The sequence below is a fragment of the Dactylosporangium sucinum genome (assembly GCF_014647515.1).
In the GTDB taxonomy this organism is placed as follows: Bacteria; Actinomycetota; Actinomycetes; order Mycobacteriales; family Micromonosporaceae; genus Dactylosporangium; species Dactylosporangium sucinum.
On the sequence record NZ_BMPI01000005.1, the window covers coordinates 1 to 54807 of the forward strand.

The following is a 54807-nucleotide window of genomic DNA, read 5'->3' on the forward strand; positions in this document are numbered from 1 at the left end:
AGCCTATTGAGACACCTTCCCCGTCACCTCTGACCAGACCCCGGTCCAGAAACCGGATTGTTCAGCGGTCTCCTAGCGGGCGCGGCCTCTCCCCGCGCCCTCTCCGCGTCGATCTTGCAGTTGTGGTTCAACCTTTATCCGCATAAATCCGGACCATCCTGGCACCACAACTGCAAGATCGACGCGGAGAAGGCGCGGCGGCGGGAGTGGGCGGTGAGGGTGGGAGCGGGTCAGGTGGTGGGCGGGCGGTGCAGGCGGTACAGGACGTGCATCTCCAGTGGGTGGCCGAGCGGCAGGTTCGGGTGGCGGAAGTCGTCGGCCGGGTCGCGGGTCATGCCGATCTTGCGCATCACCGCCTGGGACGGGGTGTTCGTCACCGTGGTCATGGACACGATCTCCGTCATGCCCGCGCCGCCGTCCTCGCGCGGGCGGAAGGCGAAGTCCCGCGCCGCCAGCGCCGCCTCGGTCGCGTAGCCCCTGCCCGACGCGTGGCGGGCCAGCCGCCAGCCGATCTCCAGCGCCGGCGCCCACGGGGTGTCGATGCGCTGCCACGCCAGGCCGACGAAGCCGATGAACGGGTCGTCCGCCGTGGACACCGCCCACAGGCCGTAGCCGTGCTCGGCGAACTGCTGCTCGATGCGGTCGGCGAAGGCGTCGCTCTCGCCCGGGGTGAGTCGGCGGGGGAAGTATCGCATCACCTCGGGATCGGCGTTCATCGCGGCGAACGGTGCGCGGTCGGCCTCCGTCCAGCCGCGCAGCAGCAGACGGGCGGTGCGCAGTTGCGGGGATGGCAGCACGAACCCCATGCTGCCATCCCCGTCGCGAAAACGAGCGCCTCAGAGGCGCACGATCATTTTGCCCAGGTTCTCGCCGCGCAGCATGCCCAGGAACGCGTCCGGGGCGTGCTCGATGCCGTCGACGAACGTCTCCGGGACCTGGACCCTGCCCTCCCGCAGCCAGCCGGTCATCTCCTCGACGAACGCCTGGCGCCGCCCCCAATGATCCATGACGAGGAATCCCTGCAGCGTGATCCGCTTGCTGATGAGCAGGCTGAGATTGCGGATCCCCTGCGCGTCCGGGCGGTTGTACTGCGAGATCGCGCCGCAGACCGCCACCCGCCCGTGCAGGTTCATGCGGAACAGCGCGGCCTCCAGCTGCTCGCCGCCGACGTTGTCGAAGTACACGTCGATGCCGTCCGGGGTCAGCTGCTTCAGCTGGGTGCGGATCGACCCGTCCTTGTAGTTGAAGGCGGCGTCGAACCCGAGGTCCTCCACGAGATACCGGACCTTCTCCGCCGAACCCGCGCTGCCGATCACCAGCCGGGCACCGCGCAGCCGGGCGATCTGACCGGCCAGCGAGCCCACCGCGCCCGCGGCGCCGGAGACGAACACGTTCTCGTCGGGCTTCATGTGCGCCACGTCGAGGAGCCCGGCGTACGCCGTGAGCCCGGGCATCCCGAGCACGCCCAGGAAGGCGGAGGGCGGCGCGGCGGCGGTGTCGACGACGCGGGTGTGCTTGGCGTCCAGCAGCGCGTACTCGCGCCAGCCGAGGCCGTGCAGCACGCTCGCGCCGACCGGGACGTCGGGGCTCTCGGACGCGACGACGGTGCCGACCGCGCCGCCCTCGAGCGGCTGGTCGAGCTGGAACGGCGCCACGTACGACGGCACGTCGTTCATCCGCCCGCGCATCGCCGGGTCGACCGACATCACCTCGTTGCGGACCACGACCTGGCCCGGTCCCGGCGTCGGCACCTCCTCCTCGACGAGCCGGAAGTGCTCAGCCGTCGGCACGCCCTCCGGGCGTGCGGCCAGCTGCCACAGCTTGTTGCTCATTCGTCCTCCGCTTCGCTCCGGCCGCCTGAGCCCCGACTGAGCCCATGATGAGCGGCCCCTCCGCTTCGCTCCGGACCGCTCATTCGTCCTCCGCTTCGCTCCGGCCGCCTCCGCTTCGCTCCGGACCGCTCACGCTGCCACCTCCAGCGTCACGTCGATGTTGCCACGGGTGGCGTTGGAGTAGGGGCAGACCTGGTGCGCGGCCTCGGCGAGCCGAAGCGCGGTCTCGCGGTCGGTGCCCGGGATCGTCACGGCCAGGGCCACCTGCAGTCCGAACCCGCCGCTGCCGTCGGGGCCGATGCCGACCTTCGCGTTGACGACCGTGCCGTCGACCGAGACCTTCTCGCGGCGGGCGACCAGGCGCAGGGCGCTGTGGTAGCAGGCCGCGTAGCCGGCGGCGAAGAGCTGCTCGGGGTTGGTCGCGCCGCCGGCGCCACCCATCTCCTTGGGCACCGCGACGTCGACGTCGACGATCCCGTCGGAGCTGGTGACGTGGCCGTCCCGGCCGTCGCCGGTGGCGGTGACGTCAGCCGTGTAGAGCACCTGCATCGATCTCTCCTCGCTCAGCCGAAGTTAGTGCCGCGGTGAGGCGGGCCAGGGTGACCCGCAGCTCGGCGAGCTCGTCCACGTCGAGGCCGTCGGCGCAGAGCAGCCGGGCGGGCAGCCCGGCGGCCCGGGCCCGCAGCCCCGCGCCCTCGGGGGTGAGCCGGACGGTCACCGACCGCTCGTCGTCGGCCCGCCGCTCGCGCCGCACGAGGCCGGCCGCCTCCAGGCGCTTGAGCAGCGGCGACAGCGTGCTGGAGTCCAGCCGCAGCGCCGCGCCGAGATCCTTGACGGTCCGCCCGTCGCGCTCCCAGAGGGTGAGTAGGACGAGGTACTGCGGGTAGGTGAGCCCCAACTCGTCGAGCAGCGGCCGGTAGCGCGCCGTGACCGCCCGCGAGGCGGTGTAGAGCGCGAAACAGACCTGCCGGTCCAGCGGCAGTACATCCACACGCCAACAGTAGCGCACGATTTAGTCGTGCGCGACCTATTGTGCGGCGGCTCCGTGCGGAGCGGCATACTCGGCCGGTGCGCCGCGACTTCGTCCCCACGTTCGCGCTGTGGTCCTCGGCCGCGGCGCCGGTGCTGCTGATCGGCGGCTGGACGGTTGCCGCCGCCGTGCAGCCCGCCGGGTTCGACTCGCTGCGCGACACCATCAGCTCCCTGGCCGGCATGGGTGCCGCGCACCGCTGGGTGATGACGACCGCCCTGGCCCTGGTCGGCGCCTGCCACGTCGTGACCGCGCTCGGCCTGCGCCCCTTCTCCGGCCCGTGCCGGCTGATGCTGGCGATCGGCGGGCTGGCGACCATCCTCGTCGCCGCGATCCCGGTGCCGGTGACCGGCGAGTCGGGCGCCCACCAGGCCGCGGCCACCGTCGCGCTCGCCTGCCTGGCGCTCTGGCCGGCCCTGTGGCGCCGCCCCGGCGGTGGCCCGTTCCGGCCGTCGGCCGCGGTGATGCTGACCGCCACGTTCGTGCTGGTCGCGCTGGTGTTCGTGTTCGCCGTGGCCCTCGGCGCCGGGTCACTGGTCGGCCTGGCCGAGCGGATCGCGACCGGCGCCGAGGCGGCCTGGCCGCTGGTGACGGTCGTGCTCCTGCGCCGCCACGTCGGCCAGCCCGCGGTGCTGCCCTAATTAGCGCAGTCCCGCCGGAATCCGGGCGATCACCGTCCCCTGGGCATCGACGGCGGTCAGGCCGGTGACGTCCAGCGGCGCCGTGTCGGCCGGCAGCCGGACCCACCACACGTGGACCCGCCCGTCCACCGGCCACGCCGCGGTCTGTGCCGTGGTGGCCCGGCCGTCGATCGTGAGCGTCACCCGGGCCACGGCGCCGGGGCCGCTCGCCGCCCGCCCGACCACGTACCCGAGCAGGAACCGGCTGTCGCCCGCACTTGTCTGGTAACCGGCGTGGAACCCGGCGTCACCCGGGCCGGGCGGCGCGACCGCCGGGTCGGTGCCGACCGACCGCAGCGAGATCCCGCCGTCGGGGCTCCGCACCCCGAAGGCCAGGACGAACCGCCCGTCCGACTCGGCGAACCACAGCCCGACGCCGTCGTCGCCGAGCGCGTTGTCGAGGCCGAGGCCGCCGGACGGCACGACGGTGATGTACATCCGCGGCACCTCGCTGAGGGGGATCGGGCTGAGCGACGGCGCGGGACCGGGGCTCGGGGGCGCCGCGACCGGTGCCGGCGAGCCGCCCGCGACGGCGAACGCCCCGCCCGCCACCACCAGCGCCGCGGCCGCCGAGGCCACCCCGGCGCGGGTCCGGCGCTGCCGCGCGCCCCGCAGGCGCAGTTCGCCGATCGTGACGCCCAGTTGGTCGGGAGCGGCCGAGGCCGCGTCGGCGAGCCGCTCGGTGAGGTCCAGGTCCGTGGTCATGACGCATCTCCAGAGGTTGTACGGGCGAGTTCCTGTTCGGCCCGCAGCAGCGGGCTGGCGCGCAGCTTGGCGAGCGCCCGCGAGCAGACCGACTTGACGGTGCCGACGCTGACCCCGAGCGTCTGCGCGGTCTCCCGCTCGGACAGGTCGGCGTAGTACCGCAGCACCACCGCCGCACGCTCCTTGCGACTGAGGGTCTGCAGCGCGGCGATGAGGGCCGCCCGCTCCTCGACGGCGGCGTGCCCCGGGTCGGCGGCGGCCGCGTCCGGCGGCTCGGCGTGCGCGACCTCCCGCCACGGGCGGCGGCGCAGCCAGTCGGTGTGCAGGTTGACCAGCACGCGGCGGGCGTACGCGAGCGCGTCGTCCTCCCGCACCCGGTGCCACGCCGTGTACGTGCGGACCAGCGCGGCCTGCGCGAGATCCTGGGCCTGCTCCGCACTGCCGCTGAGCAGCCAGCCGAGGCGGAGCAGCGGCCGGGCCGCCGCGGCGGCGAACTCGTCGAAGTCGCGCATACCCTGTTCTACGAGAGGACGCCCGCGAAGGTTGAGAGCTTCTCCGGGTTCGCCATCAGATACACGCCGCTGATGCGGCCGTCGGTGACCGAGATGGCCAGGGCATAGCGGTTGTACCCCTGGATGAGCACCCCCGCCTCGCCGTTGAGCCGCACCGGGGCCAGGTCGCGGGTCCGCCCGCCGACCTTCGTCCAGAAGCGGATCGCCTTGGCTCGCCCGTGGATCGGGTTGATGGCCGCCCGCACGCGGCCGCCGCCGTCGCTCCACACCACGACGTCGTCGTGCAGCAGCCGCTCGAGCGTCGCCACGTCCCCGCCCCGGGCGGCGGCGACGAACCCGTCGAGGAGCCGCCGGTGCTCGGCCGGGTCGGTGGCGAACCGGGCCCGGCCGCCGATCGCCTCGCTCGCCCGGTGGTGCAGCTGCCGGCAGTCGTCGGCGCTGCGGCCGAGCACCTCGCCGATCTCGCCGTAGGGCAGGCCGAAGGCGGTGTGCAGCACGTACACCGCCCGCTGCGGCGGGGTCAGCCGCTCCAGCAGGTGCAGCACGGCGATGGACAGGTCGGAGGTGTCGACCGCCCCGAACGGGGAGGGCTCGGTCGATACCGGCTCCGGCAGCCAGGTCCCGATGTACTCCTCGCGCCGTGCCTGCCGGGACCGCAGCAGATCGACCGCGAGCCGCGCCACCACCCGGGTGAGGTAGCGGCGCGGCTCGGCGACGCCCGACCGGTCGGCGCGGCTCCAGCGCAGGTACGCCTCCTGCAGGACGTCCTCGGCGTCGTGGACGCTGCCCAGCAGTCGGTACGCCAGCCCGTACAACATGGGTCGATGCGCGGCGAAGACGGTCATTCCACCGGAGGCTGCGTCCTGGTCGACACCGAGAGGCGGTTCCACACGTTGATCGTCGCAATCGCCATGAGCAGGTTGGCGACGCCCTCCTGACCGAAGTGCTCGACGGCGTTGTCCCACACCTCGTCGCTCACCCCGTGGTCGCCGAGGCGGGTGACCTCCTCCGTGAGGTCGAGCGCGGCCCGCTCCCGCTCGTCGAAGAACGGCGCCTCGCGCCACGCCCCGACCGCGAACAGCTTGCGGCTGGACATGCCGTCGGCGAGCCCCTCCCGGCTGTGCATGTCGACGCAGAACGAGCAGCCGTTCATGATCGAGGCGCGGAGCTTGACCAGGTGTAGCAGCTCGCCGTCGACGTTGGCGCGGATGTACTTCTCAAGGCCGAGCACAGCCTGGTAGGCGGCGGGACTGACGTCGTTGATCTTCATGCGTGCGGTGTTGGTCATGCACTCACGACGGGGCTCCCCACCCGGAACGTGACAGTCCCCGCTGTGTCCTGGGCCACGCGCCGGATTAGTGTTCCGGGGTGACGAGCGCAAGCTGGCGACACCTGCCACCACCGGCCCGGGCCATCGCGACCGCCGCGGCCGACGCCGTCGAGGCCGCCCGCGAGCGCGAGAAGGAGGCGTTCGAGGACGCCGTCGAGCGGCTGTCGGCGCTCGACCCGGAGCAGACCGGGCTCGTCCTCGGCACCGTCGTGCGCAACCTGATCGAGGAGCTGCACCCCGACGGGCTGGACGGCGACGACGTGCGCGCCGCGCTGGAGCGGGCGGTCCGGGCCGCGATCGAGTGGCAGGAGGTCGACCCGCAGGTCATGGCCGTCGTGCTGATCGGCGCGCTCGGCGTGCACGAGGAGGCCGACGAGGAGCACCGGCCGTCACCCCGGGCGCTCGCCCGCCACGCGCCGCTGCTCGTCGCCGACCTGCTGGCGGCCCGCCCGTTCGCGCCGCACCTGCAGCGCGCGTTCGCGGAGATCGAGCGCTCCCAGGTGTACGACGGCTGATCCTCGCCCGGTCGTTGTCGCCCGGCCGCGAGGCACGGTGTGTGGCGGGTGCGGCGCGGATGGCGGGTGCGGCGCGGACAATTCCGGCCGGAAGCGCGGCGTGGCCCGGCGTCCGCGGTAATGCGGCGCATGCCGCTTCAGCTGCGGAAACCCTCACGGAAGCGGCGGAAGAAGCCACCCTCCCGGGGCAGCGACGGCGCCGGCGGCGGGGCCGTGCTGCGCTGGCGCGCGACCGGGCGGTCGTAGTCGGTCCGCGCGATCGCGTCCACGATCTGCGCCTCGGTGAAGTGCTCGGAACCTTCGATCATCGGCACGTAGCCGACCAGCATGCCGTCGCGCATGACCTGCGCCTCCAGGCCCGCCGTGCCGTCGGTGTCCCACACCGCGACCCGGCCGTCGAACAGCGTCACCCGCACGCCGAACTGGGACAGCCCGGCCTTGGCCAGCTCCAGGTGGGCCGGCACGCCGCGGTCGCGCAGCGCGTCGACCACCCGCCGGGCCTCGTTCTCGTCCATGGGGGAAAGCTAGCTCGAATCCCTGTGAGCTGCCTGAATCGTCACTGTGCGCCACCTACGCTCAGGTTGTGGCGTTCCTCAGATGGCCGGTGGCGGTGCCGCCGGTCGCCGCCGTGGTGCTCGCCGCGACCTGGGGGCGCAAGCCGCACGGCATCGTGCTGGTCCTGGTCGCGATCGCCCTGATCGCGGCGGTCATCGCCGCCGTGCACCACGCCGAGGTGGTGGCGCACCGGGTCGGTGAGCCGTTCGGCACCCTCATCCTCGCGATCGCGGTCACCGTCATCGAGGTGGGCCTGATCGTCATGCTCATGACCACCCCCGGGCAGCGGGCCGACACGCTGGCCCGCGACACCGTGTACTCGGCGTTCATGATCGTGTGCAACGGCGTCATCGGCCTGAGCCTGCTTGTCGGCACCCTGAAGCACCGCGTGCTCGAGTTCCGGGTCGAGGGGGTGACCGGCGCCCTGGCCACGCTGACCTCACTGGCCACGCTGGCCCTGGTGCTGCCCACGTTCACGACGACGTCGCCCGGCCCCAGCTACTCGACGGTGCAGCTCGCCTTCGCCGGCGTGGCCTCCCTGGTGCTGTACGGCGTCTTCGTCTTCGTGCAGACGATCCGCCATCGGCCGCACTTCGCCGAGGAGCAGGACCACCACGACTCGGTACTGCCGAGCACCCGCGACGCCTGGATCAGCCTCGGCATGCTGGTGGTCTGCCTGGTGGCCGTGGTCGGCCTGGCCAAGACCGAGTCGCCGGCGATCGAGCGCGGCGTGCACATCCTCGGCGCGCCGCAGTCCGTGGTCGGCGTGGCGATCGCGCTGCTCGTGCTGCTCCCGGAGACGACGGCGGCGGTGCGGGCGGCGGCGCGCAACCGGGTGCAGACGAGCTTCAACCTGGCGCTCGGGTCGGCGCTGGCGAGCATCGGCCTGACGATCCCGACCATCGGCGTCGTGGCGAGCCTGCTCGGCCAGCCGCTCACGCTGGGCCTGCCGTCGAAGGACCTGGTCCTGCTGGCCCTGACCGTGGTGGTGAGCGTCATGACCGTGGCTCCCGGCCGCGCGACCCTGCTGCAGGGGACCGTGCACCTGTCGATCTTCGGCGCGTTCATCTTCCTGGCCCTGACACCCTGACACCGGGTTTGCGCGTTCCTGGCCCCCGCGCACCCGCGAGGGCCAGGAACGCTCGGCTCACTTGGACGGCTCGGGCAGGTCGCACGTGATCTTCGGGTTGACCCCGAGGTAGTTCAGCGGACCGGCCACGATCGTCACCAGGATGGTCCCGGTCTTGGCGCAGTTCGCTTCGTCGCTGTTGAAGTATCCGCGCTGGCCCGCGGCGATGACACCGATGATCAGCCAGATGACGAGGATGACCCCGCCGATCGAGGACCCTCTGCCCACAGCCTCCTCCTTCGTAGCGTCAGATGTGGATGGAGTACCCCGTGGGCCCGCTGGGGCAAACGTGGCCGGTGATCCAGCTCTCTTCCCCTGTCGGGTTGGCAGCAATGGGGGAGTGAACGACGCCGGTGAACCAATAGCGTTCGTGCTCGTTGCAGTACACCAAGGAAATGGGAGCACCACCGATATGAGCGAATTCGAAGGCGGCTTCAGCGCGGACCTCGACGGCGACGGCGTCGAGGACCAGGCCGAGATCTACACCCTGGAGGACGGCAGCAACGTCCTCGTCGGCGACCTGGACGGCGACGGGGTGGCCGACGTGGCCGCCCTGGACGCCGACGGCGACGGCGTCTACGAGCAGCTGTACGACGACCGCACCGGCGTCACCACGGACCTGACCGAGGAGCCGGACTACACGGCCGAGTACGACGGCTCGGGCGGCAACCTGGACGGCGACGTGGCGGCCACCGAGTCGGCCGACACGGGCGGCTACTACGACGCCGCCGCGGTCTCCGACCTGCTGGCCATGCAGCACGAGACCTCGATGGCCGTCATCGACAACATCTGAGGCGCCCTCGTATTCGACGGCGCGGTGGTCCGGGCAGCCGCTCGGCCTGCCGCGCCGTCCGGCGTCTGCGCGGCCGGTATACATGATCGCGTGTCAGCGCTGAGCCCCCTCGTCGTGGTCGACCTCATCGGCATCGCCGTGTTCGCGGCGTCCGGTGCCGTGGCCGGGGTGGCCAAGCGGCTCGACCTCTTCGGCGTGATCTTCGTCGGCTTCACGGCGGCGCTCGGCGGGGGCATCCTGCGCGACGTGTTCGTCAACGTGCAGCCGTTCGCGTTCGTCGACTGGCGGTACGCCACCGTGGCCGTCGTCACCGCCGCGGCCACGTTCTGGCTGCACCCCGCCGTGAGCCGGCTGCGGTGGACGGTGCTGCTGCTCGACGCCGCCGGGCTGGGGCTGTTCGTCGTGACGGGCACGCTCAAGGCGCTCGACGGCGGCATCCCGCCCGTCGGCGCCTGCATCATCGGCATGATCACCGGCATCGGCGGCGGGCTGGTGCGCGACCTGCTCACCGGGGAGATCCCGACCGTGCTGCGCCGCGAGATCTACGCGGTCGCGGGGCTGGCCGGCTGCGCCTCGGTGGCGACGCTCGACACCCTGCACACCCAGCGGCCCATCAGCATCGCGCTGGCCGCCACGCTGACGTTCGTGCTGCGCATGGTGGCGATCCGCCGCAACTGGTCCGCTCCCACGGCAAACCGCGACCAATCCTGACATGACGTGGCAGGAATGCGCGGCACGATGAGCGCATGACTGGTTTTGCGAGCCTCATCATGGTCAACATCGACTGCGCCGAGCCGCCCGTGCTGGCGACGTTCTACAGCGAGATCCTGGGCTGGGAGGTGACCCACAGCCAGGAGGAGTACGCCATGATCAGCGACGGCACCACGTCCGTCGGCTTCGGTCAGATCGCCGGCTACGCTGCCCCGACCTGGCCCGAGGGCCCGACGCCGAAGCAGTTCCACCTCGACTTCTACGTCGACGACCTCGCCGACGCGGAGGAGCGGGCGCTCAAGCTGGGCGCCACCAAGCCGGACTTCCAGCCGGGCGGCGACCGGTACACGGTGCTGCTCGACCCGGCCGGCCACCCGTTCTGCGCCTGCCTGCGCTCCTGACCGTTTGCCACACGTCGAATGTGCACGTTTGACGGGGCAAACGTGCACATTCGTCCGGCGACGTCGTCCGGCGACGTCGTCCGGCGACGTCGTCCGGCGACGTCGTCGTTCAGCGATTTCGTTCAGCGATTTCGTCCGGCTACTTCGTCAGCGTCGAGGACTGGACCGACGGGGGTCGGGCGCCGAGGAAGTAGATGCCAGGGAAGCCCGGCGTCTCGAAGCCCGCGCTCGGGTTCTTGCGCAGCGTCGAGCTCTCGATCGACATGGTGCCGGTGCGGTCGTTGCTCACGAAGAACACCGCGCCGCCACCCTCGTTCGCCTTGTTCTGCTCGACCAGCGTGCCGGCGAGCCGGACCGTGAACTGGTTGCCGTCGCAGTAGATCGCGCCGCCGCTGCCGCCACCCGGCGTGCCCCCGCGCGCCGGGTTGGCGCCCTTGCCGACCGCCGAGTTGTACGACAGGACGCTGTTGAGCACCACCCAGGAGACGCCGATGCTCGACAGGGCCCCGCCGTTCGAGCACACCCCGCCCTGGCCCGCTGCTCCGCCGAACGTGCTGCTCACGATGTAGACGGGTTGGTTGTGGTACTGGTTGAGCGCCCGGATGGCGGCCCCGCCCAGGTCCGGTCCCGACTGGTCGCAGCGGTTGCGCACGAAGCGCGAGTTGACGACCCTGAACCGGCCGCCCCGCACGAAGATCGCCCCGCCGCCGCCACCCTCGGCCTTGTCGCCGGTCGAGTTGCCGTCCGCGAACGTCAGGTTCTGCACGACGAGCTGCGGCGTCTCCTGGTCGTTGCAGTGGCTGGTGGTCCAGCCAAGGTCCTTGTCGCACGTGTTCATGTACAGGATGCGCCGCTTGCCCTCGCCGCTCAGCGTCACCTTGCCGCCGCCGTCGAGCACCACCTTGCCGCCCGACACCGCGTTGCGGACCTTCGCCGTGGCCTTCATCGTGATCGTGACCGGGTCGGGACCGCACGCGAACGTGATGATGCCGCCGGCCGAGACCGCCGAGACGACCGCCTCCGAGGTGCAGCTCGCCGCCGTGCCGTTGCCGACCGTGCGGGCGGGCCTCGAAGTGTCGACCGCGCGCGCCTCCGCCGGGACCGCCGCCCGTCCGTTCGGGTTGCCGGCCGCCGGCAGCGCCGCCGCGCTGGCGCTCGGCTTGGCCGAGGCCGACGCGGACGTCGACGGCCCGGGGGAGGCCGGCTGCCCGCTCGCGCCGGCCGGCCCGGCGAGGGCGCGGCCCGCGTCCTGCTCAGCGGTACCGTTGCCGCATCCCCCGGAGACGAGGGCGATGATCAGCAGCAATGCCCCGATGCGTCGCATCCGGCGATCGTATTAGGCAGCGGGGCCGGGCGCGCCGTCGCGGGTGGCGGTGGCGAGCACGATGAACGCCCGGAAGCGCTCGAACTCGGCCGCGTCCTGGGTGAGCGTGACGATATGGTCGTCGTGGGCGAACTCGACGGCCATCAGTGCACCTCCCGCTCCCAGTCCACCGCGGCGGACTCGAGCGACTCGGGAGTCAGGTCGAGCGTGAGCGGGTAGTCGAAGGTGCGGTGCTGCTCGTCGCCCAGCCAGGCGGGCGCGGCGGCGCGGGAGAAGCCGACGGTGATGCGGGGCTGACCGTACTCGTGCTCGTCGTAGGCGAAGCTCAGCTCCGGCGCGGCGAACGTGAGCCGCTCGTGCAGCTCGACCCGGCCCTTGGCGACGCGCAGCAGCCAGTCGCCGAGCAGGCGCGCCTCCTCGCGGGTCAGGCACGCCGCCCGGAACATCCAGGCGCGGCCGTCTCCGGCGTCGACGATCCCGTCGACCTCGCCGTGGGTCATGTGCAGTTCGACAAACGCGCCCCCGCGCGACTCCAGCCTCACGCTCGCAAGCATCGCAAGGCGGTGTCCCGCGGGGCACCGTCCGTTAGGGCCGATACGGTTGTGCGCATGACCACACCGCGCCCGCCGCTCGCGGAACAGCTCGACCTGCGACCGCACCCGGAGGGCGGCTGGTACCGGGAAACCTGGCGCTCCCCGGTCACCTTCACCCCGGCCGGCTACGACGGCCCACGGGCAACGGCGACGGCGATCTATTTCCTGCTGCACCCGGGGGAATCCTCGGCCTGGCACGTGGTGCGCTCCGACGAGCTGTGGTTCTGGCACTCGGGCGGCCCGCTGGAGCTGCGCCTCGGCGGCTCCGGCCCGGCTCCGGCGGACGGCCCGGTCGCGATCCTGGGCGCCGACGTGGCCGCCGGCCAGCGCCCGCAGGTCCTGATCGCCGCCGGCACCTGGCAGGCGGCCGCCCCGATCGGCGCCGACCCGGTCCTGGTGAGCTGCGTGGTGGCGCCGGGCTTCGACTTCGCCGACTTCCGCCTGGCCTGACCGCCCGCCGCCCCTCCCGCTCGTGACCCGCGTCGATCTTGCAGTTGTGGTGCCTCCCAAACCCGGGCATTCCGGGAGTGTCGCGGCACCACAAGTGCAAGATCGACGCGGTGTGGGGGCGGTGGGGGCGGTGGGGGCGGCGGGGGGTCAGGGGGTTATGTGGCGGGCGGTGTGGAAGGCGTAGATCGGGGACACCTTCACGCCGCCGCGCTCCGTCGACGCGTGGACCATGCGGCCGCCGCCGATGTAGATGCCCACGTGGCCCGAGGACGGGAACACCAGGTCGCCCGGGCGGAGTTCGGCGCGGCTCACCGGGCGGCCCCGCCCGACCAGGCCGGACGTGGAGCGGGGCAGGTTGATGCCCGCCCGGCGGTACGCGGCGACGACCAGGCCCGAGCAGTCGAACCGGTCGGGGCCGGCGGAGCCGTAGCGGTACCCCTTGCCGACCTGGGCCAGCGCGAAGCCGACCACGCTGCCGTCGCCGGTGCTGACCTGCTGGACGGGGCGGGGGCGGCCGGCGTCACGGATGCGCGGGCGGTTCGGCGGGGATGTCGTGCGCGGTTTTGCGTTCGCCGGTTTCCGCTGCGCCCGCGCGGCCCGGGCGGCCTTTTCCGGGGCGCGGGCCGGGTTGACGGCCGTCGCTGCCGGTGTGCGTTCGGCGGGTAAGCGGCGGGCCGGGAGCAGTTCGGCCAGGCGGTCCGCGCGGTGGGGCTCGAACGAGCCCACGGAGACGTACGGCGCGAAGTCGGAGGTCGTGCCCGCGGCCGGCGCCTGGGCGAGCAGTGTGCCGCCGACGGCGGAGCAGGCGATGGTGCAGAGGGTGGTCGCTGCCGCGACGTTGCGGCGTAACGGATAGCTGGTCAGCGGGACTCCCCGTTCGGCCCGGGGCTCTCGTGCGCTTCCCGGAGGCGGTGCCCGCGCACGGCGAGGCGCCGTGCGCGGGTCCGCGTGGCCGGTCGTCGAGAACGGCCGGCCTCCGGAAACCCGGGCAATGATCGTTGCCGGAGCCAGATTGACACAGCTTGCCGCTGAAATGGGCAATTTGCGCAAATCCCATTGGCGCCCGCCGCGCTGCACCGGCGCAAGAAGGCTCGCGAAGTCAGGCTTCCCCGGGGTCCGACACATCGGCGACGGTGGCTCCCAGCGCCGCGATCGCCGCGTCGGCGTCGACCGCGAGCGCCACCCCGTGCGCGCCGCCGCCGAGCGTGATCTCCCGGCCGCGGACCCGCTCGTCGGCGACGACCGGCCAGGCGGTCGTCGAGCCGAACGGCGTGATCGTGCCGCGCTCGTAGCCCGTCGCCTGCTTCGCGGTCGCCGCGTCCGGCATCGAGATCCGGCTGACCCCGAGCAGCGCCCGCAGCTTCGGCCACGAGATGACCCGGTCGCCCGGCACGAGCACAAACCGGAAGTCGTCGTCGGCCAGCCGGACCACGATCGTCTTCACCACGTCGGGCACCGCGACCCCGCGCGCCGCGGCGGCCTCGGTCAGGCTGCGCACGGGGCCGTGCTCCACGATCCGGTACACGATGCCGCTCGCGGCCACCCCGTCGATCGCCGGATTGCCCATTCCCCCACCTCCGGAGCGCACGACGACCGAGCGGTCGCCGTCGAACGACACCACGACCATCGTCCGGCGCTCCACGACCGTGCCGGGCGCCGGATCCTGGGCCGTCACCACCCACGCCGACGGCGGGTCCAGGACCACCAGCGGCGGCCCGTCCGGGTCGACGCCGGAGGCGAGCACGCCGGCGTGGTACGCGCGGCTGTGCGCCTCCCGCGCGGTGAGGCCGACCAGGTCGGGCACCACGGCCCGCTCCAGGTCCATCGTGCTACCCGACCAGCGGGCGCACGCGCTCGGCCACGAAGCGCACGAAGCCCTCCGGGTCCGGGTCGTCGGGCGTGGGCTGCAGGATGACGCTGTCGGCACCGGCCGCCGCCCAGCGGTGCACGGCCTCGGCGATCACGTGCTCGTCGCCGACGACGGTCACGTCGGCGGGGTTGCGGCCCTGGTAGCCCCAGCGCTCCCGCTCGGCGGCCATCCGCTCCGAAGCGCCGTCGCCGGTCGCGGTGTGCAGGTAGACGACGATCGGGTGGGCCGCGGAGCGGCCGGCCGCTGTGCGGCCCTCGTCGACGAGCGCACGCCCCGCCCGTACCGCCGCGACATCCGTCCCACCGGTGAGGATGGTCCCGTCGGCAACCTCGCCGGACAGCCGCAGCGTGCGGGGGCCGACCGCGCCGACCAGGATCGGCGTCGCCGCGGTCGGCGGCCAGTCCAGCGCCACGCCTTCGAGGCGAACGTAGCGGCCGGCGGTCGTGACGCGCTCGCCGGCCAGCAGGGCGCGCAGGGCGACGGTGTACTCGCGCAGCAGGGTCACCGGCGACTCGACCCGCGCGCCGACCTGGCCCATCCAGTCCTGCACGCCGTGGCCGACGCCGATGAGGGCGCGGCCGGGGAACAGCCGGGACAGCGTGGCCACCTCCATGCCGGTGAGCGCCACGTTGCGCAGCGGCACCGGCAGCAGGCCGACGCCGACGCGCATGGTCGAGCTCCAGGCGAGCGCGGCGGACGCGGTGGCGATGCCGCTCTCCAGGAAGCAGTCCTCCCACAGCCACAGCTCCTCCAGCCCGGCCTGGTCGGCGGCCTGGACGACGGACCGGAGACGTTCGGGCGGCAGCTGGGGCAGGAACACGGCACCGAGAGTCGTCATGGTGGCCAGTCTGTCACGCAGATCGCCGCACACCGGTTCATAAACAGTTTTGACGGTACCGAACGTCGATGTCCTTTCATCGATGTTCCCCGTTCAATGCGCGGGCTCCTAGCGTCTTCGCAGCCCTCCGGGGTCGGCGCCGACCGGCCCGGCCCCGGAGCCGGCCACCCCCAAGGAGGTCTCCACCGTGTTGCGAAAACTCCCCATCGTCGTGCTCGCCGCCGTCCTGGCGGCCGCCGGCACCACCACCGCGGCGCAGGCCGAGGCGCAGGGCGCGATCCTCTACGCCGACAGCCCCGACGCGGTGCCCGGCCGGTACATCGTGACCGTCAAGGATAGCGGCCGGCGCACCGAGCTGTCCAAGCGGTACGGCCAGGCGCGGCACCTGTTCGACAACGGGTTCTCGGGCGCCATGAGCGCCGCGCAGGCCCGCCGGCTGGCCGCCGACCCGGCCGTCGCGAGCGTCGAGCAGGTCCAGCGGATCACCGTGCAGGACACCCAGAACAACCCGCCGAACTGGGGCGACGACCGGATCGACCAGGCGAGCCTGCCGCTGAACCAGGCGTACACCTACCCGGCGAACCCCGGCAAGGGCGTCACCGTCTACGTGCTCGACACCGGCCTCAACGCGAGCCACGTGGACTTCAGCGGCCGGGTCAAGCCGGGCACCGACATCGTCGACGGCGACTCGAACCCGGCGGACTGCCACGGCCACGGCACGCACGTCGCGGGCACCGCGGTCGGCACCACGTACGGGGTCGCCAAGCAGGCGAGCGTGGTGTCGGTGCGGGTCCTGGACTGCCAGGGCACCGGCACCAACGACGACCTGATCGCCGGCATCAACTGGGTGCGCACCAACGCCCAGAAGCCGGCCGTGGCCAACTACAGCATCGGCTGCGGCAGCCGCTGTACCAGCCAGGCCATGGACAGCGCGGTCACCGCTCTCGTCAACTCGGGCGTGCAGTTCGTCCAGGCGGCCGGCAACAACGGCGACGACGCCTGCTACTACAGCCCGCAGGCCGTCGCGGCGGCGATCACGGTCGGCAACTCGAACAGCTCCGACCAGCGCAACTCGACCAGCAACTACGGCTCCTGCCTGGACCTGTTCGCGCCCGGTACCAGCATCGTGTCCGCCTCCTACTCGAGCAACACGGGCAGCGCCACGATGACCGGCACCTCGATGGCGTCGCCGCACGTCGCCGGGGCGGCGGCGCTCTACCTCGGCGCGAACCCGAGCGCCACTCCCGCCCAGGTGCGCAACGCGCTGGTGACCAACGGCACGACCGGCAAGATCACCAGCCCGGGCAGCGGCTCCCCGAACGTCCTGCTCTACACGGGCTTCATCGGCGGCGGAAACCCCGACCCCGGCAGCCCGTCGGTGACCAACCCCGGCAACCGCGCCACGCCGGTGGGCCAGGCCGTCGACCTGCAGTTGCAGGCGTCCGGCGGCACCAGCCCGTACACCTGGAACGCCTCCGGCCTGCCCAACGGGCTGACCGTCGGCGCCGCCACCGGCCGGATCACCGGCACGCCCACGACGGCGGGCACGTCGAACGTCACGGTGACGGTCACGGACGCCGCGAACAAGACCGGCCAGGCCACCTTCACCTGGACGGTCACCTCGGGCGGCGGCTGCTCGCCCACCCAGCCGGTCGGCAACCCCGGCTTCGAGAACGGCACGTCCCCGTGGACCGCGACCGCGAACGTCATCGGGACGTGGACGCAGTACCCCGCGCGCAGCGGGACCCGCAACGCGTGGCTCAACGGCGGCGGCCAGGTGCAGACCGACACGCTGTCGCAGGCGGTCGCCTTCCCGGCCGGCTGCACCAGCGTGACCCTGCGGTTCTGGATCCGCATCACCACCGCGGAGTACGAGAACGTCGCCTACGACCGGCTGACCCTCACCGTGGGCGGCACGACCGTGGGCACCTGGTCGAACCTCGACAAGACCACCGGCTACGTCGAGAAGACCGTGGACGTCAGCGGCTTCGCCGGGCAGACCGCCACGATGAAGTTCACCGGCGTCGAGGACTGGTCGTTGCAGACCAGCTTCGTCATCGACGACGTCACGGTCACCGCCGCGTAGTCGTCACTCCCACTCCCAGCGCATTCCGACGATTCCCGGGGGCACATCTGACGCGATCAGGTGTGCCCCGTTCGTCGAGCCGATCCAGGCCTCGCCGACGCCCTGCTCGGGCGCGTTGAGGGCCCGCCGCTCGAAGCGGTGGCAGCGGGCCGGGACCGCCTCCGCGTCGAACTGCACCTGCATGAGGTACTCGGTCACCGGCACCGCGAAGCCGCGGTAGTAGCGGCTGGCCGGGACGCTGGACTCGCTGAGGTACTCGTACTCGACCACGACCGTCTCGCCCTGGGTCAGGATGCGGTCGAAGATGATCTCGGCCGCGACCAGGCCGGCGGTCGGCACCGAGCGGACCCGCCCGAGCCGGCAGTTGCGCACCGGGTGCACCGTCACCGTGGCGTCCAGGTCGTCGGTCTCGAAGATGGCGACCGTCCGCGACACCCGGTCGACGTTCGCGCGCAGCACCTGGCGGACCGTCAGGCCGCGCTCCTGCCGCTGGGGGCCCACGTGGTACAGGTCGTGCAGGCTGAGGCGGGTGAGCTCGTGATATCGCCAGCGGTCGAGATCGCCGAGCATCTTGGTGACGCCGCTGTGGTCGGCGAACAACCGGTCGATCTCGATCGTCCCCGGCGGGCGGCTCAGCCAGCGGCCGCGCGGCCGGCGGGGGCCCAGCTGGACGATCAGCGACTCCTCCGGCAGGGACAGGATCTTCTCCAGCAGCCGGACCGCCTTGATCGAGTCGGGGCGCTCCGGCCGGCTGCGTCCGCGCCGCCAGTACGACAGCGTGGTGAGGCTGACGTGCACGCCCTCCGTCGAGAGCCGGTCCTGGATGTCCTCCAGCCGGATCCCGCGGTCCTCGATCGCGAGGTGCAGCGCGGCGGAGAACGGGCCGGTGCGCAGGGCGTGCGCCAGGTCGCGGCCCATCGATTGCTCCATGCCCGCTGAGTATTGCCGGGAGCCGGCGGTGACGCCACCGCCGGCTGTCGACGGCGGTCTATCCGCGGACGCGCACGACGTTGTACGTGGTCTCCGGCGTCGGGACCTCGATGTTGAACCGTGCGTTGACCGCGTAGAGGTGCGAGCCGAACCCGGCGACCGTCGCCGGGATGTCGAACCGCGGGTGGGTGATCTCCTCGGCCAGCTCGGCCTTCCGGAGGCTCGGGTGCAGGCGGAACTTGGCGATGACGTTGAAGAAGTTGCGGACGACGTAGAGGTGCTGGCCGCGGCGGAGCAGGCCGTCGCCCTGCAGGACGCTGGCCCCGCCGAGGTCGATCCGGCCGGCGGTGCCGCGCTTCGGGTCGAAGGAGAGCAGGCGGTCGGCGAGCATCTGGACGATGATCAGCCGCCCGTCCGGCGTCGCCTCGATGCCGTTGTTGAAGCCGGCCGCGTCGCCGAGCTCGCCGGGCAGCCGGATGGTGCGGACGGCGTCCTGGCCCGGAAGCTGGTGCTTCCGCAGCGGTACCACGTACAGGAGCGGCTGGTAGGAGTCGGTGAAGTAGGCCGCGTCCTCGGTCACGACGACGTCGTTGACGAAGGTCCCGTTGAAGCTGTACTGCGCGAGCGTGCGTCCGGTGGCGCTGTAGACGGTCGCGCCGCCGGTGCCCGCGCCGGCTGCCCAGAGGCGTCCATGGCGGTCGAACTCCAGGCCGAGGGCGGCCTTGTCGGTGTTGTGGACGAGCGTCGATCCCTTGCCGGTGGCGATGTCGCCGCGGTAGATGGCGCCGGTGGCGAGTGACCCGACGTAGAAGGTGGTGCCCGGGCCGGCGGTGATGCCTTCCGGCTGGAATCCGGCCGGAAGGTCGATGATTTCCGGGAACTTGCCGCTGGAGTTCGCGGTTCCCGCCGCGGTCGCGGCCTCCGGGATCATCAGGCCGGCCGCGACGCCGGCCGCGCCGGCCAGCAGTGAGCGTCTGTGCATGAGGTCCTCCCCGATCAAGATCTCATTGCGGACCGGAGAATCCTATCGTCAATTGCCTATTCGTACATGACGACGCCGGCCGGCGGGACGGTGATCTGGACAGACTTCCCGTTGCGGCGCTCGACGCGGGTGAAAGTTCCCTCCAGGCGTTGGTCGCTGTGGTACCGGCAGGTCAAGGCGTCGCCGGGGTCGTGCAGGTCATCATCGACGGTGACCCATGCGGTCCGCTCGGCGGCGGGGTCGGTGTTGACGGCGACGAGCACCTCGTGATCGGCGAAGATGCGCGACCACGGAAGGAGGCCGCGGGCCTGGGGGTTGTCGAAGCGGACGCCGTCGGTCGACACCGACCTGAGGTACTGCCGGCCCCGCCGCAGCGCCGGAGTGCGTTTGCGCAGGTCGAGAAGCCGGGCCAGGGCCAGGTAGACGGGGTGCGTCTCGTCGAACGCGTGCGCGCCGCGGCTGCGGAACGGGCCGAACTCGCCGCCGAACATGGCCTCGCGCAGGTACCGGTCGTCGCCGCCCTCGCCGTCGAACAGCTGCTCGCTGCCGTAGTAGACGCAGGGGATGCCGAGCGTGGTGGCGTTGAGCGCGAGGGCGACCGTGGTGAGCTGGGGGTTGTTGCTGGCGAACCGCGCCTTCCACGGGCCCTTGCGGACCTGGTCGTGGTCGTCGTAGCCGGTGACCACCTTGTCCCGGAACCAGGTGTGCGACTCGCGGCCGACCTGGAGCGAGTTGCGGAAGAGGTCGAAATACTCCTTCGGATCGGCCTGCCCCTTGGCGACCCGCTCCAGCCGGTCCTGCACGTCGGCGATCCCGAGCGCGGCATCCATGCCGATCTCTTCCAACGTGCGGTACGCGAATGCGCGGTCGCCGGTGATCTCGGCGATGAGGTAGAAGCGCTCCTTGCCGATGGACTGCGCGAACTCGTGGATGGCCGACGCGAAGTACCGCGCGGCGCCGGGGTCCATGTGCTTGACCGTGTCGACCCGGAACCCGTCGAGGTCGGCGAACGCGATCCAGTACTGGTAGGCGCGGGTCAGCACCCGCAGGGCCGGCGACGGGCGGTACTGGTCGGTGGGCCCGGTGCCGAGGACGATGTCCTTGAGGCCGGCGAAGTCGCCTTCGAGGTACTCCGGGTATCGATCCCAGTTGACGATGCGGCCTTTGGCCGAGAACGTGCCGGGCCGCTGCAGCTCGGCCGGCCAGACGGCCCCGTCCGGCCAGGCCTCGGGCACGCTCGCGAACGGCAGCGTCGGCTTCCCGCCGGCGTCCCGGAACCCCCGGACGTCGTAGGCCGACCCCATCCAGACGGGCCGATTGTCGGGCTCGTAACCGAACACGTCCCCGGCGTGGTTGAGCACGACGTCGAGCACGACCCGGATGCCGTGCTCGTGGGCGGCGGCAACGAGGTCCTTGAGTTCGTCGGCGGTGCCGAAGTGCGGGTCGACGTCGAGGAAGTTCTGCGTGCCGTAGCCGTGGTAGGTGTCCTGGTTGGCAACCTGCTTGAGGATCGGGCTGATCCAGACGGCGGTGACGCCGAGCCGGGCGAGGTAGCCGAGCCGCCGCCTGATCCCGTTGAGGTTCCCGCCGCACCACCGCTCACCGGCGTCCCGCCACCGCTGCGCGTCCTCCTCGGTGGCGACGGCATTCCCGCGATCGAGGGGCGTGATGACCGGCCGCTCCAGCCCGTCGTCGAACCGGTCGACGAGCAGGAAGTAGAGAACCTCGTCCTCCCAGGCGGCGGGGGACGGGTGAAACTCGCGCCGCGTCAATGCCGCGAGATCGATGTCGGCCGCCCGGCGCAGTTCCATCGCCCATCTCCGTCCCGGTCCCGGCGTGGTTTTCGGCGTCTTCGATCTTTACACGCGCCGGTGTGATCCGCGCTCCGCTTCCCGTTCTGTCGTTCCTGCCGCCGTTCCGTTCGCCGTTCCTTTGCTCGGTACGTCGACCGTGGTCGATTCTGATGGTAGACAGGGTGCCATGGCGGAGCGCGTGCTGGAGCAGTGCCGGCGGTTCAACGACGGGGTGCGGACGGGAGAGTGGGACGGCTACATCGCGGCGTTCGACGAGGACGCGACGCTCGACATCGTGGGCGATCCCGGTAGCCCGTACCGGGGCCGCGAGGCAATCATCGAGGCCTATGCGGCCGACCCGCCCGACGACACGATCACGGTGTCGTCGGTCGAGACCGACGGCGATGTCGACGTGGCGCGGTTCGCCTGGGACAAGGGCGGCACCGGCACGCTGACCGTCCGGTGGGCGGGCGGGCGCATCGCCGACTTCCGCGTCGCCTTCGACTGAGTCGGCTGACTCGGTGCTCGCGCCCGGCGGCCTTGCGTTCGGGGGGCAGCGCTCGCGCCGCGCGGCCTTGCCTTCCGGGGTCAGCGCTCGCGCCACTCGGTCAGCAGCGCGGCCTCCCGCTCCGGGGTCAGGCGCGCGGGCGGCGGTGGGAGCGGGTGGCGGATCGCGTGATCGTGCGTCTCCCGGATCGTCGCGGACAGCGGGCGCGGTGACAGGCCGGCCGCCAGCGCCGCCGACGGGTCGGCCAGGTTGCCGGCCGCCTCGGGATCGAACGCGGACCACAACGGCAGGCTGTCGGCGTCGACGCCGCGGTCACCGAGGAAGTCGGGATCGACCCACGTCAGCGTCGTGCCCGGCGGCCCCACTTCGACGACCATCGCTTCCAGGAGATCGCGGAACGGGAACGGCGGCCTGGGGTACGCCGTGTGGAACACCCCGGCCTCGCGCCGCTCGATCATGTCGAGGGTCCAGCTCGCGAGGTCGCGGGCGTCAATGACCTGGACCGCGGCGCCGGGCGGCCCGGGGGCGAGGATCTCGCCGCCGCGCGCGACCCGCTCGACCCACCAGGTGAACCGGCACAGGTGGTCGTACGGCCCGACGACGTAGGTCGGCCGCACGATGAGCGTCCCGCTCCCGAACCGTTCGTGGGCGACGCGCTCGCAGGCCGCCTTCAGCCCGCCGTACGTCTCGTCGGTGATCTCCTCGATCGTCGGGTCGGGAAGCTCGCGCAGGGCCGCGTCCTCGGTGAAGCCGGGCGGCGGGTTGTCGTAGACGGAGACGCTGGAGATGTAGACATATCGCCCACCACGCTCGTCCAGCGCGTCGGCCAGGTCGCGCACCTGCCGCGGGAGATATCCACTGACGTCCACGGTCACGTCCCAGGAGCCGTGGCCCAGCCCCGAGAGGTCCCCGTTGCGGTCGGCGAGGATGTGGGCCGCCTGCGGAAAGAGCCCCGCGCCGCTGCGCCCACGGTGCAGCAGCGTGACATCATGCCCGCGACCGATCGCCTGCTCGACGATGTGCCGCCCGACGAACCGCGTTCCCCCGACAACGAGCATCCGCATCGCTCACCCCCGCTTTCCTGGCCCATCCCATCACGGGCGCCGACCGCACGCACAACGCCTGCCCATGCAGGGGTGCGCCACCCCACATCGAAACGGTCAACCTCGGCCACGCCTACACGAAGCGCGCGTAGTTCTCAGGCGGTGGAGAACAGGCTGGGGCACGTCGACCGGTAGTGCCCGGGTTCGCGGCAGTTCCCGCATCGGCGCTGCCGCGGTGTGGTCGCCGGCGCGGCCGGCGACTCGGCCGGGCGCAGGTCGTCGAAGTACCCCTGGACGCCGAGCGCCGCGGCGGCCGAGCGCAGCGATCGCAGCTCGGCCGTGGTCAGCACGTCGTCGGCGAAGGCCGCCTCCCGCATCGACTCCAGGAAGCGCTGGTTGAGCGCGGCGACCTGCGCCGAACCGAACCCGGCGGTGCCGGCCAGCTCGGCCAGTTCCCGCGCCTCGTCGCCCACGATCCGGCCGTCGGCGAGCGCGGTCGAGAGGCACGACAGATACCGTTCGGCGTCGGCGTCGCCCGCGTCGGCGGCGCTCATCGGCAGCCGGGCGAGGATCGAAGACATCCATCCATCGGTACCACGGCGAAGCCCGACCGCGCGGGTGCGCGGACGGACGCCGGTCCGAGGCGCGAGCCCGAACGCCGGCGCACTCAGCGGCCCACAGGAGTAGCCGAGCCGGTCGCGATGCTGGGCGAGCATCCGTGGCAACAGGGCGGCGACGGCGGCCACAGGAGCGGCCGGCCGTGCGCCCGGTTGAGCTGGTCGACCAGGTCGCCGGGCCCGGTGGGTTCGAGCGCGAACGCGTTCTGCCCCGTGGTGTCGGTCATGACCACATCGGCGACCGGCTGCGCCGGCAGTTGCGGCGTGTCGGGCCGGCGGTTCGGCATCGTCGCGCGGTACCGCACGCCACCCGCGCCGACGCTGACGTAGTTGGCCCGCAGCCCGGCTCCGACGCGGAAACCGGGCACCCCGGCGCTCACGCCGATGCCGCGGGGCGAGAGCGTCAGCCGGAACGGCCCTGCCTTCAGGCTGGTACGGATCCGCAAGCCCATCGCGCACCTCTTCTCGCACGTGACGACGCCGTCAGGTGCGACAGGCTATTCGCGTGCGCGGTCCGTCATCCTCGGGCTGACGGTCAGTGCTGGGTCACGCCGGCCCGGCCATCGCCGACGAACGGCCCAGGCAGTCCGGTTGCGCTTGGTCATACCCGCTGTGGGCGGCAATCCCAGTGCGGGAGTTGCCGCCCCAGCCCTTTCGAACGATGGGCGGGTTCAGCCGGCGAAGCGCTCGTCGATGTCTTTGATCGAGTGCGCGGTCGCCGCGCGCTCGAGCCAGCGGTCGAGCTGGTCGTGGTCGGTGCACGCCGCGATCTGCTCGCGGACCGCGTCCGGCACGTCGACGCCGCGGCTCTTCAGCACCAGGAGCAGCGCGCGGGCCTCGCCTTTTGCCTTGCCCTGCGCTTCGCCCTCGCCGTAATAACGGCGGGCGAAGTCGCTGTGGTACTTGGGGCCATGGGATGTGGTGGTCATGAACTCCTCCAGGCTGGCGCGGGCGGCTGGCGACAGCGCCATGAGTACCAGGTCACACGACCGCGAGCACCGTCCGGCGCTCGTCGTGGAGTGTCACCACCGCGTCGGCGCGGTACTCGGTCGGCTTGACGTCGTTCAATTCGTTGGTGGAGAGCCGGGCCTCCTCGAACGGGGGCAGGTCGAACTTGACCAGATCAGGCCCTCGGGTGAACGGGGGAGGTGCGGGGAGCCGAACGTACCGCCTATTGCCACAACATTGGCCGTGCATGCTTTTCTTTGCGGCGTATTGACGCTCAACGCTGGCCGAAAGGGTCGTTCAATCCGGGTCGCGTCCTGTTAAGAAATGCGGGTAACCGCAACGCGAACGGGGGAAAGCGGCGTTGTCCATTCGTATGCTCGTGCTGATTGTCGTTCCGCCGCTGGCGGGGCTCGTCCTCGGGTATCTGCTCGGCGGGCGGCTGGCCGGGTTCCGGGCCATTCGAATTCGCGGTCTCTGGCTGCTGTGGCTGGCCGCCGGGCTCCAGGCCGCGCATTACTACGTGCCCCTCGTGCGGGAGCTCGTCAGTGACCGAACGATGCTCGCCGTCGTGTTCGCGCCCGTGCTCGGGTGGCTCGTCGTCAACCTCCGGCAGTGGCCCGCGGGCATTCGTGCCGCCGGGATCGCGATCGTGCTGGGCGCCGTGCTCAACGCCGTCGCGATCGGGTTGAACGGGCGGATGCCGTACTCGCCGGCGGCGGCCGAGGCCGCCGGGCTGCGGCCCGGAATCACCACGCCGAAGAATGTGCCGGCCGGCGAGGAGACGCGGCTGCGGTACCTCGGCGACATCATTCCGATCGCTCCGCTGAAAAAGGTCGTCAGCCCCGGCGACCTTCTGATCAGCGGTGGCTCCTGCGCGCTCGTGGCGCTCGCCATGCGACGTTACCGCCGGGCGGAAGTTCCGCAAGTCCGAAACCCGATTCCCGTAGGAGGTGACCTATGACCGCAACGATTTCCTGGCGTCGCGTGGTGCTCGCTGTTTTCACCCTCGCGTCGCTCGCGACCCTGCTGTACACGATCGGGGCCCCGCACGAGCACGGCGGCTGATCCCGGAATTCCGAAATGGAGTCGACGATGACCGCGACGATTTCCTGGCGCCGTGTCGTGCTGGCGATGTTCACGCTCGCGTCGCTGGCGACCCTGTTGTACACGATCGGCGCCCCGCACGAGCAGGGCGGCTGATGCCGCGCCGCATCCGGAGGTCATGCACCGCGTGGTCTCCGGCTGCGGCGACGCCGTACGCTGCGCGGTTGTGCAGAACGTCAGGGTCGGCATCGGCGTGTTCGTCATTCGCGACGGACGGTTTCTCATGGGGCGGCGCCGCGGCGCGCACGGCGCCGGATCGTGGTCGGTGCCCGGCGGGCACCTCGAGTTCGGCGAGTCGTTCGAGCAGGTGGCGGCCCGTGAGGTGGCCGAGGAGACCGGCCTGGCGGTCGTCGGTCTCCGCTTCGGCGGGGTGACGAACGACGTCTTCGCCGACGAGGACCGGCACTACGTGACCGTCTGGATGCTCGGTGACTGCCCGGCGGGCGAGCCCGAGGTCCGGGAGCCCGACAAGTTCGTGGACCAGGGATGGTTCGGCTTCGATGGCCTGCCGCAGCCGTTGTTCCTGCCCTGGGTACAACTGCTTCGATCCCCGTTTATCGACGACATTCGTCGTCAGGTGGCGGGCTGAGGTTGGTGGCGGCTACGCCGCGCGGGTGATGAGGGCGTGCATGCTGCGCCTCGCGAGCTCCATGCGGATGCGGCGGTCGCTGCGCGGGTCGGTCATGGTCGGCACGATCGGCTCGCCGATAACGATGACCATCGTTGGCTTGCGGCGGAACACGCGGCTCACGCCCGTCGGCGGAGTGAAGCGGATCGACAGGGGCACCAGCGGTACCCGAGCCTGAGCCGCCAGGTGGAATGCGCCGCGTTTGAAGTCGCGCAGGCTCGTGTCGTAGGGCTTCAGCTCACCCTCGGGGAAGAAGTGCACGATTCTTCCCTGCGCGAGGAACAGCTCCATCTCCGAGAAGAACAGCGGCAGGCCGGCCGAGGTCTGCGGTACCGCCACGCCGCCGAGCAATCGGACCAGGGCGCCGTACCAGCGGTTCGCCAGATTGATCGGCGCCGACGTGAAAACCGGGCGGCGGGGGAACAGCGCGAGGCCGACGAGCGCGCTGTCGAGCAGGTGGACATGGTTGCACACGGTCAGCGCGCCGCCGGATCGCGGGAGGCGGTTCACGCCTTCCGTGCGCACGCCCAGGATCACGCGCGTCCAGAGGAACAGCAGCGGGATCGCGATCGCGTAGTAGAACGCCGTCGAGAACAGCCGGTACGCGCGCCCGGCGTACCCGGCCGGCGCGTCCGGTGCGCGGCCGGCCCGCGCGTAGACCCGCTCGATCGCCTTGACGCTGCGGTCGACGGAATAGAGCTCGGCGTAGCGGGCGTACGTTTTCGACGCCGTCTCCAGCGCCGCCGGATCGTCGATCCAGTGGTCGATCCGCTCGGCGAGCGACGACGGGTCGCCGGAGCGGAACAGGTTCTCGGGGGTGAGCGCGAACTGGCCGGTGGCGCTCCGGCGGCTGTCGGAGATGACGGGCACGAGCCCGCAGGAGAACGCCTCCATGCACGACAGGCCCTCGATTTCGACGTCGGAGGCGTGGACGTACAGATCGCAGCCGCGGATCAGGTCGACGAGATCCTCCTGCGAGTAGTAGCCGAACTCGGCGGGATTCGCGAGCTTCGAACCCATGCGTCGCAGGCGTTTCTCGCTCGGGCCGTGTCCCGCGAAGTGCAACCGGATCCGCCCGGCATGGCGGGAACGACGCGCCGCCCGGATCAGCACGTCCTGCCGCTTCTCCGGCGAGAACCGGCCGACCATCAGGATCCGGAACGGTTCGTCGTCGTCTCGCGTGCGCGCCGGTCCCGGCCGGAACGCGCCGCCGACACCGTTGGAAATGACGTGGAGCCGGGCCCGGTACCCGTGCTGGCGCAGTTGCGCCGCGATGAACGTCGACGGGCAGTGGATGTCGCTGAAGCGCCCGTAGAACAGGATGCGAAGCAGGGCGTAGACGAGATGGGCGGCGGGGCGGAACCAGCCCAGCCCGACGTTGTACGTGATGTTCTCCGGCTGAACGTGGAACGCGGCCACGGCCGGCACGCCGAGCTGCCGGGCAATGCGTTCCGCGGCGCGGCCGAGCGGCCAGGGCTGGTAGATGTGCACGACGTCGGCGCCCCGGATCGCATCGACGAGCACTTCCCGGACGGGTTTGCCGAATACGGTGTTCTGCCGGTGCGCCAATTGGCTCGCGATCGGCACGACCAGCTCCGGCACCCAGTACATCTCGGGCCCGGTGACGCCGCCCGGTTCGCCGCACGCGACCACGCGCACGGTGTGCCCTCGCGAGATGAGGCTCGCGGCGAACCGCATCGCCGAAATCGTCGTTCCGTTGTTGCCGACATTGAACGTGTCGCTGATCAACGTGATAATCATGTGCCCCCGCCGCTTTCCCGGGCTCCGCTCGACTGATGGGTCTTGGCCGGAGTCGGCAAATCAGGGCGGTGAGGTCAAACCCGGCAAATCGGCGGCGCTCGCGGGCGCGGCGCATCGACAGCGTCGACGCGGGCGTACGAACATGCGGACATCCCTGACCCAAACGAGTGATCAGCACGCTATCCAACACGTTTCGACCGGTCAATCTTCCCGTTGTCCGGGTGCTTGATGCGCCGGTTGCGGGGTAGTCGCGCGTATGACGATCACCGCGACGGAGTGGACGGCACACCGCCTGGCTGTCGAGGTCGACGAAGCGTTCGAGGACGCCGTCGCCCGCTACGAGGCCGCCGTGCCCGAGTACCCGGCGGCGCGCTTCGACCAGCTCGTGGCCGACCACGCCGACTGGCGAACCGTGCTCGACCTGACCGACGAGATCGCCCGCCACGGGTTCCTGATCTATTGGAAGTTCACCGGCGACTCGGTCTTCGCCCTCGCCGGCGACACGGCGCGCTGGGCCGCCTACCTGATGGGCAACCACACGATCGCCGAACGGATGGTCCGCCACGACCCGGCCGCGATGCTGTACGCCCCGCTGCGCGTCGTGATCTCGCAGGCGCCCGGCGGCCCGACGCGGATCTCGACCGACCAGCCCAGCCGGCAGTTCGCGTCCCTGGACGATCCGGACATCGCCGCGGTCGGCGTCGAGCTGGACCACAAGCTCGGCGCCCTGCTCGAGGCGCTGGACTGGCCGGTGCCCACCTGCCTCACGGAAATGCCGTGAAACGCACCGGCGCGCGGGCGTCAACGTCTGGCTCGACGTCGGCGCCCACGCGCCGGAAGTTCTTCGAAGGTCACGCCACGGTGGTCGGGTAGCCGGAATCAGACGCCCGGCGCGCGGTATTCGACGCTCTGATGCACCGCCTGGTCGACCTCCGCCGGGGTCAGCAGCGCCACGGTCTTGGTGGTAGCGCCGCCAGATGAACCAACCGCGAGCGCCACCGCCGCGGCGGCCTTGTTGTCCGGCAGCTCGCAGATCACATACGTGTCGTTGTCGCCGAAGCAGAAGTCGAACGACTCCAACTGTCCGCCGGCGCTTTCGGCCATCCTCCGGACTGCCTCGACTCGTCCGCTGCCGCCGTCCTTGAGCAGTCCGCGAAGCCCGTCGGCCGTGAACGTCCCCTGGATCATGAATCTGGGCACAGAGATCACCCCCTCAAAACCGAGCGTAATCACTGGAGGCGCGCCGGCCCAACCGCTCGGCGCAGCTAGCGGGGCTGGATGTTGTTGTTGAGACGGAAGCGATTCTCGGGGTCGAAGTCACGCTTGATCCGGGCGAGACGATCGAGATTCCGGCCGAACGCCGCCTGCCGGGTGGCGCTGTCGAGCTCCCGGTCTCCGCCGAAGTTGAGGTACGTGCCGGCCGCGGACGGCACCCGCTGTACCTCATGGAAGGCATCCCGCACCCAGTGCATGGTCGCGGCGTCTTCCGCGGCGTCGGTCCAGTTGCCGTCGATGCTCACGATGTAGGCGGCGCTCCGGTCGCCGAAGGCGGTGTCGGCCGGGCCCATCCGGCGCACGGCGCCGCCCAGCTGCGGCGCGTGGACCAGCGTGCGCGGATGCGGCCGGTGCAGCCCCCGGCGCAACACCACGTCGAGCACGTCGTCGCCGAGCTCGTTCAGGGTCACCGACTTCCAGTAGCTGCGCAACTGTCCCTTGGGGAACATGAAGTCCAGGCTTCGCTGTACGTCCCGGAAGGATGCCGGGCCGCTCAGGTCGGCCAGGGGCGTGCCGAACCGGCCGACCGGCCGGAGGGCGGGCGCGCCGTCGTCCGGCGAGCCCGCGTGCACGGCCGCCACGATGAGCACATCCCGGTTGTGTACCTCCCGCGGCAGCAGCGGCGTCGCGGGCATCGACCAGAGCATGACCCGGCTGGTGACCTCGTCCGGCAGGCCGGCGGTCCAGTCGCGCCAGGCCGGCAGGATCTCGTTCGCGTCCGCGGCGGCGTACATCGCGCAGCCGAACATGACGGTCGGTCCCACCGGATGGGCCTGGAACTCGAACGCGGTCACGACGCCGAAGTTGCCGCCACCGCCCCGCAGTGCCCAGAAGAGTTCTGCGTTTTCGGTACCGCTGGCCCGGACCAAGTGTCCGTCGGCCGTGACGACCTCGGCCGCGATCAGGTTGTCGCAGGTGAGGCCGTACTTGCGATGGAGCCAGCCGAGCCCGCCGCCCAGCGTCAGGCCGGCGACGCCCGTCGTCGACATCACGCCGCCCGGCACGGCTAGCCCGAACGCCTGGCTCTCGCGGTCGACGTCGGCCAAGGTCGCCCCGCCCTGGACGCGGACGGTGCGCTCAGCGGGGTTCGTCCAGACCCCGCGCATCGCGGACAGGTCGATCATCAGCGCGTCGTCGCTGACGCTGTGACCCGCGATGCCGTGGCCGCCGCTCCGCACGGCGACCAGCAGGTCACGCTCCCGGGCGAGGCGCACGGCGTCGATCACGTCCGCCGCGCCCGAGCAGCGGACGATGAGTCCGGGATGACGGTCGAACATGCCGTTCTGCACGGCACGGCTCTCGTCGTAACCGGGATCCTCGCGGGTGACGAGCGGGCCGTGGAACATCGCCCGCAGCTCATCCAGTTGTGGGTTGGTGAGTTCCGTCCGGCCCCCGTTGAGCAGGCTGAGCCGCACTGTCATTTCGGCTTCCCCCAGCGTCGACGTCCGCGGCGTGTCTGCCCGGGGCGATCTGGACGAAACCGTCAGACCACTCGCGTCACTGCCGCGGCATCGCCGGCGACCAGCGCACCGGTGGAGCTCCGGCCGCCACGAGCGCCGCGTTGATCCGGCTGAACGGTCGGCTGCCGCGGAAGCCGGACGGGTTCATCGGGCTGGGGTGCCCGGCGCGCAGCACGACGTGCCGGTCGTTCGTCACCAGCGGCGCCTTGGCCTTCGCCGCCGCGCCCCACAGCACGAACACGACGCGGTCCGCCCTCGCGTTCAGCGCCCGGATCGTGGCGTCGGTGATGTTCTCCCAACCGCGCCCCTTGTGCGAGTTGGGGTTGCCGGCGCGGACGGTCAGCACCGCGTTGAGCAGCATCACCCCCTGCCGGCACCAGGCGGTCAGGTCACCCGACGGCGGCGGGTCCACCCCCAGGTCCTCGCGCATCTCCTGGTACACGTTGTGCAGGGAGGGCGGGACCGGGACACCCGGCGGTACGCTGAAGCTCAGTCCGTGGGCCTGTCCCGGTCGGATGTACGGATCCTGGCCGAGGATGAGGACCCGGGTCGCCGCGAGCGGGGACAACCGGTACGCGGCGTAGATGTCCTGCTTCCGCGGATACACCGTTTCGGACCGGTACTGCTCGACGACGAACGAGGACAGCGCCGCCACGACAGCCGGGTCGACGTACGGGGTGACCGCCTCACGCCAGTCGTCAGGCAGGAAGTCCAGCAGGTACACGGGCTTCGCCGACACGGTCATGGCCGCAATCTATACGCTGTCAGAGCTCAAGGAAGTACCGCACCACGTTGCGGATCTCGCCCAGCTCCCCGACGAGTTGAAGGGCCACACCCGATGAACGCACGTGTCGTCAGCCCCGCCGGCAAGGGGTTCGTGTTCCTGGACGCCCACCCGGCCGGCTGCGCGGCCACGGTGGACCGGATGTGGCGCGATGTTCCCGCCGGTCCGGTGCCGGCCGGGAGCCGGCCGACCGCCCTGGTCGTGGGCTGCTCAGCCGGGTACGGGCTGGCCGCCACCATCGCCGGCCTGGCCCGCTACGGAATCCGCGGCGTCGGGGTCTGCCTCGAGAAGCCGCCCACGCCGCGCCGGACCGCCACCGCCGGTTGGTACCGCGTCGCCGCCACCGCCGAGCTGGCCGGGGACGATTTCGTGTTCGTCAACGGCGACGCGTTCAGCGATCAGACCAAGGAGCAGGTGACCAAGCTGCTCGCCGAACGGTTCGGCCCCGTCGACCACCTGATCTACTCGGTGGCCGCTCCGCGGCGTACCGACCCGGACACCGGCGAGACGTACGCCTCGGTCCTCAAGCCGCTCGGCGCGGTACACACCACCAAGACCCTCGTGTTCGACGACGGGATCCCGGTGGTCAAGACGGTCACCAGTGAGCCGGCCACCGAGGAGGAGACCGCGCAGACCGTCGCGGTCATGGGCGGCGCCGACTGGCGCCGGTGGCTCCGTCATCTGAGCGCGGCCGACCTGCTCGCCGACGGGGTCACCACCGCGGCGCTGACCTACATCGGCTCGCCGCTGACCTCCGGGATCTACCGGGCCGGCACCATCGGCGCGGCCAAGGCCGATCTGGAGGCCACTGCCCGGGAACTCCACGCTCAGCTGGCCGCCCGCGGTGGGCGGGCGGTCACCAGCGTCAACGGGGCCGCAGTCACTCAGTCGTCGACCGCCATCCCGGGCATCGCCCTCTACGTCGGGCTGCTGCGCGCCGTGCTCGGCGGCGCCATGGTGTCGCCGACCGCCCAGCTGGTGCAGCTGTGGGACCAGCTCGTCGGCGCGGCCGAGCTGACCACCGACGATGCGGCCCGCGTCCGGCTCGACACGTGGGAGCTGGAACCCACCGTGCAGGCCGCGATCGGTGAGCGCTGGCGCGACGCCACTTCCGAAACGATCGCCGGCCTGGCCGACGTGGACTGGTTCGCCGGCGAAGTGCGCCGCCTGTACGGCTTCGACGTGCCCGGCGTCGACTACAGTCTGCCGGTCGAGACCGAGATCCCCTGGCCGGCCACTTCCTGACCCGCAGGCGCCGGCCCGACTTGCGATGGACGTTCCGGAGCGGTTCTGGTCGGTGCTCGAGACGCACGGCCGGAGCCAGGCGAGCCTCCTCGCTTGGCTGCGCGAGGCGTCGGAGGACGAGATCGTGGCGTTCCAGCTGGCGTACGAGCTGGCGGCGGAGGAACTCGCCGACTACTGGGACGGTCGAGCGGCTGGACGAGTCCTGAGCTACCGGCCGCGGGCGCGCCACTCCGGGCGCCGCGCCGAGGGTCTTGCCGTGGCCGGGGGTGGCGTCGCACAGCTTCGTGGTCCGTCGTGCGGCTGCCGATCCTCGGCTGCGTCACTGGGGGCCCCGCATGGTCAGGCGGAATCTGCACCACCCTGGCCGTCCCGCACATGGCGCCGGGGTGCGGGCAGCGTGCCGTGGGTGATCGCACGGACGACGAACGCCGCGGCCGACCGTGACGCGCTGCGCCTGGTGTCGTCGGTGAGGCCGCCCGCGCCCCAGTCCGAGATGCCCTTCACCATGATCCAGCCACATCCGTTGCTGGCCGCGGCGGCATACAGCCCGGTCAGCTCCATCTCGCCGGCCGAGGCCTCCGGAAACTCGCGGCGCAGGTCGCTTCGGAAGGCCGCGCTGTCGACGAGGGTGTTCGATGACAGTACCGTGCCGAAATGGACCCGGGGGCCCGTCCAGCGATGCGTCGCCGCGCGGAACGCCAGCAGCAGCGCAGTGGTGGACTGCACCCGCTCGCCGCGCCAGAGGATCCGCTCCGTGCCGCCGCGGTCCGTGACCCGCCGATGATCGACGCCCTGCACGAAGTCGGAGACGATCACGTCGCCGAGCTCTTGGTCGCCGCCGTCCAGCTCGCGCGACCACAGGCCGAAGCAGATGCCGGCGAGCACGACGTAGTCGACGCCGAGCTGCGCGATCAGGCCGCTTGCCGTGAGCGTCATCGAAGCCGGCGTGGCGGTGCCCTGCGCCGCCTGCGCGAGGAAAATCTCCGCCGGTCCAAGGCGGCCGAGGCGGAAGATCGGGTAGCTGCCCGCCGTGTCCGGTTCGGCGGCGGCCCCGCCGGCCTCGGCGAAAGCCTCGATGATCGCGTCTCGCTCGGTATCCAGGACCACGGTGATGAGCATGCGCACGGAAGCCTCGATCGTTGTGCCGATGTGCCGGTACCTCATCGCTCGCCGTTCGCGATGGTAACGGGCCTGTCGCCAGATGGCGACGCCCACGCTGAAGAGCACCACCAGGCCCAGCAGCCGCATGAGCCAGCCGAACAGCCGCGCCTGCCCGGTGGCGGCGACCAGCCCGCTGTCCTGGAAGAACATGTTGCTGACCTGCCAGTACACCGCGTCGAGCCACGTTGCCGGCCGATCGGCGCAGTCGCCGCGGTCGGTGCAGTCGCCCCGTTCGCCGTTCGCAACGAGCACGGCGGTGACCGCGAGGGCGAGCATCGTGGCGACCAGCAGCAGCGCGACGCCGCCCAGCGGTCGCTGCGCATCGGGGTTCGGCGGCCGGAACTGGCGACCGTCGCGCACCACGAAGACGCCGGAATGGATGGGATCGGCACTCACCACGGACGGCGCGGTCGTGAGCGCCCGGCGGGCTTCCTCGGTCGTGACGCCTGATTCGAGGCACATCAATACATGTGTGCCGTCGGCCGGGTCCGGCCGCATGCTCGCGGCGGCGAGCTTCCTCGACCGGTCGAGGGCGGCCCGCATCAGCCGGTCGAGGTGCGCCGCGTCGCTGACATGGCACAGCGTGACGGTCCAGTGCAGCCCGCGGGCGCTGTCCTCCGGCGAGACCCGCAGGCTTCGTGGAAACCGGATCAGCCCGAAGCCCAGCTGGACCGTGACATAGAGCAGCGCGAGCAGGATCAGGAAGAGGCAGGCGGCCAGGCCGACCCCCGGCACGAACGCGACCGGCACGCTGAGCATCAGCGCCGCGAACGCGGGCACGGCGAACACCAGGTGGTCCCACCACCGATCCAGCCGGGCGAGCCAGCTTCGCCCGGCGTCACTACCCGCCCAGTCCCGCTTGCGCGCGATCGGCGGCTCGATCACGGCGAACTCGCCGGCCGACCGCCAGACCAGCCGGCCGTCGCGCGCGGCGGCGGACAGCAGCAGGCCCAGCGGCGGCCGGGATCGATGGATCGCGGTGCCAGGCGGCCGGACCACGTCGCGGACCTGCCGCCAGAACGGCGACGACCGCACCGACCGGGCCGCCTCCCAGCAGCCGCGCCAGCCGGGTGGGCGGGGCGGCCCGAGGGGAGCGGGGGAGGAGGCCAGCACCAAGCCATGGTGCCCTATGCCGCGGCTGCGCACGCAGGTCGTGGCGCTCGACATGCTGCGGACGTCGCGTTACCAGCGGCGCTCGCGCCACTCCGGAAGCGACGCGCTCGACGGTTGGCCAGGCTTCGCAGACCGCTCAGATCCTCGGTTCGCACCGTGGCGCCGGCCTTCAGCGGTCGCAAAATGGTCGGGCGAGCGCGAGGTCGGCGTCCACTCGGCGCAATAAGTCGAAACCCCACGTGTTGACGCCGTCCAGGTCGACCTCGTGGTAGATGCGAGCTGCGAGGTCACGCAGCGAGCGGGCGAGCCGGGCGTACTCGAGGTGGGTGAGGTCGAGTCGCTGCGCGCCGTAGGCGTGCAGGAAGCGCACAGGGTCGGGTCCGCACAAGGCGGCGAACAGGTCGTGCTCGCGCGGTGCCAGCATCGTCTGACCCCAGTCGAGCAGCGTCGCGACGCGACCGTCGCGGTCGACGAGGACGTTGTGAGGGAGCAGGTCGTGGTGGCACACGATGTGGGGCACGTCGATCGCGCGGGCCCGTTCGATCACCGCTTCGAGCCGGTCGACGTTGGCCATGACCTCGTCGCGGCGGTCGACGATCCACGGGTGGTCGTGCCGGTCGCGCAGCACCTCGATGCACCACTCGTCCATATCGGTGCGGGGTAGGACGAGGTCGGCGATGTCGTGCACGGCGCGCATCGCCCGTGCGATCGCGTCGGCGTCGTTCCACGTTGCCTGGCGGCCGTCGACGAACGGGAACAGCGCGTAGCGCCGGCCATGGTGCTCGGAGGTGTACGAGCCGTCGAGCGCTTGGTGCGCCGCAGGAACGGGGAAGCCCCGAGCCGCCAGCTCAGCGGTCAGCGCCAGCGCGGCGTCGCTGTCGGGCTGCTGACGCCAGAGTTTCACGAACCAGCGCCCGTCGGTGAACGCATCCGCTTCGAACCCGCCCGGATGCGGCCCCAACTCGCCCACCTCGACACCGAAGGCGTCGCGGACCTGAGTCGTCGTCGGCGGGGTTGCTTCGCTCCACATCGAACCAGGACGATACCGCTGCCGAGTCCTGCCGGTCGACGTCTTTTGCGAGTATCGGCGCGAGTGGCCGTGGATCTGCATGACCCGCCCGTGCCCACAGCGATTGCGGCCACGCGCCGGCGGGCTGCAGCACCTCAGCCCATCCAGCCTTGCTGTTCGGCCTCCTGGAGCCGGCCGGCGAGATCGGCATGGATTTCCTCCAGCCACGGCAGCTGAGCCGGGTCAACCCGAAGGTGTGGGCATCCGGTCGGGTTTGTTGTCCGCCGGGACCCCGGCGGCCACACGCGCGAGCGGAGCAGTCAGGTTACTGAGCCTGGGGTGGCGATCCACGCGGCTGGCTGGCCCGTCACCTTGACGATCTCGTCGAAGTCGTGGTCGTAGTGAACCAGCGTCAGGCTGCTCAGTTCGGCGGTCGCGGCGAGGAGCAGGTCCACCGCTCCGGCCGAGCGGTGCGTGCCGCGGGCCGTCATGGCCGCCTGGATCTCGGTTGCGCGGCCGAAGGTCCGGTCCGGTGTCGCGACCCAGCTGAACGTGGCGTTGAGCAGCTCCAGCCACTCCTCGCGATCGGCCTTCGACCTGGCGCTGTGCAGCAGCTCCAGCTCGGTGATCGGGCAGATGCCGATGACGCCGGCGGTGATCTGCGGCTGCCACCGGGCCCGGACGTCGCGGTTGCGCAGCAGTCGGACCACCGCACTGGTGTCGACCAGGAACCGGGCCGGGGTCATGCGCGATAGGTCGACTTGTCCAGGAGCTCGTCGAATGCGCCGGCTTCGCCGAGCTCGGCGAGACGCGTGAGCGCCTTGGCTCGCCGCAGCTGCTGCGCGGTCGAGCGTAGCGCGGTGTTGACCGTGTCCTTCTTGGTCTTGGTGCCGAGGAGCTCGGACGCCTCGGCGAGCGCTTCATCGTCGATGTCGATGAGTACCTTGGTCACAGCGCACCGCCCTTATATACCGTCTCGTGCTTCAGTATATACGGCGCCGCCGGGCTACCAGCCCCTGGCGCGCCACTCCGGGATCGACGGGCGCTCGGTGCCCAGCGTCGAGTCCTTGCCGTGGCCGGGGTGGATCACCGTCTCGTCCGGCAGGCGGCCGAAGACCTTCTCCTCCAGGTCGTCCATCAAGGAGTTGAAGTCCGTCGGGTTCGTCGTCCGCCCGGGACCGCCGGGGAACAGGGCGTCGCCGGTGAAGAGGTGGCCGCCCTCCTGGCCGTAGTACAACGCTATCGAGCCTGGTGTATGGCCCACCAGGTGGATCACCGACAGGGTCAGGTCGCCGAGCCGTAGATCTTCGCCGTCCACCAGGGTGCCGGTCACCACCGGGATCCCCGGGGCGTCGGCCGGGTGGGCCAGGGACTCGGCGCCCGTTGCCGACACCACCTCCGCGAGGGCCTGCCAGTGGTCGGGGTGGCGGTGGGTGGTGACGACCGACGATATGCCCTCCGGGCCGATCAGGGGCAGCAGGCGCGACGGCTCGTTGGCGGCGTCCACCAGCAGGGCCGCGCCGGTCGAGGTGCAGCGCAGGAGGTACGCATTGTTGTCCATCGGGCCGACGGACAGCTTGGTGATCGAGAGGCTCATTTCCACTTCTCCAGCGAAGGCAGGTCGCCCGTCAGGCCGGTGCCGTCGCTGCGGCCAGTCAGCCAGGCGGCCAGCAGATGAACCGGGCCGGTCACCGTCGGAGCACCCGCCACGGAAAGCAGGCAACGGCCGTCCGGGGAGTGCAGCGTGGCCGGCCGCGGGGTCGACGGGTCGTGCAGGAGGCGCTGCGGGAACGACTCCGGCCAGTCCGCCGGGCCGTAGCCCGCGTCCAGGTCCACGTGGTGCAGTTCTACCTCGCAGATGCGCGACCAGACCACCCGGGCCGCGGGGATCGGGGTGCCGGACGGGAGCTCGACGGTCACTGACCACGCCTCGGCGGGCAGGTCGTCGATCGCCGCGCGCAGGCGGGCCACGGCGGCGACCAGGTCGTCGAGCTGCTCCTGCGGCGGCCGGCCCGACCCGGACCCGATTTCCCCGTCTCGTACCGCGGCCGACGCGTACGCCGGCGTCCGCACCCCGGTGCGGGCCCAGGTGAGCAGGTTGACGTAGGCGTCGGCGTTGCGGGCCAGGTGGGTGACCACGTGGCCGCGGGTCCAGCCGGGACAGAGGGACGGCGCGGTCAGGCCGTTGCCGTCGAGCGTGCGGACGGTGCCGAGCAGGCGTTCGGTGGCGCGGTCGAGCTCGGCGTCGAGGACCAGCGGATCAGCCGTCACGCGGAACAACCCTACCGGTGCCGCACTCCGACCGCAGGCGGCAGGTCGCCGACCGACCAGTGCAGCTCGTCCTCCCAGTCGGCCACGCTGAGGTCGACGGTCTCGAAGGACAGGCGGGCGCCGATGGGCTTGCCGAGGTACCCCGCGAAAAGATCGTGGACGACGACCAGGCGCTGCCCGACCGCGGCCGCCGCCGGGTCGTCGTCGGCGGCCGGGCGCACCTCGAGCCGGCCGTAGATGCCCATTTCGGCGTCGGTCCCGCGCTCCTCGACGATCACGTCCAGGATCTCGTCCTCGGCGCCGACGTGGAACCCGTACGACGTCCCGCCGAAGGTCAGCCAGAACCGCATGAGCGAGTCCTCCTGGCCGGGTGAGACGTGCCACTGGACGTCGGCCCGCTCAAGGCGGAGTCCGACGGCACTGGCCAGCACATGCGAGGGGAGCACGCACCCGACCATAGTCGCGATATTCGGTTTCGCGGCACGGACGCGCTACCTACCGTGGATTTCCGAACATCAGTACGTCAGGAAGTGTGGATGACCATCGACCTGTCGGCCCTCGGGTGGGACGACGACTTCGCCGCGGCCTACGCACGCCGCCACGACCTGCCGGGCCAGCGGCCCGCGCGGGTCAGCCGGGTTGACCGCGGCATTTGTACCGCGTTGTCGGCCGACGGCCCGATCCGCGCCAGCCTGGCCGGGTCGCTGCTGGCCCGCGCCGCGCAGGATCCGGCGGCCCTGCCGTGCGCCGGCGACTGGCTCGTCGTGCGGACCTGGCCCGACGAGCGGGTGACGGCCGAGGCGGTACTGCCGAGGCGCACCGCCATCGTCCGCGCCGTGGCCGGCGAGGAGTCCTTCGGCCAGCTGCTCGCCGCCAACGTCGACGCGGTCGCGGTCGTGGAACCGGTCGACCCGTCGCCCGACATCGGGCGTATCGAGCGCCTGCTCGCGCTCGCCTGGGAGTCGGGGGCGAAACCGCTGCTCGTGCTGACCAAGGCGGACCTGGCGGCCGACCCGGACGCGCTCGCCGCGCAGATGCCGGGCCGGGAGTCCGGCGTGTCGGTGCACGCGGTGAGCACGCGGACAGGCCTGGGCCTCGACGCGCTGCGCCCGTTCGTCGCCCACGGCCGCACGCTCGGCCTGCTCGGGCAGTCCGGCGCGGGCAAGTCGAGCCTGGTCAACGCGCTCGCCGGGGCGCCCGTCATGCAGACCCAGGCGCTGCGCGCCGACGGGCGCGGCCGGCACACGACCACATATCGGGCGTTGGTGCCCATGCCGGGCGGGGGAGCGGTCCTCGACACCCCCGGCGTGCGGCTCGTCGGCATGTTCGACACCGCTGCCGGCCTCGACCGGGCGTTCGCCGACGTGACGGAGCTCGCGGCCCACTGCCGGTTCCAGGACTGCCGGCACGCCGAGGAGCCGGGTTGCGCGGTCCGGGCGGCGGTCGAGGACGGCACCCTCAACGCGCGGCGCTTCGCCCATTGGCAGAAACTGCAGAAAGAGCAGATGCTTGCATCGGTACGGCGGATGAAGCGCGAGAGCCGCAGCAAAGCCAAGCGGCTGGCGCGCCCATAGCCGGGGCGGCGCGTCCCCCGTTCGAGTGCGTCGGGCGCGGAAAACCCCTGGGTGACCCGACCGTGGACGCTGCGCGGGACGGTTGCCTGAGGAAAAGTGTCATACCCCCTGGCTAGAGTTGTCGGCTGGCACCGTGACGGTGTTCGAACCGGACAAATCACTGCCAAGGGGAAGCATGTCGGACCGCTTGATCATCCGTGGCGCACGCGAGCACAACCTCCGCGACGTCAGTCTCGACCTGCCGCGCGAAGCGATGATCGTGTTCACCGGGCTGTCCGGCTCAGGCAAGTCGAGTCTGGCGTTCGACACGATCTTCGCGGAAGGCCAGCGGCGCTACGTCGAGTCGCTCTCCTCCTATGCGCGACAGTTCCTCGGCCAGATGGACAAGCCCGACGTCGACTTCATCGAGGGCCTGTCCCCGGCGGTCTCCATCGACCAGAAGTCGACCTCGCGCAACCCGCGCTCGACGGTCGGCACGATCACCGAGGTCTACGACTACCTGCGGCTGCTCTTCGCGCGCATCGGCGAGCCGCACTGCCCGGTCTGTGGCGAGGCGATCACCAAGCAGACTCCGCAGCAGATCGTCGACCGGGTCCTCGCCATGGACGACGGCACCCGGTTCCAGGTGCTCGCGCCGGTGGTGCGCGGGCGCAAGGGGGAGTACGTCGACCTGTTCAGCGAGCTGCAGTCGAAGGGGTATGCACGGGCGCGGATCGACGGCGTCGTGCACCCGCTGACCGAGCCGCCGAAGCTGAAGAAGCAGGAGAAGCACACCATCGAGGTGGTCGTCGACCGGCTCGCGGTGAAGAGCAGCGCCAAGCAGCGGCTCACCGACTCGGTCGAGACCGCGCTCAAGCTCGCCGCCGGCATCGTGATCCTGGAGTTCGTCGACCTGCCGGAGGACGACGAGCACCGCGAGCGGCTGTTCTCCGAGCATCTCGCCTGCCCCAACGAGCACCCGCTGTCGATCGAGGACCTGGAGCCCCGGTCGTTCTCGTTCAACGCGCCCTACGGCGCCTGCCCCGACTGCACCGGCATCGGCACCAAGAAGGAGGTCGACCGGGAGCTGATCATCCCCGACCCGGAGCGCACGCTGCGGGAGGGCGCGATCGCGCCGTGGGCGACCGGCCACACGCTCGACTACTTCCTGCGGCTGCTGGAGGCGCTCGGCGACGAGGAGGGCTTCAACCTCGACACGCCGTGGCGGGGGATCTCCTCCCGCGGGCAGAAGGCGATCCTTCACGGCTCCGAGGATCAGGTCCACGTCCGCTACCGCAACAAGTACGGCCGCGAGCGCTCCTACTACACCGGCTTCGAGGGCGTGGTGCAGTGGATCGAGCGGCGGCACTCCGACACCGAGAGCGACTGGTCGCGCGACAAGTATGAGGGGTATATGCGCGACGTGCCCTGCCCGACCTGCGGCGGCACGCGGCTCAAGCCCGAGATCCTGGCGGTGACCATCGCCGGGCACAGCATCGCCGACGTCTGCAACCTGTCGGTGGGCGACTGCGCCGAACTGCTCGGCAAGATGGAGCTCAACGACCGGCAGAAGATGATCGCCGAGCGGGTGCTCAAGGAGATCAACGCACGGCTGCGGTTCCTGGTCGACGTGGGCCTCGACTACCTGTCGCTCGACCGGGCGTCCGGCACGCTGTCCGGCGGCGAGGCGCAGCGCATCCGGCTCGCCACGCAGATCGGCTCCGGCCTGGTCGGCGTGCTCTACGTGCTCGACGAGCCGAGCATCGGCCTGCACCAGCGGGACAACCACCGGCTCATCGAGACGCTGGTCCGGCTGAAGAAGCTCGGCAACACGCTGATCGTCGTCGAGCACGACGAGGACACCATCCGCACCGCCGACTGGATCGTCGACATCGGGCCGGGCGCGGGCGAGCACGGCGGCCGGGTCGTGCACAGCGGGCCGTATGAGGGTCTGATCACGGCCGAGGAGTCGGTGACCGGCGCCTACCTGGCCGGTCGCCGGAGCATCGCGACGCCGGAGATCCGCCGGCCGCGCACCCCGGGCCGTGAGCTGGTCGTCGTCGGAGCGCGCGAGCACAACCTGCGCAATCTCACCGTGCCGTTCCCGCTGGGCCAGTTCGTCGCGGTCACCGGCGTGTCCGGATCCGGCAAGTCGACGCTCGTCAACGACATTCTCCATTCGGTGCTGGCGAATACCGTGAACGGCGCGCGCCTGGTGCCCGGCCGGCACACCCGCATCACCGGGCTCGACCTGGTCGACAAGGTCGTCGGCGTCGACCAGTCGCCCATCGGCCGCACCCCGCGGTCCAACCCGGCGACCTACACGGGCGTGTTCGACAACATCCGCAAGCTGTTCGCCGAGACGACCGAGGCCAAGGTCCGCGGCTACGGCCCCGGCCGGTTCTCGTTCAACGTCAAGGGCGGCCGCTGCGAGGCGTGCGCCGGCGACGGCACGATCAAGATCGAGATGAACTTCCTGCCCGACGTCTACGTGCCGTGCGAGGTGTGCAAGGGCGCGCGGTACAACCGGGAGACGCTCGAGGTGCACTACAAGGGCCGGACGATCGCGGAGATCCTCGACATGCCGATCGAGGAGGCCGCCGGCTTCTTCGAGGCGATCCCGGCGATCCACCGGCACCTGAAGACGCTCAACGACGTCGGCCTCGGCTACGTGCGGCTCGGCCAGCCGGCACCGACCCTGTCCGGCGGCGAGGCCCAGCGCGTGAAGCTGGCGTCGGAGTTGCAGAAGCGGTCGACGGGCAAAACGGTGTATGTGCTGGACGAGCCGACCACCGGCCTGCACTTCGAGGACATCCGCAAGCTCCTGCTGGTGCTGCAGAGCCTGGTCGACAAGGGCAACACGGTCATCGTGATCGAGCACAACCTCGACGTGATCAAGGCGGCCGACTGGCTGATCGACATGGGCCCGGAGGGCGGCCACAAGGGCGGCACGGTCGTCGCCGCCGGCACGCCCGAAGAGGTCGCCGACCTCGAGGAGAGCTACACCGGCCAGTTCCTCCGGCACGTCCTGGGCCTGGAGGGACCGGCGACGGGCGCCGACACCTCGGCCCGCGACCGGGCGGCGAAGGCCAACGCCGGCCGCGCCACCGAGTCGGCCCCGAAGAAGTCGGTGCCGGCGCGCAAACCGGCGGCCGCCGCTGCCGCCCCCGCCGACCCACCGGCGGAGAAGCCCCGGGCGACGAAGTCGACCGGCCGCGCCGCGAAGGCGGCAACGGCCGCCAAGGCCACGACGGCGGCGAAGACGACCGCGGCCCGCAAGGCTCCGGCCCGGAAGGCGACCACGAAGAGCTGACGTCGCAGCCGCACGGCGGGCGGCCGGAGGAGGCCGCCCGCCCCGTGCTGACCGGCCCACCCGAGCCAAGCGGGTGGGCCGGTTCTCGCCGTCCCGCGGCCGGTGTCCGCGCTCGACGGCGATCGCCAGGTGACTCGGAGGTGGCGCTGCTACCCTCGCCGCTCGGCGAGGCCTGATCACAGGAGGACTGGGTGCCAGTTCAGGACCGATTCAATCCCTGCGCCGCACGGCGGGCGCTGCTGCTCGGGGCCGGGGCGTTGGGGGTCACCGTCGTCGCCGGGTGCGGCGACGACCCCGCGGAGCCGGCCGCGAACGGTGGTGCGAGCAGTCCGGCGGCTGCCGGCAGTACCACTGGAGCCACCAATCCTTTCGACAACACCGGCGCGCCGACCCAGCCCGGTGAGGCCGCGCCGCCTGCCGGTGCGCTCGTCGCGACGAAGGAGGTCCCCGTCGGCGGCGGGGTCATCGCGAAGGACACCGTGCTGGTCGTGCAGCCGCGGCAGGGCACGTTCAAGGCGTTCAAGGCGGCCTGCCCGCACCAGGGGATCATGGTCGACCCGCCGGCCGCGGGCGACGCCGTGATCAACTGCCCCGGCCACAACTCGCAGTTCAAGGTGGCCGACGGCAGCCTCGTGCGCGGCCCGGCGTCGCGCGGGCTGAGCGGCGTGCCGGTGAAGGTGCAGGACGGGTACGTCGTCGAGGCCTAGGCCGGGCCGGTACATCACGCCGAGATAACGGATTTCTGAGGATTTGTTGAGCATTGAACCGAGCGACCCGGGTTGGGGGTAATTCTCGGCGTAGCCAGCGGGCCACGATCATCGAAGGAGAGCCTATGAGTGACACGACCCGCCGTGCGGTGCTTGCCGGAGCGGCCGGCGTTACGGCCGTGACGGTGCTAGCTGCGTGTGGAGGCGATGACAGCGACAGCGGCTCGTCGGGGAGCGACAACGGCGGCAGCACCGGTGGCGCCGCGGCCGGCGTCCTGGCGACCAAGGCCGACATCCCCGTCGGTGGGGGCAAGATCTTCACCGAGGGTGGTGGGGTGGTCGTCACCCAGCCGACGTCGGGCCAGTTCAAGGCCTTCAGCTCGATCTGCACGCATCAGCAGTGCTTGGTGTCCGAGGTGACGGACGGCTCGATCCACTGCAAGTGCCACGGCAGCGCGTTCTCGGCGGCCGACGGATCGGTGAAGAACGGCCCCGCGACCAAGGGGCTGCCCGAGAAGCAGCTCAAGGTCGAGGGCGACAACATCTCGCTGGCGTAGGGAGCATCCCGGGGGTCGGCCGAGAGGGGGCGGCCGGCCCTCGGCCCTCCCGGGTTTTGTCGTACCTCCCGGATAGTCTCGGAACCGTGCCTGACCCGTCCACGTATCGTCCCGCCCCCGGCACCATTCCGGACTCGCCCGGGGTCTACCGCTTCTACGACCCGTCGGGCCGGGTCATCTACGTGGGCAAGGCCAAGTCGCTGCGGCAGCGCCTGAGCTCCTACTTCGCCGACGTGTGGACGCTGCACTCGCGCACGCAGCAGATGGTCACCACCGCGTCGCGGGTCGACTGGGTCGTCGTCGGCACCGAGGTCGAGGCGCTCCAGCTGGAGTTCAACTGGATCAAGGCGTACGACCCGCGGTTCAACGTCCGCTATCGCGACGACAAGAGCTATCCCTATCTCGCGGTCACCCTCGACGAGGCATATCCGCGGCTGCAGGTGATGCGCGGCGCCAAGCGCAAGGGCGTGCGCTATTTCGGGCCCTATGCGCATGCCTGGGCGATCCGCGAGACCCTCGACCTGCTGCTGCGGGTGTTCCCGGCGCGCACCTGCTCCTCGGGCGTGTTCAAGCGCGCGGGGCAGATCGGCCGGCCGTGCCTGCTCGGGTATATCGGGAAGTGCTCCGCCCCCTGCGTCGACCGGGTGAGCGAGGTGGAGCACCGGCAGATCGTCGAGGACTTCTGCGACTTCATGGCCGGCAAGACCGACTCGATGGTCCGCAAGCTGGAGCGCGAGATGTATGCGGCCAGCGACGAGCTCGACTTCGAGCGGGCCGCCCGGCTGCGCGACGACCTGGGGGCGCTGCGGCGCGCCATCGAGAAGCAGGCGGTCGTGCTCGGCGACGGCGTGGACGCGGACGTGGTGGCGTTCGCCGACGACCCACTCGAGGCCGCCGTGCAGGTGTTCCACGTGCGCGGTGGACGGGTCCGCGGCCAGCGGGGCTGGATCGTCGAGAAGACCGAGGACCTGACCGCCGGCGACCTGGTCCACCACTTCTGCAGCCAGATCTACGGCACGGAGGCCGGCGCCGACTCGGCCGACCTGCCGAAGGAGCTGCTGGTGCCGGAGCTGCCGGCCGACGTCGACGCGCTCGCCGACTGGCTGTCGAAGCTGCGCGGCAGCCGGGTGGCGATCCGCGTCCCGCAGCGCGGCGACAAGAAGACGCTCGCCGAGACCGTCGCGCGCAACGCCGAGCAGGCGCTGCAGCAGCACAAGCTGCGCCGGGCCGGCGACCTGAGCACGCGCAGCAAGGCGCTGGAGGAGATCGCCGAGGCGCTCGCCATGCAGGCGGCGCCGCTGCGCATCGAGTGCTATGACGTGTCACAGATCCAGGGCACCGACGTGGTCGCCAGCATGGTCGTGTTCGAGGACGGGCTGTCGCGCAAGAGCGAGTATCGGCGGTTCGCCATCAACGGCGCCACCGACGACGTGTCGGCGATCTCGGAGGTGCTGCGACGGCGGTTCGCGCGCTATCTCGACGCCAAGGTCGAGCTCGACGAGCTGGCCTCGGGCGACGAGGACCCGTCACGGCCGGGCATCGACCCGACCACGGGACGGCCGCGCAAGTTCGCCTACCCACCGCAGCTGGTGGTCGTCGACGGCGGCCAGCCCCAGGTCAACGCGGCCGCTCAGGTGCTGCTCGACCTGGGCATCGACGACATCACGGTGTGCGGGCTCGCGAAGCGGCTGGAGGAGGTGTGGCTGCCCGACGACGAGTTCCCGGTGATCCTGCCGCGCGCCTCCGAGGGTTTGTATCTGCTGCAGCGGGTCCGCGACGAGGCCCACCGGTTCGCGATCACCTACCACCGGCAGAAGCGCTCGAAGCGCATGACCGCGTCCACGTTGGACGGTGTGCCGGGCCTCGGCGAGATCCGGCGCAAGGCGCTGTTGCGGCACTTCGGTTCACTCAAAAGGCTGAAGGCGGCCAGCGTGGAGGAGATCGCGGAGGTGCACGGCATCGGCCGGCGCACGGCCGAGGCGATCCTGACGGCGCTGAACGGCGACGGCCAGTTACCCGGCAGGCCCGCGGCGGCGCGGGAGAGTGAGACGGCCGCGCCGGGGGACGGCGGCGACGACGGCGCGGGCGGCGACGACGGCCGGGACGAGGGCGGCGACCAGGGGCTGGGTCTTGGCGCGGGCGTGAGCGAGCACGGCGCGGCGGGGGAGCCTGGCGTGGCTTTCGGGGGGCGGGGCGAGGTCGGCGGTGGCGCGGATCGGCCCGGTGCCGGGTTCGGGTCGGGTGCGGATCGGGACGGTCCGGCGGGTGGCGGCGGTGGGTCGACGCACGGCGATGATGCGCGTGCGTGGGTGGGCGTTGCCGCGCAAGAGGGGCAAACCGACCGAGCGGCGGGGGCGGAAGGCGCCACGACATAGACTCGACCGCGTGGTGAGCGAAGAGGGGGAGCCGGCCGCGCCTGACCGGACGACGACCGACCTGGTCATCGTCACGGGCGTGTCCGGCGGTGGGCGCAGCACGGTCGCCCGGGCTCTGGAGAACGTGGGGTATTACGTCGTCGACAACCTGCCGCAGGCGTTGTTGCTCGACATGGCCGAGCTGGCGTACCAGGCGCGGGGGGCCGCCCGGCGCACGGCGATGGTGCTCGACGTGCGCAGTCACGCGTTCTCGACCGATCTTCCGGGGGCGGTCAAGGCACTGCGCGAGCGGGGCTTCAACCCGCGCATGGTGTTCGTGGACGCGGACGACGAGGTGCTCATCCGCCGCTTCGAGAGCGTGCGCCGGTCGCACCCGCTGCAGGGCGCGGGGCGGCTCTCCGACGGGATCGCGGCCGAGCGCAAGCTGCTCCAGGAGGCTCGTGAGCAGGCCGACGTCCTCATCGACACGAGCCACCTCAACGTCAACCAGCTCCGTGGCCGCATCGAGGAGATGTTCGGCGAGGAGGACACCACCCAGATCCGGGTGACGGTGCTGTCCTTCGGGTTCAAGTACGGGTTGCCGCCCGACGCCGACTTCGTGCTCGACGCGCGGTTCCTGCCGAATCCGTACTGGGTGCCCGAGCTGCGCGAGCACACCGGCCGGGAGACGGACGTCAGCCGGTACGTGCTGGGGCAGCGCGGGGCGGTGACCTTCGTCGAGACGTATGCGCGGCTGATCAACGCGACCGCGCCGGGCTTCGAGCGCGAGGGCAAGCGGTACCTCACGATCGCCGTCGGCTGCACCGGCGGCAAGCACCGCAGCGTCGCCATCGCCGAGGAGCTGGCCCGCCGGCTGCGCGAGATGCGCCTGGCGGCGTCGCCGCAGCACCGCGACCTGGGGCGCGAATGACCGCCGCGCAGCGCAGCGGTGGGACCGGTCGTCGGGGGCTCAGCCGTCTGGGGCTCAGCCGTCTGGGGCTCAGCGTGACGTCGGGCGGCCGGAGCGAGGCGGAGGCCGCATGACCGACGCGGCACCAGCAGCGCCGGCGGCGCGGACGGCGGCTCCGCTCGACCCGTCGCCGCCCTCGTGCGACGTTGGTCGATCTACCTCGGTTGGATCGACCGGCGTCGAGGCCGGGAGCGGCGGGGCTGAAGCGAGTCCGGGCGCTGTGGAACAGGGTGGCGCGAGCGGCATGGAGGAGTTGTTGGCGCAGGTGGCGGCGGTCGGCGGTGCCGTGGGGAGCTTGTCGCGGGGCGTTCCGGCGGCCGAGATAGCGGCGGCGGTCGAGATCCTGGCCGCCGAGGTTTCCGCGGCCGGGGTGGCCGCGATCGTCGGGGACGGGCGGCCGCCCGTGCGGGTGGTGGCGTTCGGAGGCGGGCACGGGCTGTCCGCGACCCTGCGGGCGCTGCGCCGCCTGCAGGCCGACGTGCCGCTCGACATCACCGCCGTCGTGACCGTCGCCGACGACGGTGGGTCCAGCGGGCGGCTGCGGCAGACGCGCGACATCCTGCCGCCCGGCGACCTCCGCCAGGCGCTGGCCGCGCTCGCCGACGAGACCGCCATGGCGGAGCTGTTCCAGCATCGGTTCGACGGGGCCGACGAGATCGCCGGGCACCCGGTCGGCAACCTCGTCCTCTGCGCGCTCATGGAGCTGGCCGGCGACCCCGTCGCGGCGCTCGACCAGGCGGCCTCGATGCTGCGTTGTGGCGGGCGGGTGCTGCCGATGTCCCGGCAGCCGCTCCACATCGAGGCCGATCTGTCCGACGGTGGTGAGGTCGTCACCGTGCGGGGTCAGCACGAGGTGGCGGTCACGCCCAAGACCATCGACCGGGTGCGACTGACGCCCGCCGAGCCCGAGGCCTGCGCCGAGGCGGTGTGGGCGACCGAGAACGCGGACTGGCTGCTGTTCGGGCCGGGATCCTGGTTCACCAGCGTGATCCCGCACCTGCTGGTGCCCTCGCTCGCCGACGCGATCCGGGCCAGCCGCGCGAAACGGCTGGTCACGCTGAACCTCGCCGCGGACAGCGAAACCGCTGGCCTGACGCTGCCGGAACACCTGGCCGCGCTGCATCGTTACCTACCTGGGTTACAGGTCGATGTAGTTCTTGCTGACGGGAAAGCCGTAGGCGACCCCGAACCGGTCCATCGTGCGGCAGAATCGCTTGGTGCACGTCTGGTGCTGGCGCCGGTGGCCGTCCTCGACGGGTCCCCGCGGCACGATCCGCTGGCACTCGCGGCAGCTCTGGAGCCGCTGATCCGTAGGGAACTCGAAAACCGCGAGGTGACGACAGAATGGCGATGACCGCTGCGGTCAAGGACGAGCTCAGCCGGGTTGACGTGGCGAAGCCATGCTGCCGGCGTGCCGAGATGGCCGCGCTGCTGCGCTTCGCCGGCGGACTGCACATCGTCTCCGGCCGGGTGGTCGTCGAGGCCGAGCTCGACACCAACGCCGCCGCTCGCAGACTTCGGCGCGAGGTGTCGGAGGTGTACGGGTACCAGAGCGAGATTCACGTCCTCGCCTCGGGCGGCCTCCGCAAGGCCAGCCACTTCATCGTCCGCGTGGTCAAGGACGGCGAGGCGCTCGCCCGGCAGACCGGCCTGCTCGACGTCCGGGGGCGTCCCGTCCGCGGGCTCCCGCCGCACGTGGTCTCGGCCAACATGTGCTGCGCCGTCGCCGCCTGGCGGGGCGCGTTCCTCGCCCACGGCTCGCTCACCGAGCCGGGCCGCAGCTGCGCGCTGGAGATCACCTGCCCCGGGCCCGAGGCGGCGCTCGCGCTGGTCGGCGCGGCCCGGCGGATCGGCATCACCGCGAAGGCCCGCGAGGTGCGCGGCGTCGACCGGGTCGTGGTCAAGGACGGCGACGCGATCGCCGCGCTGCTCACCCGCATCGGGGCCCATCAGAGCGTGCTGACCTGGGAGGAGCGCCGGGTGCGGCGCGAGGTCCGGGCCACCGCCAACCGCCTGGCCAACTTCGACGACGCCAACCTGCGCCGCTCGGCCCGCGCCGCGGTGGCGGCCGCCGCGCGGGTCGCCCGCGCGATGGAGATCCTCGCCGACGCCGCTCCCGAGCACCTGTTCAGCGCCGGCACCCTGCGGCTGGAGCATCGGCAGGCTTCGCTGGAGGAGCTGGGCGCGCTGGCCGACCCGCCGCTCACCAAGGACGCGATCGCCGGGCGGATCCGGCGGCTGCTGGCGCTCGCCGACAAGCGGGCCCGCGATCTGGGCATTCCGGACACCGAGTCCGCCGTGACGCCGGAGATGCTCGTGGGGTGAGTCGCCGGGTGATTTCCAGGGTGATTTCCAGGAGGACACGAATCGGAAACGTGGGCTCGGACACCCCCGGGGGATCGTGACCGGTTCGAGACGATAGGGTTTTCCGTGTTCGGCGATGTGGCCGACTCGGGTCGCTCCTCGCTGTTCGATCGCCGCCGCGACACGCGGCCGGGCCCATCTGTCAATGCGGGCCCGGACCCGGCGGGACCAGGGTGGGCGAGCCAATAACACTCATCTGGCGCCCGGCATCGGCAAAGGAAGTCCGGGCGCGACAAGGCGAGGAGATGTGTCGAAGTGACCATCCGGGTTGGCATCAACGGCTTCGGCCGGATCGGCCGCAACTTCTTCCGTGCGGCGCTGGCCAAGGGCGCCGACATCGAGGTTGTCGGCGTGAACGACCTCACCGACAACGCGACGCTGGCGCACCTGCTGAAGTACGACAGCATCCTGGGCCGCCTGCCCTACGAGGTGAAGGCGACCTCCGACGAGATCACGGTCAACGGCAAGACCTTCAAGGCGCTGGCCGAGCGTGACCCGTCGAAGCTGCCGTGGGGCGACCTGGGTGCCGACGTCGTGATCGAGTCGACCGGCATCTTCACCGACGCCGAGAAGGCCAAGGTCCACGTGGAGACCGGCGGCAAGAAGGTCATCATCTCGGCGCCCGCCAAGAACGAGGACATCACCATCGTCCTGGGCGTCAACGAGGACAAGTACGACGCGGCGAAGCACACGATCATCTCGAACGCGTCGTGCACCACCAACTGCCTCGCGCCGATGGCCAAGGTCATCAACGACACGTTCGGCATCGAGCAGGGTCTGATGACCACCATCCACGCGTACACGCAGGACCAGAACCTGCAGGACGGCCCGCACAAGGACCTGCGTCGCGCCCGCGCCGCGGCCCTGAACGTGGTCCCGACCTCGACCGGTGCCGCCAAGGCGATCGGCCTGGTGCTGCCGGAGCTCAAGGGCAAGCTCGACGGCTTCGCGATGCGCGTGCCGATCCCGACCGGCTCGGCCACCGACCTCACGGTCAACCTGGCCCGCGAGGCCACCGTCGACGAGATCAACGCCGCGGTCAAGGCCGCCGCCGACGGCCCGCTCAAGGGCATCCTCACCTACACCGAGGACCCGATCGTCTCGACCGACATCGTGACCGACCCGGCCTCCTGCATCTTCGACGCCGGCCTCACCAAGGTCATCGGCAAGCAGGCCAAGGTCGTCGGCTGGTACGACAACGAGTGGGGCTACTCGAACCGCCTCGTCGACCTCGTCACCCTGGTCGGCACCGGCCTGTGAAGACGCTCGACGACCTCCTGAGCGAGGGCGTCGCGGGTCGGCGCGTGCTGCTGCGCGCCGACCTGAACGTCCCGCTCGACGGAGAGAAGATCACCGACGACGGGCGCATCCGCGCGGTGCTGCCGACGCTGAACGCGCTGCGTGAGGGCGGGGCCCGGGTCACTGTCGTGTCGCACCTGGGGCGACCCAAGGGCGAGCCTGACCCGAAGTACACCTTGAATCCCGTGGCGAAGCGGCTCGAAGAGCTGCTCGGCACCTCCGTCGCGTTCGCCGCCGACACGGTCGGGGAGTCCGCCCAGGCGGCGGTCGCCGGCCTCGGCGACGGTGACGTGGCGCTGCTGGAGAACCTGCGCTTCAACAAGGGCGAGACCAGCAAGGACGAGGCCGAGCGGGGCGCGTTCGCGGCCCAGCTGGCCGCGTTCGCCGACGTCTACGTCGACGACGCGTTCGGCGCGGTGCACCGCAAGCACGCCAGCGTCTACGACGTGGCCGCGCTGCTGCCGCACTACGCCGGCGGGCTGGTCGAGCGCGAGCTCGAGGTGCTGTCGCGGCTGACCGGCGAGGCCGAGCGGCCCTACGTGGTCGTGCTCGGCGGCTCCAAGGTCTCCGACAAGCTCGCGGTCATCGAGGCGCTGCTGCCGAAGGTCGACAAGCTGCTCATCGGCGGCGGCATGTGCTTCACCTTCCTCAAGGCGCAGGGCCACGAGGTCGGCAAGAGCCTCCTGCAGGAGGAGATGGTCGACACCTGCAAGGACCTGCTCCAGCGGGCCGACGGCAAGATCGTCCTGCCGTCCGACGTCGTCACCGGCGACAAGTTCGCCGCCGACGCCACGGTCAAGACGGTCGCCGCCGGCGAGATCGGCGCCGAGGACCTCGGCCTCGACATCGGCCCCGAGTCGGTGTCCGCGTTCGCGGCCGCCCTGGAGCCGGCGAAGACCGTGTTCTGGAACGGGCCGATGGGCGTCTTCGAGCTCGCGCCGTTCGCGGCCGGCACGCGGGGCGTCGCCGAGGCGATCACCAAGGTCGACGGGTTCACCGTCGTCGGCGGCGGCGACTCGGCCGCGGCGGTGCGCGCCCTCGGCATTCCCGAGGACGGGTTCAGCCACATCTCGACCGGTGGTGGCGCCTCCCTGGAGTACCTCGAAGGCAAGCAGCTGCCCGGCATCACGGCGCTGGAGGCCTGAGCGATGAGCACCCCCGAAACGGGCCGCCGGCCGCTGATGGCCGGCAACTGGAAGATGAACCTCAACCACCTCGAGGCCATCGCGCTGGTCCAGAAGCTGGCCTTCAGCCTGACCGAGAAGCAGCTCAACGACGTCGAGGTGGTCGTCCTGCCGCCGTTCGTCGACATCCGCAGCGTCCAGACGCTGGTCGACGGCGACAAGCTGCTCATCGGCTACGGCGCGCAGGACGTCTCGCAGCACAACAAGTCCGGGGCCTACACGGGCGAGATCTCGGCCGCCATGCTGGCCAAGCTCGGCTGCCAGTACGTGGTGGTGGGGCACTCGGAGCGCCGGCAGTACCACAACGAGGACGACGCCCTGGTCAACGCCAAGGTGAAGGTCGCCCTGGCCAACGGGCTCGCGCCGATCCTGTGCATCGGCGAGGGGCTGGAGGTGCGGGAGGCCGGCGAGCACGTCGGCTACACGCTCGCCCAGCTCGACGCCGGCCTGGAGAAGGTCAAGACCGACGAGGTCGAGAAGGTCGTCATCGCCTACGAGCCGGTCTGGGCGATCGGCACCGGCAAGGTGGCGACGCCGCAGGACGCGCAGGAGGTCATCGGCGCGATCCGCACGCGGCTGGCGGAGAAGTACTCCGGCGGCACCGCCGACCGGATCCGCATCCTCTACGGCGGCTCGGTGAAGCACGACAACGTCGCGGCGATCATCGAGCAACCCGACATCGACGGCGCGCTCGTCGGCGGCGCCAGCATCGATGCGGAGGGCTTCGTCCGCATTTGTCGCCTGGGCAAATAGCGTTCGCGTCACCCAACGTCGCGCGGTCCTCACGGGGCCGCGCGACGTTTGTCGTTCGGGCCACCCCCGGTTCCGCGGCGGCTGCATGCCGCCTAAAGTGGCCTGGTCCCGCCACGAGCGGGTGACGTAAGGACAAGCATGTTGTTCGGAACGCGCCGTCGTGCCATCGTGGCGGGTTCGATCGGTCTCACGCTGCTGGCGACCGCCGGGTGCAGCGATGCGGATGCGAAGAACCAGCCCCAGCCGCCCCGGACGGGCGGGACCCTGCACGTCATCGTCAGCGCCAAGCCGGCGCACCTCGACCCGCAGCGCATCGCGACGGCGACCGAGGCCAACGTCAGCCGCCTCACCACGCGGACCCTCACGACGTTCAAGTCGGAGCCGGGTGCGGCCTCCAGCGAGATCGTGGGCGACCTCGCCACCGACGCGGGCCGGCCCAGCGAGGGCAACCGCGTCTGGGACTTCCAGCTCAAGGACGACGTCCGCTGGGAGGACGGCACCCCGATCACCTGCGCCGACGTCAAGCACGGCGTCGAGCGCAGCTTCTCCAGCCTCTTCTCGGTCGCCCAGCCGTATGCGAAGACCTACCTCGCCGGCACCGACGCCTACACCGGCCCGTTCGTCGGCGGCAACAACGGCGGCAAGGGCCTGGCCTCGGTCGAGTGCGTCGACCAGCGCAACATCAAGTTCAGGCTGTCGCAGTCGGTCGGCGACTTCGGCTACACCGTCGCCATGTCGGTCTTCGCGCCCGTCCCGGCCAAGCAGGACACCAAGGACCAGTACGACAAGAGGCCCTTCTCCAACGGGCCCTACAAGCTGCAGGAGGCCACCGACCAGCAGCTCGTGTACGTCCGCAACTCGTACTGGGACCGCAAGACCGACAGCGTCCGCAAGGCGTATCCGGACAAGATCGTGATCGAGGCCAACGGCGACCTGGCGACCGTCACCTCGAACCTGATCCAGAACGAGGGCGACTTCGCCGACGCGATCGACTTGGACAAGAACGTCGCGCCGAACTTCGTGCAGCAGGTGGTCAACGACCCCGCCCTGTCGGCGCGAGCGGTCCAGGGCAGTTACGGGGGCATCCGGTACCTCGCGATCAACTCCAAGCGGATCCCGAACCTCGACTGCCGCCGGGCCCTGGTGTATGCCTTCAACAAGCGAAAGTTTCGCGCGGCGGCCGGCGGCTCGGTCTTCGGCGACTACGCGAACACGATGATCGCGCCGCAGCTCAAGGCCCACAAGGCGTTCGACCTCTACGACAGCACCAACAATGTCGAGGGCAAGCCGGACGTGGCCATCAAGCTCATGGACGACCAGCGCAACGCCGGCAAGGCGTGCCCGACCACGCTGACCCTGGCGATCCCGGAGCAGAAGGACATCCGCCGCGTCGCCGCGACGATGGTGGAGACGTACCAGCAGATCGGCATCCAGCTGAAGGTCAACGGGATCGACCCGGAGACGTACTTCGACATCATCGGCAACCCGGCGAACCAGAACGACCTGCTCTGGGCGGGCTGGATCCCCGACTGGGCCAACGGCTCCGCGGTCATCCCGCCGCTGTTCGACGGCCGGCTCATCCCGACCAAGGCGAACGCCACGAACAACCAGAACTACTCGCTCCTGAACGACCCTTCCATCAATGACGCGATCACCGCGGCCTTGGAGGAGTCGGTACCGGAGCGGCAGTATCGCCTGTGGGGCGAGCTGGACGAGAAGATCCAGCAGCAGGCGGTGACGATCCCGATCATCTACATGAAGGCGCTG

The 54807-nt window shown here is 71.2% G+C and carries 57 protein-coding genes and 3 pseudogenes (1 of these 60 only partly in view); 25 read left to right on the forward strand and 35 right to left on the reverse strand.

What is annotated here, in order from left to right; all coding sequences use genetic code 11:
- Positions 1-230 precede the first annotated feature (230 nt).
- The 4 genes from IEZ31_RS05710 to IEZ31_RS05725 form a co-directional block, all read right to left on the reverse strand.
- On the reverse strand, positions 231-806 hold the full coding sequence (locus IEZ31_RS05710; RefSeq protein WP_190248678.1) for a GNAT family N-acetyltransferase: 576 nt from the start codon (positions 804-806) through the stop codon (positions 231-233).
- A gap of 30 nt (positions 807-836) precedes the next feature.
- Entirely contained in the window at positions 837-1832 is a 996-nt protein-coding gene (locus IEZ31_RS05715; protein ID WP_190248679.1) for an NADP-dependent oxidoreductase, read from the reverse strand.
- 129 nt (positions 1833-1961) lie between these two features.
- On the reverse strand, positions 1962-2381 hold the full coding sequence (locus IEZ31_RS05720) for an organic hydroperoxide resistance protein (RefSeq protein WP_190248680.1): 420 nt from the start codon (positions 2379-2381) through the stop codon (positions 1962-1964).
- Positions 2359-2841, reverse strand: a complete 483-nt coding sequence (locus IEZ31_RS05725; protein WP_229834282.1) for a MarR family winged helix-turn-helix transcriptional regulator — start codon at positions 2839-2841, stop codon at positions 2359-2361. Before IEZ31_RS05725 ends, IEZ31_RS05720 begins: the two co-directional genes overlap by 23 nt.
- A gap of 59 nt (positions 2842-2900) precedes the next feature.
- On the opposite strand from IEZ31_RS05725, the gene IEZ31_RS05730 reads away from it, so the two are divergent.
- Positions 2901-3503 (forward strand): DUF998 domain-containing protein, encoded by a 603-nt coding sequence (locus IEZ31_RS05730; RefSeq protein ID WP_190248681.1) that lies wholly within the window; start codon positions 2901-2903, stop codon positions 3501-3503.
- Here IEZ31_RS05730 and IEZ31_RS05735 read toward each other — a convergent pair whose 3' ends face one another.
- From IEZ31_RS05735 to IEZ31_RS05750, 4 genes are read right to left on the reverse strand one after another with little or no spacing between them, the layout of a single operon-like run.
- Positions 3504-4247, reverse strand: coding sequence for a hypothetical protein (locus IEZ31_RS05735; protein WP_190248682.1), 744 nt, complete (start codon positions 4245-4247; stop codon positions 3504-3506). It abuts the gene before it with no gap.
- On the reverse strand, positions 4244-4759 hold the full coding sequence (locus IEZ31_RS05740) for a SigE family RNA polymerase sigma factor (RefSeq protein ID WP_190248683.1): 516 nt from the start codon (positions 4757-4759) through the stop codon (positions 4244-4246). The genes IEZ31_RS05735 and IEZ31_RS05740 overlap by 4 nt, the downstream gene beginning before the upstream one ends.
- Positions 4760-4767: 8 nt before the next feature.
- A complete protein-coding gene (gene sigJ, locus IEZ31_RS05745) occupies positions 4768-5604 on the reverse strand; it encodes an RNA polymerase sigma factor SigJ (protein ID WP_190248684.1) in 837 nt (278 codons plus the stop codon).
- Positions 5601-6047: a carboxymuconolactone decarboxylase family protein gene (locus IEZ31_RS05750; protein ID WP_229834284.1), complete on the reverse strand. Its 447-nt coding sequence runs from the start codon at positions 6045-6047 to the stop codon at positions 5601-5603. Before IEZ31_RS05750 ends, sigJ begins: the two co-directional genes overlap by 4 nt.
- Before the next feature lie 80 nt (positions 6048-6127).
- Between IEZ31_RS05750 and IEZ31_RS05755 the strand changes: the two genes are divergently transcribed.
- Complete coding sequence (locus tag IEZ31_RS05755; protein WP_190248685.1) at positions 6128-6604, forward strand: hypothetical protein; 477 nt, start codon at positions 6128-6130, stop codon at positions 6602-6604.
- 137 nt (positions 6605-6741) lie between these two features.
- Here IEZ31_RS05755 and IEZ31_RS05760 read toward each other — a convergent pair whose 3' ends face one another.
- Positions 6742-7119 (reverse strand): hypothetical protein, encoded by a 378-nt coding sequence (locus tag IEZ31_RS05760; protein ID WP_190248686.1) that lies wholly within the window; start codon positions 7117-7119, stop codon positions 6742-6744.
- 68 nt (positions 7120-7187) lie between these two features.
- Here IEZ31_RS05760 and IEZ31_RS05765 point away from each other — a divergent pair, with 68 nt between their 5' ends.
- Positions 7188-8249 (forward strand): calcium:cation antiporter, encoded by a 1062-nt coding sequence (locus tag IEZ31_RS05765; RefSeq protein WP_229834285.1) that lies wholly within the window; start codon positions 7188-7190, stop codon positions 8247-8249.
- A gap of 57 nt (positions 8250-8306) precedes the next feature.
- On the opposite strand, the gene IEZ31_RS05770 is transcribed toward IEZ31_RS05765, so the two are convergent.
- The gene (locus IEZ31_RS05770) at positions 8307-8516 is read right to left on the reverse strand and encodes a hypothetical protein (protein ID WP_190248687.1); all 210 of its coding nucleotides are present in this window, start codon (positions 8514-8516) and stop codon (positions 8307-8309) included.
- Positions 8517-8700: 184 nt separating this feature from the next.
- Between IEZ31_RS05770 and IEZ31_RS05775 the strand changes: the two genes are divergently transcribed.
- The 3 genes from IEZ31_RS05775 (at position 8701) to IEZ31_RS05785 (ending at position 10193) form a co-directional block, all read left to right on the forward strand.
- Positions 8701-9081: a hypothetical protein gene (locus tag IEZ31_RS05775; protein WP_190248688.1), complete on the forward strand. Its 381-nt coding sequence runs from the start codon at positions 8701-8703 to the stop codon at positions 9079-9081.
- A 90-nt stretch (positions 9082-9171) separates the two neighbouring features.
- Positions 9172-9792, forward strand: coding sequence for a trimeric intracellular cation channel family protein (locus IEZ31_RS05780; protein WP_190248689.1), 621 nt, complete (start codon positions 9172-9174; stop codon positions 9790-9792).
- A gap of 35 nt (positions 9793-9827) precedes the next feature.
- Positions 9828-10193, forward strand: a complete 366-nt coding sequence (locus IEZ31_RS05785; protein ID WP_190248690.1) for a VOC family protein — start codon at positions 9828-9830, stop codon at positions 10191-10193.
- A 139-nt stretch (positions 10194-10332) separates the two neighbouring features.
- Here IEZ31_RS05785 and IEZ31_RS05790 read toward each other — a convergent pair whose 3' ends face one another.
- Genes IEZ31_RS05790 through IEZ31_RS05795 form a run of 3 tightly spaced genes read right to left on the reverse strand, consistent with a single transcriptional unit; the run spans position 10333 to position 12059 of the window.
- Positions 10333-11517 (reverse strand): hypothetical protein, encoded by a 1185-nt coding sequence (locus tag IEZ31_RS05790; protein WP_190248691.1) that lies wholly within the window; start codon positions 11515-11517, stop codon positions 10333-10335.
- A 12-nt stretch (positions 11518-11529) separates the two neighbouring features.
- Positions 11530-11661, reverse strand: coding sequence for a hypothetical protein (locus IEZ31_RS58150; RefSeq protein WP_268241650.1), 132 nt, complete (start codon positions 11659-11661; stop codon positions 11530-11532).
- On the reverse strand, positions 11661-12059 hold the full coding sequence (locus IEZ31_RS05795) for a WapI family immunity protein (RefSeq protein ID WP_190248692.1): 399 nt from the start codon (positions 12057-12059) through the stop codon (positions 11661-11663). Before IEZ31_RS05795 ends, IEZ31_RS58150 begins: the two co-directional genes overlap by 1 nt.
- Positions 12060-12125: 66 nt before the next feature.
- Between IEZ31_RS05795 and IEZ31_RS05800 the strand changes: the two genes are divergently transcribed.
- A complete protein-coding gene (locus IEZ31_RS05800) occupies positions 12126-12560 on the forward strand; it encodes a cupin domain-containing protein (protein ID WP_190248693.1) in 435 nt (144 codons plus the stop codon).
- 147 nt (positions 12561-12707) lie between these two features.
- Here IEZ31_RS05800 and IEZ31_RS05805 read toward each other — a convergent pair whose 3' ends face one another.
- From IEZ31_RS05805 to IEZ31_RS05815, 3 genes are all read right to left on the reverse strand, one after another.
- A complete protein-coding gene (locus IEZ31_RS05805; protein WP_190248694.1) occupies positions 12708-13286 on the reverse strand; it encodes a C40 family peptidase in 579 nt (192 codons plus the stop codon).
- A gap of 373 nt (positions 13287-13659) precedes the next feature.
- Positions 13660-14127 carry an aminoacyl-tRNA deacylase gene (locus tag IEZ31_RS56105; RefSeq protein ID WP_229834370.1) on the reverse strand — a complete coding sequence of 156 codons (468 nt, stop codon included), beginning with the start codon at positions 14125-14127 and terminating at the stop codon, positions 13660-13662.
- A 262-nt stretch (positions 14128-14389) separates the two neighbouring features.
- On the reverse strand, positions 14390-15268 hold the full coding sequence (locus IEZ31_RS05815; protein ID WP_190248696.1) for an LLM class flavin-dependent oxidoreductase: 879 nt from the start codon (positions 15266-15268) through the stop codon (positions 14390-14392).
- Between the two features lie 187 nt (positions 15269-15455).
- Between IEZ31_RS05815 and IEZ31_RS05820 the strand changes: the two genes are divergently transcribed.
- Positions 15456-17354 carry a S8 family serine peptidase gene (locus IEZ31_RS05820; protein WP_229834287.1) on the forward strand — a complete coding sequence of 633 codons (1899 nt, stop codon included), beginning with the start codon at positions 15456-15458 and terminating at the stop codon, positions 17352-17354.
- 3 nt (positions 17355-17357) lie between these two features.
- On the opposite strand, the gene IEZ31_RS05825 is transcribed toward IEZ31_RS05820, so the two are convergent.
- The 3 genes from IEZ31_RS05825 to IEZ31_RS05835 are packed head-to-tail and all read right to left on the reverse strand — an operon-like array spanning position 17358 to position 21077.
- On the reverse strand, positions 17358-18284 hold the full coding sequence (locus tag IEZ31_RS05825) for a hypothetical protein (protein ID WP_190248697.1): 927 nt from the start codon (positions 18282-18284) through the stop codon (positions 17358-17360).
- Between the two features lie 58 nt (positions 18285-18342).
- Positions 18343-19266, reverse strand: a complete 924-nt coding sequence (locus IEZ31_RS05830; RefSeq protein WP_190248698.1) for an SMP-30/gluconolactonase/LRE family protein — start codon at positions 19264-19266, stop codon at positions 18343-18345.
- A gap of 56 nt (positions 19267-19322) precedes the next feature.
- Positions 19323-21077 carry an alpha-amylase family glycosyl hydrolase gene (locus IEZ31_RS05835; RefSeq protein WP_190248699.1) on the reverse strand — a complete coding sequence of 585 codons (1755 nt, stop codon included), beginning with the start codon at positions 21075-21077 and terminating at the stop codon, positions 19323-19325.
- 169 nt (positions 21078-21246) lie between these two features.
- Between IEZ31_RS05835 and IEZ31_RS05840 the strand changes: the two genes are divergently transcribed.
- On the forward strand, positions 21247-21567 hold the full coding sequence (locus IEZ31_RS05840; RefSeq protein WP_190248700.1) for a nuclear transport factor 2 family protein: 321 nt from the start codon (positions 21247-21249) through the stop codon (positions 21565-21567).
- Positions 21568-21647: 80 nt separating this feature from the next.
- Here IEZ31_RS05840 and IEZ31_RS05845 read toward each other — a convergent pair whose 3' ends face one another.
- The 5 genes from IEZ31_RS05845 to IEZ31_RS05865 form a co-directional block, all read right to left on the reverse strand.
- Positions 21648-22631: an NAD-dependent epimerase/dehydratase family protein gene (locus IEZ31_RS05845; protein ID WP_190248701.1), complete on the reverse strand. Its 984-nt coding sequence runs from the start codon at positions 22629-22631 to the stop codon at positions 21648-21650.
- Between the two features lie 134 nt (positions 22632-22765).
- Positions 22766-23191: a zinc finger CCHC domain-containing protein gene (locus IEZ31_RS05850; protein ID WP_190248702.1), complete on the reverse strand. Its 426-nt coding sequence runs from the start codon at positions 23189-23191 to the stop codon at positions 22766-22768.
- 86 nt (positions 23192-23277) lie between these two features.
- Positions 23278-23679, reverse strand: coding sequence for a DUF4236 domain-containing protein (locus IEZ31_RS05855; RefSeq protein WP_190248703.1), 402 nt, complete (start codon positions 23677-23679; stop codon positions 23278-23280).
- A gap of 219 nt (positions 23680-23898) precedes the next feature.
- Positions 23899-24198: a hypothetical protein gene (locus tag IEZ31_RS05860; protein ID WP_190248704.1), complete on the reverse strand. Its 300-nt coding sequence runs from the start codon at positions 24196-24198 to the stop codon at positions 23899-23901.
- Between the two features lie 10 nt (positions 24199-24208).
- Complete coding sequence (locus IEZ31_RS05865) at positions 24209-24424, reverse strand: hypothetical protein (protein WP_190248705.1); 216 nt, start codon at positions 24422-24424, stop codon at positions 24209-24211.
- A gap of 130 nt (positions 24425-24554) precedes the next feature.
- On the opposite strand from IEZ31_RS05865, the gene IEZ31_RS05870 reads away from it, so the two are divergent.
- Positions 24555-25136 (forward strand): DUF5317 family protein, encoded by a 582-nt coding sequence (locus tag IEZ31_RS05870; RefSeq protein WP_190248706.1) that lies wholly within the window; start codon positions 24555-24557, stop codon positions 25134-25136.
- Positions 25137-25445: 309 nt separating this feature from the next.
- Positions 25446-25868: a nucleotide triphosphate diphosphatase NUDT15 gene (locus IEZ31_RS05875; protein ID WP_229834294.1), complete on the forward strand. Its 423-nt coding sequence runs from the start codon at positions 25446-25448 to the stop codon at positions 25866-25868.
- A gap of 12 nt (positions 25869-25880) precedes the next feature.
- Here IEZ31_RS05875 and IEZ31_RS05880 read toward each other — a convergent pair whose 3' ends face one another.
- Complete coding sequence (locus tag IEZ31_RS05880; protein WP_190248708.1) at positions 25881-27668, reverse strand: glycosyltransferase; 1788 nt, start codon at positions 27666-27668, stop codon at positions 25881-25883.
- A 256-nt stretch (positions 27669-27924) separates the two neighbouring features.
- Here IEZ31_RS05880 and IEZ31_RS05885 point away from each other — a divergent pair, with 256 nt between their 5' ends.
- Positions 27925-28449, forward strand: coding sequence for a DUF302 domain-containing protein (locus IEZ31_RS05885; protein ID WP_190248709.1), 525 nt, complete (start codon positions 27925-27927; stop codon positions 28447-28449).
- 98 nt (positions 28450-28547) lie between these two features.
- On the opposite strand, the gene IEZ31_RS05890 is transcribed toward IEZ31_RS05885, so the two are convergent.
- The 3 genes from IEZ31_RS05890 to IEZ31_RS05900 all read right to left on the reverse strand — a co-directional run bounded on the left by IEZ31_RS05890 (position 28548) and on the right by IEZ31_RS05900 (position 31148).
- Positions 28548-28856: a GYD domain-containing protein gene (locus tag IEZ31_RS05890; protein ID WP_229834296.1), complete on the reverse strand. Its 309-nt coding sequence runs from the start codon at positions 28854-28856 to the stop codon at positions 28548-28550.
- Between the two features lie 77 nt (positions 28857-28933).
- Entirely contained in the window at positions 28934-30364 is a 1431-nt protein-coding gene (locus IEZ31_RS05895) for an FAD-binding oxidoreductase (RefSeq protein WP_190248710.1), read from the reverse strand.
- Positions 30365-30440: 76 nt separating this feature from the next.
- Positions 30441-31148, reverse strand: coding sequence for a uracil-DNA glycosylase (locus tag IEZ31_RS05900; protein ID WP_190248711.1), 708 nt, complete (start codon positions 31146-31148; stop codon positions 30441-30443).
- 93 nt (positions 31149-31241) lie between these two features.
- Between IEZ31_RS05900 and fabV the strand changes: the two genes are divergently transcribed.
- Positions 31242-32432: an enoyl-[acyl-carrier-protein] reductase FabV gene (gene fabV / locus IEZ31_RS05905; RefSeq protein WP_190248712.1), complete on the forward strand. Its 1191-nt coding sequence runs from the start codon at positions 31242-31244 to the stop codon at positions 32430-32432.
- Between the two features lie 339 nt (positions 32433-32771).
- Here the strand turns inward: fabV and IEZ31_RS05910 are convergent, their stop codons facing one another.
- The 7 genes from IEZ31_RS05910 to IEZ31_RS05940 form a co-directional block, all read right to left on the reverse strand.
- Positions 32772-34706, reverse strand: a complete 1935-nt coding sequence (locus IEZ31_RS05910; protein ID WP_190248713.1) for a 5'-methylthioadenosine/S-adenosylhomocysteine nucleosidase family protein — start codon at positions 34704-34706, stop codon at positions 32772-32774.
- 169 nt (positions 34707-34875) lie between these two features.
- Complete coding sequence (locus tag IEZ31_RS05915; protein WP_190248714.1) at positions 34876-35736, reverse strand: phosphotransferase enzyme family protein; 861 nt, start codon at positions 35734-35736, stop codon at positions 34876-34878.
- 299 nt (positions 35737-36035) lie between these two features.
- Entirely contained in the window at positions 36036-36461 is a 426-nt protein-coding gene (locus tag IEZ31_RS05920) for a PIN domain nuclease (protein WP_190248715.1), read from the reverse strand.
- Positions 36458-36667, reverse strand: coding sequence for a type II toxin-antitoxin system VapB family antitoxin (locus tag IEZ31_RS05925; protein ID WP_190248716.1), 210 nt, complete (start codon positions 36665-36667; stop codon positions 36458-36460). The genes IEZ31_RS05920 and IEZ31_RS05925 overlap by 4 nt, the downstream gene beginning before the upstream one ends.
- A 54-nt stretch (positions 36668-36721) precedes the next feature.
- Positions 36722-37312 carry an MBL fold metallo-hydrolase gene (locus IEZ31_RS05930; protein ID WP_190248717.1) on the reverse strand — a complete coding sequence of 197 codons (591 nt, stop codon included), beginning with the start codon at positions 37310-37312 and terminating at the stop codon, positions 36722-36724.
- Positions 37309-37986: a maleylpyruvate isomerase family mycothiol-dependent enzyme gene (locus IEZ31_RS05935; RefSeq protein WP_190248718.1), complete on the reverse strand. Its 678-nt coding sequence runs from the start codon at positions 37984-37986 to the stop codon at positions 37309-37311. The genes IEZ31_RS05930 and IEZ31_RS05935 overlap by 4 nt, the downstream gene beginning before the upstream one ends.
- A gap of 11 nt (positions 37987-37997) precedes the next feature.
- Positions 37998-38432 carry a hypothetical protein gene (locus IEZ31_RS05940; RefSeq protein WP_190248719.1) on the reverse strand — a complete coding sequence of 145 codons (435 nt, stop codon included), beginning with the start codon at positions 38430-38432 and terminating at the stop codon, positions 37998-38000.
- A 90-nt stretch (positions 38433-38522) separates the two neighbouring features.
- Between IEZ31_RS05940 and rsgA the strand changes: the two are divergent.
- The 12 genes and pseudogenes from rsgA to IEZ31_RS06000 form a co-directional block, all read left to right on the forward strand.
- Positions 38523-39615: pseudogene (gene rsgA, locus IEZ31_RS05945) on the forward strand (ribosome small subunit-dependent GTPase A).
- Positions 39616-39735: 120 nt separating this feature from the next.
- Positions 39736-42696, forward strand: a pseudogene (uvrA, locus tag IEZ31_RS05950) (excinuclease ABC subunit UvrA); the annotation flags it as partial.
- Between the two features lie 347 nt (positions 42697-43043).
- Complete coding sequence (locus IEZ31_RS05955; protein ID WP_190248722.1) at positions 43044-43559, forward strand: Rieske (2Fe-2S) protein; 516 nt, start codon at positions 43044-43046, stop codon at positions 43557-43559.
- 125 nt (positions 43560-43684) lie between these two features.
- Entirely contained in the window at positions 43685-44116 is a 432-nt protein-coding gene (locus IEZ31_RS05960; RefSeq protein WP_190248723.1) for a Rieske (2Fe-2S) protein, read from the forward strand.
- A gap of 86 nt (positions 44117-44202) precedes the next feature.
- Positions 44203-46113, forward strand: a pseudogene (uvrC, locus tag IEZ31_RS05965) (excinuclease ABC subunit UvrC); the annotation flags it as partial.
- A 388-nt stretch (positions 46114-46501) separates the two neighbouring features.
- On the forward strand, positions 46502-47401 hold the full coding sequence (rapZ, locus tag IEZ31_RS05970) for an RNase adapter RapZ (RefSeq protein ID WP_229834298.1): 900 nt from the start codon (positions 46502-46504) through the stop codon (positions 47399-47401).
- Between the two features lie 283 nt (positions 47402-47684).
- Complete coding sequence (locus tag IEZ31_RS05975; RefSeq protein ID WP_190248724.1) at positions 47685-48794, forward strand: gluconeogenesis factor YvcK family protein; 1110 nt, start codon at positions 47685-47687, stop codon at positions 48792-48794.
- Entirely contained in the window at positions 48785-49765 is a 981-nt protein-coding gene (gene whiA / locus IEZ31_RS05980; protein WP_190248725.1) for a DNA-binding protein WhiA, read from the forward strand. The genes IEZ31_RS05975 and whiA overlap by 10 nt, the downstream gene beginning before the upstream one ends.
- A gap of 294 nt (positions 49766-50059) precedes the next feature.
- Complete coding sequence (gap, locus tag IEZ31_RS05985) at positions 50060-51064, forward strand: type I glyceraldehyde-3-phosphate dehydrogenase (protein WP_190248726.1); 1005 nt, start codon at positions 50060-50062, stop codon at positions 51062-51064.
- Positions 51061-52248: a phosphoglycerate kinase gene (locus IEZ31_RS05990; protein ID WP_190248727.1), complete on the forward strand. Its 1188-nt coding sequence runs from the start codon at positions 51061-51063 to the stop codon at positions 52246-52248. Before gap ends, IEZ31_RS05990 begins: the two co-directional genes overlap by 4 nt.
- A 3-nt stretch (positions 52249-52251) precedes the next feature.
- The gene (gene tpiA / locus IEZ31_RS05995) at positions 52252-53040 is read left to right on the forward strand and encodes a triose-phosphate isomerase (RefSeq protein WP_190248728.1); all 789 of its coding nucleotides are present in this window, start codon (positions 52252-52254) and stop codon (positions 53038-53040) included.
- 168 nt (positions 53041-53208) lie between these two features.
- Positions 53209-54807 carry the 5' portion of an ABC transporter substrate-binding protein gene (locus IEZ31_RS06000; protein WP_190248729.1) on the forward strand. The gene runs 84 nt beyond the window's last position, so 1599 of the gene's 1683 nt are visible here — the first part of the coding sequence; its start codon is at positions 53209-53211; its stop codon lies beyond the right edge, outside the window.

What these genes read in the sequence shown, in the direction of transcription:
- IEZ31_RS05865 (WP_190248705.1), bottom strand. Translation starts at nt 24,424, where the DNA reads ATGCACGGCCAATGTTGTGGCAATAGGCGGTACGTTCGGCTCCCCGCA.
- fabV (WP_190248712.1), top strand. Translation starts at nt 31,242, where the DNA reads ATGAACGCACGTGTCGTCAGCCCCGCCGGCAAGGGGTTCGTGTTCCTG.
- IEZ31_RS05915 (WP_190248714.1), bottom strand. Translation starts at nt 35,736, where the DNA reads ATGTGGAGCGAAGCAACCCCGCCGACGACGACTCAGGTCCGCGACGCC.
- IEZ31_RS05855 (WP_190248703.1), bottom strand. Translation starts at nt 23,679, where the DNA reads ATGGGCTTGCGGATCCGTACCAGCCTGAAGGCAGGGCCGTTCCGGCTG.
- IEZ31_RS05850 (WP_190248702.1), bottom strand. Translation starts at nt 23,191, where the DNA reads ATGTCTTCGATCCTCGCCCGGCTGCCGATGAGCGCCGCCGACGCGGGC.
- IEZ31_RS05845 (WP_190248701.1), bottom strand. Translation starts at nt 22,631, where the DNA reads ATGCGGATGCTCGTTGTCGGGGGAACGCGGTTCGTCGGGCGGCACATC.
- IEZ31_RS05750 (WP_229834284.1), bottom strand. Translation starts at nt 6,047, where the DNA reads ATGACCAACACCGCACGCATGAAGATCAACGACGTCAGTCCCGCCGCC.
- IEZ31_RS05735 (WP_190248682.1), bottom strand. Translation starts at nt 4,247, where the DNA reads ATGACCACGGACCTGGACCTCACCGAGCGGCTCGCCGACGCGGCCTCG.
- IEZ31_RS05825 (WP_190248697.1), bottom strand. Translation starts at nt 18,284, where the DNA reads ATGGAGCAATCGATGGGCCGCGACCTGGCGCACGCCCTGCGCACCGGC.
- IEZ31_RS05740 (WP_190248683.1), bottom strand. Translation starts at nt 4,759, where the DNA reads ATGCGCGACTTCGACGAGTTCGCCGCCGCGGCGGCCCGGCCGCTGCTC.
- IEZ31_RS58150 (WP_268241650.1), bottom strand. Translation starts at nt 11,661, where the DNA reads ATGGCCGTCGAGTTCGCCCACGACGACCATATCGTCACGCTCACCCAG.
- IEZ31_RS05920 (WP_190248715.1), bottom strand. Translation starts at nt 36,461, where the DNA reads ATGACCCCGGCCCGGTTCCTGGTCGACACCAGTGCGGTGGTCCGACTG.
- IEZ31_RS05760 (WP_190248686.1), bottom strand. Translation starts at nt 7,119, where the DNA reads ATGGACGAGAACGAGGCCCGGCGGGTGGTCGACGCGCTGCGCGACCGC.
- IEZ31_RS05775 (WP_190248688.1), top strand. Translation starts at nt 8,701, where the DNA reads ATGAGCGAATTCGAAGGCGGCTTCAGCGCGGACCTCGACGGCGACGGC.
- IEZ31_RS05895 (WP_190248710.1), bottom strand. Translation starts at nt 30,364, where the DNA reads ATGACAGTGCGGCTCAGCCTGCTCAACGGGGGCCGGACGGAACTCACC.
- IEZ31_RS05975 (WP_190248724.1), top strand. Translation starts at nt 47,685, where the DNA reads ATGGAGGAGTTGTTGGCGCAGGTGGCGGCGGTCGGCGGTGCCGTGGGG.
- IEZ31_RS05800 (WP_190248693.1), top strand. Translation starts at nt 12,126, where the DNA reads ATGACCACACCGCGCCCGCCGCTCGCGGAACAGCTCGACCTGCGACCG.
- IEZ31_RS05840 (WP_190248700.1), top strand. Translation starts at nt 21,247, where the DNA reads ATGGCGGAGCGCGTGCTGGAGCAGTGCCGGCGGTTCAACGACGGGGTG.
- IEZ31_RS05960 (WP_190248723.1), top strand. Translation starts at nt 43,685, where the DNA reads ATGAGTGACACGACCCGCCGTGCGGTGCTTGCCGGAGCGGCCGGCGTT.
- sigJ (WP_190248684.1), bottom strand. Translation starts at nt 5,604, where the DNA reads ATGACCGTCTTCGCCGCGCATCGACCCATGTTGTACGGGCTGGCGTAC.
- IEZ31_RS05720 (WP_190248680.1), bottom strand. Translation starts at nt 2,381, where the DNA reads ATGCAGGTGCTCTACACGGCTGACGTCACCGCCACCGGCGACGGCCGG.
- IEZ31_RS05890 (WP_229834296.1), bottom strand. Translation starts at nt 28,856, where the DNA reads ATGATCCAGGGGACGTTCACGGCCGACGGGCTTCGCGGACTGCTCAAG.
- IEZ31_RS56105 (WP_229834370.1), bottom strand. Translation starts at nt 14,127, where the DNA reads ATGGGCAATCCGGCGATCGACGGGGTGGCCGCGAGCGGCATCGTGTAC.
- tpiA (WP_190248728.1), top strand. Translation starts at nt 52,252, where the DNA reads ATGAGCACCCCCGAAACGGGCCGCCGGCCGCTGATGGCCGGCAACTGG.
- IEZ31_RS05835 (WP_190248699.1), bottom strand. Translation starts at nt 21,077, where the DNA reads ATGGAACTGCGCCGGGCGGCCGACATCGATCTCGCGGCATTGACGCGG.
- IEZ31_RS05815 (WP_190248696.1), bottom strand. Translation starts at nt 15,268, where the DNA reads ATGACGACTCTCGGTGCCGTGTTCCTGCCCCAGCTGCCGCCCGAACGT.
- IEZ31_RS05710 (WP_190248678.1), bottom strand. Translation starts at nt 806, where the DNA reads ATGGGGTTCGTGCTGCCATCCCCGCAACTGCGCACCGCCCGTCTGCTG.
- IEZ31_RS05860 (WP_190248704.1), bottom strand. Translation starts at nt 24,198, where the DNA reads ATGGCGCTGTCGCCAGCCGCCCGCGCCAGCCTGGAGGAGTTCATGACC.
- IEZ31_RS05790 (WP_190248691.1), bottom strand. Translation starts at nt 11,517, where the DNA reads ATGCGACGCATCGGGGCATTGCTGCTGATCATCGCCCTCGTCTCCGGG.
- IEZ31_RS05885 (WP_190248709.1), top strand. Translation starts at nt 27,925, where the DNA reads ATGACGATCACCGCGACGGAGTGGACGGCACACCGCCTGGCTGTCGAG.
- IEZ31_RS05930 (WP_190248717.1), bottom strand. Translation starts at nt 37,312, where the DNA reads ATGAGCCTCTCGATCACCAAGCTGTCCGTCGGCCCGATGGACAACAAT.
- IEZ31_RS05880 (WP_190248708.1), bottom strand. Translation starts at nt 27,668, where the DNA reads ATGATTATCACGTTGATCAGCGACACGTTCAATGTCGGCAACAACGGA.
- IEZ31_RS05715 (WP_190248679.1), bottom strand. Translation starts at nt 1,832, where the DNA reads ATGAGCAACAAGCTGTGGCAGCTGGCCGCACGCCCGGAGGGCGTGCCG.
- whiA (WP_190248725.1), top strand. Translation starts at nt 48,785, where the DNA reads ATGGCGATGACCGCTGCGGTCAAGGACGAGCTCAGCCGGGTTGACGTG.
- IEZ31_RS05785 (WP_190248690.1), top strand. Translation starts at nt 9,828, where the DNA reads ATGACTGGTTTTGCGAGCCTCATCATGGTCAACATCGACTGCGCCGAG.
- IEZ31_RS05830 (WP_190248698.1), bottom strand. Translation starts at nt 19,266, where the DNA reads ATGCACAGACGCTCACTGCTGGCCGGCGCGGCCGGCGTCGCGGCCGGC.
- IEZ31_RS05900 (WP_190248711.1), bottom strand. Translation starts at nt 31,148, where the DNA reads ATGACCGTGTCGGCGAAGCCCGTGTACCTGCTGGACTTCCTGCCTGAC.